This is a genomic window from Arthrospira sp. PCC 8006 (assembly GCF_046480465.1).
Taxonomy (GTDB): Bacteria; Cyanobacteriota; Cyanobacteriia; order Cyanobacteriales; family Microcoleaceae; genus Limnospira; species Limnospira platensis.
This window is the reverse complement of sequence record NZ_PKGG01000021.1, coordinates 1-41,998: the sequence shown is the minus strand read 5'-3', so window position 1 is coordinate 41,998 and position 41,998 is coordinate 1. Positions and strand designations below refer to the sequence as shown.

The 41,998-nt window shown below is 43.1% G+C and carries 32 protein-coding genes and 1 pseudogene; 21 read left to right on the top strand and 12 right to left on the bottom strand.

Going from position 1 to position 41,998, the window contains the following annotated elements; translation table 11 throughout:
* Window positions 1–350 (top strand): annotated as a pseudogene (locus B9T16_RS05730) (IS110 family transposase); the annotation flags it as partial.
* A gap of 206 nt (window positions 351–556) precedes the next feature.
* Here the strand turns inward: B9T16_RS05730 and B9T16_RS05725 are convergent.
* The 5 genes from B9T16_RS05725 to B9T16_RS05705 all read right to left on the bottom strand — a co-directional run bounded on the left by B9T16_RS05725 (window position 557) and on the right by B9T16_RS05705 (window position 6,987).
* Window positions 557–1,498, bottom strand: a complete 942-nt coding sequence (locus B9T16_RS05725; RefSeq protein ID WP_006620085.1) for an alpha/beta fold hydrolase — start codon at window positions 1,496–1,498, stop codon at window positions 557–559.
* Window positions 1,499–1,557: 59 nt separating this feature from the next.
* Entirely contained in the window at window positions 1,558–2,181 is a 624-nt protein-coding gene (locus B9T16_RS05720; protein WP_006620084.1) for a hypothetical protein, read from the bottom strand.
* A gap of 74 nt (window positions 2,182–2,255) precedes the next feature.
* Window positions 2,256–3,389: a type II secretion system F family protein gene (locus B9T16_RS05715; protein ID WP_014274812.1), complete on the bottom strand. Its 1,134-nt coding sequence runs from the start codon at window positions 3,387–3,389 to the stop codon at window positions 2,256–2,258.
* Between the two features lie 182 nt (window positions 3,390–3,571).
* Window positions 3,572–4,675, bottom strand: coding sequence for a type IV pilus twitching motility protein PilT (locus B9T16_RS05710; RefSeq protein ID WP_006620082.1), 1,104 nt, complete (start codon window positions 4,673–4,675; stop codon window positions 3,572–3,574).
* 302 nt (window positions 4,676–4,977) lie between these two features.
* Window positions 4,978–6,987, bottom strand: a complete 2,010-nt coding sequence (locus B9T16_RS05705) for a GspE/PulE family protein (protein WP_006620081.1) — start codon at window positions 6,985–6,987, stop codon at window positions 4,978–4,980.
* Window positions 6,988–7,575: 588 nt separating this feature from the next.
* On the opposite strand from B9T16_RS05705, the gene grpE reads away from it, so the two are divergent.
* The 6 genes from grpE (at window position 7,576) to B9T16_RS05675 (ending at window position 13,717) form a co-directional block, all read left to right on the top strand.
* Complete coding sequence (gene grpE, locus B9T16_RS05700; RefSeq protein WP_006620080.1) at window positions 7,576–8,337, top strand: nucleotide exchange factor GrpE; 762 nt, start codon at window positions 7,576–7,578, stop codon at window positions 8,335–8,337.
* A gap of 161 nt (window positions 8,338–8,498) precedes the next feature.
* A complete protein-coding gene (dnaK, locus tag B9T16_RS05695; protein ID WP_006620079.1) occupies window positions 8,499–10,475 on the top strand; it encodes a molecular chaperone DnaK in 1,977 nt (658 codons plus the stop codon).
* Window positions 10,476–10,659: 184 nt separating this feature from the next.
* A complete protein-coding gene (dnaJ, locus tag B9T16_RS05690) occupies window positions 10,660–11,790 on the top strand; it encodes a molecular chaperone DnaJ (protein ID WP_006620078.1) in 1,131 nt (376 codons plus the stop codon).
* A 50-nt stretch (window positions 11,791–11,840) separates the two neighbouring features.
* Window positions 11,841–12,101: a sulfurtransferase TusA family protein gene (locus B9T16_RS05685; protein WP_006620077.1), complete on the top strand. Its 261-nt coding sequence runs from the start codon at window positions 11,841–11,843 to the stop codon at window positions 12,099–12,101.
* Window positions 12,098–13,318, top strand: coding sequence for a ribosome small subunit-dependent GTPase A (rsgA, locus tag B9T16_RS05680; protein ID WP_006620076.1), 1,221 nt, complete (start codon window positions 12,098–12,100; stop codon window positions 13,316–13,318). Before B9T16_RS05685 ends, rsgA begins: the two co-directional genes overlap by 4 nt.
* A 33-nt stretch (window positions 13,319–13,351) precedes the next feature.
* The gene (locus B9T16_RS05675; RefSeq protein WP_006620075.1) at window positions 13,352–13,717 is read left to right on the top strand and encodes a hypothetical protein; all 366 of its coding nucleotides are present in this window, start codon (window positions 13,352–13,354) and stop codon (window positions 13,715–13,717) included.
* A gap of 87 nt (window positions 13,718–13,804) precedes the next feature.
* Here the strand turns inward: B9T16_RS05675 and B9T16_RS05670 are convergent, their stop codons facing one another.
* The 3 genes from B9T16_RS05670 to B9T16_RS05660 form a co-directional block, all read right to left on the bottom strand.
* Window positions 13,805–16,015 (bottom strand): molybdopterin oxidoreductase family protein, encoded by a 2,211-nt coding sequence (locus tag B9T16_RS05670; RefSeq protein WP_006620074.1) that lies wholly within the window; start codon window positions 16,013–16,015, stop codon window positions 13,805–13,807.
* Between the two features lie 255 nt (window positions 16,016–16,270).
* Window positions 16,271–17,773: an MFS transporter gene (locus tag B9T16_RS05665; RefSeq protein ID WP_006620073.1), complete on the bottom strand. Its 1,503-nt coding sequence runs from the start codon at window positions 17,771–17,773 to the stop codon at window positions 16,271–16,273.
* Between the two features lie 110 nt (window positions 17,774–17,883).
* Window positions 17,884–18,405 carry a hypothetical protein gene (locus B9T16_RS05660; protein ID WP_006620072.1) on the bottom strand — a complete coding sequence of 174 codons (522 nt, stop codon included), beginning with the start codon at window positions 18,403–18,405 and terminating at the stop codon, window positions 17,884–17,886.
* Between the two features lie 374 nt (window positions 18,406–18,779).
* Between B9T16_RS05660 and B9T16_RS05655 the strand changes: the two genes are divergently transcribed.
* The 10 genes from B9T16_RS05655 (at window position 18,780) to B9T16_RS05610 (ending at window position 32,173) form a co-directional block, all read left to right on the top strand.
* The gene (locus tag B9T16_RS05655; RefSeq protein WP_035735875.1) at window positions 18,780–20,126 is read left to right on the top strand and encodes a cytosine deaminase; all 1,347 of its coding nucleotides are present in this window, start codon (window positions 18,780–18,782) and stop codon (window positions 20,124–20,126) included.
* 90 nt (window positions 20,127–20,216) lie between these two features.
* Window positions 20,217–21,698 carry an SLBB domain-containing protein gene (locus tag B9T16_RS05650; RefSeq protein ID WP_035735867.1) on the top strand — a complete coding sequence of 494 codons (1,482 nt, stop codon included), beginning with the start codon at window positions 20,217–20,219 and terminating at the stop codon, window positions 21,696–21,698.
* Between the two features lie 44 nt (window positions 21,699–21,742).
* Window positions 21,743–23,965 (top strand): GumC family protein, encoded by a 2,223-nt coding sequence (locus tag B9T16_RS05645; protein WP_006620069.1) that lies wholly within the window; start codon window positions 21,743–21,745, stop codon window positions 23,963–23,965.
* A gap of 183 nt (window positions 23,966–24,148) precedes the next feature.
* Window positions 24,149–25,450, top strand: coding sequence for an O-antigen ligase family protein (locus B9T16_RS05640; protein WP_410244285.1), 1,302 nt, complete (start codon window positions 24,149–24,151; stop codon window positions 25,448–25,450).
* A 20-nt stretch (window positions 25,451–25,470) separates the two neighbouring features.
* Window positions 25,471–26,361: a DUF6492 family protein gene (locus B9T16_RS05635; protein ID WP_035735871.1), complete on the top strand. Its 891-nt coding sequence runs from the start codon at window positions 25,471–25,473 to the stop codon at window positions 26,359–26,361.
* A 44-nt stretch (window positions 26,362–26,405) separates the two neighbouring features.
* The gene (locus tag B9T16_RS05630; RefSeq protein WP_006620066.1) at window positions 26,406–27,476 is read left to right on the top strand and encodes a Gfo/Idh/MocA family protein; all 1,071 of its coding nucleotides are present in this window, start codon (window positions 26,406–26,408) and stop codon (window positions 27,474–27,476) included.
* Window positions 27,473–28,498 (top strand): NAD-dependent epimerase/dehydratase family protein, encoded by a 1,026-nt coding sequence (locus B9T16_RS05625; protein WP_006620065.1) that lies wholly within the window; start codon window positions 27,473–27,475, stop codon window positions 28,496–28,498. Before B9T16_RS05630 ends, B9T16_RS05625 begins: the two co-directional genes overlap by 4 nt.
* Before the next feature lie 13 nt (window positions 28,499–28,511).
* Window positions 28,512–29,834 (top strand): flippase, encoded by a 1,323-nt coding sequence (locus B9T16_RS05620; RefSeq protein ID WP_235181440.1) that lies wholly within the window; start codon window positions 28,512–28,514, stop codon window positions 29,832–29,834.
* A gap of 166 nt (window positions 29,835–30,000) precedes the next feature.
* On the top strand, window positions 30,001–30,855 hold the full coding sequence (locus B9T16_RS05615) for a glycosyltransferase family 25 protein (RefSeq protein ID WP_006620063.1): 855 nt from the start codon (window positions 30,001–30,003) through the stop codon (window positions 30,853–30,855).
* 112 nt (window positions 30,856–30,967) lie between these two features.
* A complete protein-coding gene (locus B9T16_RS05610; protein ID WP_315642771.1) occupies window positions 30,968–32,173 on the top strand; it encodes a glycosyltransferase family 4 protein in 1,206 nt (401 codons plus the stop codon).
* Between the two features lie 41 nt (window positions 32,174–32,214).
* Here B9T16_RS05610 and B9T16_RS05605 read toward each other — a convergent pair whose 3' ends face one another.
* The 3 genes from B9T16_RS05605 to crtH form a co-directional block, all read right to left on the bottom strand.
* On the bottom strand, window positions 32,215–33,435 hold the full coding sequence (locus tag B9T16_RS05605; protein WP_410244284.1) for a glycosyltransferase: 1,221 nt from the start codon (window positions 33,433–33,435) through the stop codon (window positions 32,215–32,217).
* A 109-nt stretch (window positions 33,436–33,544) separates the two neighbouring features.
* Window positions 33,545–35,122: an SDR family NAD(P)-dependent oxidoreductase gene (locus B9T16_RS05600; protein WP_006620060.1), complete on the bottom strand. Its 1,578-nt coding sequence runs from the start codon at window positions 35,120–35,122 to the stop codon at window positions 33,545–33,547.
* Window positions 35,123–35,211: 89 nt separating this feature from the next.
* The gene (gene crtH, locus B9T16_RS05595) at window positions 35,212–36,753 is read right to left on the bottom strand and encodes a carotenoid isomerase (protein ID WP_006620059.1); all 1,542 of its coding nucleotides are present in this window, start codon (window positions 36,751–36,753) and stop codon (window positions 35,212–35,214) included.
* Between the two features lie 337 nt (window positions 36,754–37,090).
* Here crtH and upp point away from each other — a divergent pair, with 337 nt between their 5' ends.
* From upp to B9T16_RS05580, 3 genes are all read left to right on the top strand, one after another.
* Window positions 37,091–37,741, top strand: a complete 651-nt coding sequence (upp, locus tag B9T16_RS05590; RefSeq protein ID WP_006620058.1) for a uracil phosphoribosyltransferase — start codon at window positions 37,091–37,093, stop codon at window positions 37,739–37,741.
* A gap of 29 nt (window positions 37,742–37,770) precedes the next feature.
* The gene (locus B9T16_RS05585) at window positions 37,771–38,094 is read left to right on the top strand and encodes a hypothetical protein (protein ID WP_006620057.1); all 324 of its coding nucleotides are present in this window, start codon (window positions 37,771–37,773) and stop codon (window positions 38,092–38,094) included.
* Between the two features lie 189 nt (window positions 38,095–38,283).
* Window positions 38,284–38,562, top strand: coding sequence for a YggT family protein (locus B9T16_RS05580; RefSeq protein ID WP_006620056.1), 279 nt, complete (start codon window positions 38,284–38,286; stop codon window positions 38,560–38,562).
* A gap of 138 nt (window positions 38,563–38,700) precedes the next feature.
* On the opposite strand, the gene B9T16_RS05575 is transcribed toward B9T16_RS05580, so the two are convergent.
* Window positions 38,701–39,105 carry a YidH family protein gene (locus B9T16_RS05575; RefSeq protein ID WP_410244283.1) on the bottom strand — a complete coding sequence of 135 codons (405 nt, stop codon included), beginning with the start codon at window positions 39,103–39,105 and terminating at the stop codon, window positions 38,701–38,703.
* A 463-nt stretch (window positions 39,106–39,568) separates the two neighbouring features.
* On the opposite strand from B9T16_RS05575, the gene B9T16_RS05570 reads away from it, so the two are divergent.
* The coding region (locus B9T16_RS05570) for a cation-translocating P-type ATPase (protein WP_410244282.1) at window positions 39,569–41,998 on the top strand (2,430 nt) is incomplete at its 3' end.

Below are 41,998 nucleotides of genomic sequence, written 5' to 3'. Positions count from 1 at the left end.
TTCGACAGCTTTGTGGTTTGGGGGCTACTCAAGTGCAATCTGGAAAGGCTGATACTCGTAGTAGTTTCACAGGAAGCAAAGAGGCGCGATCGGTGTTGCATCAGTTTGTTGTTCGGGCAGTCGAGAGGGGGACTCATCGCGAACAGAAACCGGGTGGGGGTGCGATCGCGACAACCCCCTACGATTGCCTACCAAAATCCCCAGAGGCTCATTCGCTTAGAGTTTATTGGGTAACTAGAGCATACCACAAAGGGAACAAAGTTTCTGGGGCGGCGTTGAAAGCAGCAAGGAACGCGACATCCAGAAAGCTGGCTGAGACTTTGTTTAAGGCTCTGTGGGATATGCGGTAATAATCCCCATATAATGCTCATATCAAACTTGTACCCCGATCCAATTCCCTAGGTCGGGGTTTTTATTGGTGAAAGTTTGGGAATAAGATAGAAAATGCAGCCCGAAATATAGAAATGGTCGGCATGGGGCATCGGCACGACCTTAAATGGACACAGAGGGAAGATAAGACTGGCTTGCAAGCACATCGAGCGCGAAGTGTCAAGAATCACCGTAGCTTCAGCCCGGTGAGTATGTCAACTAAAACCCAATTTTGAATTAGGTTGTTGACCTGTTCGGGTATTTCATCATGGGGACAGTGACCAGCATTTAAAAAATATTCCGTCAGTTGGGGGTAATATTCACGAAAGCGATCGCTTCTCGCGCGACAGTTCATCCAAGGATCTCCTTCTCCCCATAACATCAACAGTGGACAGCGAAGACGCGATAATAAAACATCTACCGGATCTCCCTGACGACTCTTAAACACCGATGCAAATACCTTAGCCGCGCCGGGAGTGCAGGAAGGACGATATATTTCCTCCACCAGGCGATCGGTAACAGCACTTTGATCCAAATAAACTTTTTGCAGAGTTTTCCGAATTACTGAACGTCGCCTAGTCCATTGGAAAACCAAAAAAGTCGTCCAGTCCTGAATTAGGAGCGATCGCATCATTCTCGAGGTCTTTTGTTTCCAGGTAGGCGGTTCTATCTTAGTCTGAGTATCCGAAAACGGACCCGCACTATTCAATAAAATCAACCCCGCCACCCCATCAGGATAATCCGCCGCCACGCACAGACTAGCATAACCCCCCAACGAATTACCCGCCAAAACCGTTGGCCGTCCGATCACCTCGGTCATAAAATCATGAAGCTGATCGCGCCACAACTGTCCAGTATATTCCCAATCAGGTTTAGCCGATCGCCCAAACCCTAACAAATCAATAGCCCACACATCAAACTCAGAACTTAATCCCTCAATATTCTTGCGCCAGTGGTCTGTCGATGCACCAAACCCATGCACCAACAATAAAGAGGGGCGTTGGTCAACCTTTGTCGTTGCCACATCCTCACCCGCTGAACCTCCTCTGACATAATAAATCAATTGATCGCGCCACTTCCAATAAGTCCCCTCATAGGAGTTCGAGTCAGTTACTAAAGTAGTTTGCATTTTACTTAAATTCGTTGATTTTATTGGATGTTATACAGCAAAGATTGATTAATAACCACTTATTGATTCTCTCCAGGTAATCCACGCCAAGGCTGGTATTCTTCCAAATCAATCTCATCAAGAGTTGGTCCCTCTGAAGGATCAACCGTCATATTTGGATGTTGCACCACACAAGCAAGATGAGCCCCTTGTAAACCCCGTTTAATCCGTTCTGGAGTTTCTGCAAACAGCACAAATAGGGGGTAAATATTTTCAGCCTCTTGGGAATACAAATAACTGTAATGATGAGGCATCACCCATTCATAGCCACTATCCAAGTAAACCTGAGTTAATCTCCACCGCCTCAGTAAATCCGAAAGATCTTCGTGGGGTTTATGAATAAAAATCAATATTTCCGAGCCGACTTTAACCTTCCATTCTGGATCGCACATCAACACCGCAATATCACAGGGAAGACAAACAGCTTGATTTGGGCTAATAGTAATATGATTATGCCCCGCATAGGAAACACCATTGCGTAACCTGACAATAGGTAGCGGCAGAGTGATCAAACTTTCTTCCGGGCGGCGCAGACTGGGAATCATTTCCCAATAAGGTCGATGCTGTTGCAAAAGATTAATCATTGTATTTGCATAGCTGTATTCAGACAGCAAAGTTTCATAATGGGATTGTTGAACTGGCATTTTTTAAAAACCTGGTAACATCTTTTCCGACCACAGGAGAAATTCATTTCCCCGGCGATTTGGTGTCGTAGCACTTATAAACTCTCAAACACCTTAAACATTGGCAGATACATCGACAGCAGTACAGAAGCCACAATACCCCCTACTACTACAATCATTAAAGGTTCTAGCGCACTGGTTAGAGATTTTACCGCCTCCTCAACTTCCGTTTCATAGAAAGCCCCTACTTTCATTAACATTTTATCAAGTTCCCCAGATTCTTCTCCGATCGCAATCATTTGAATTGCCAAACCTGGGAACACATTTTCTTCCTGTAAAGCCAGACTGATTAATCCCCCCTGTTGAATCTCATTTCTGGCATACTCAATGGCATTAGCGATCGCCTGATTACCAGCTACATCGCGGACAATTTCCATAGAGTTCATAATCGGCACACCCGAACGAGTCAGACTACCAAAAATAATACAGAAACGCGCCACCGCTGACTTTTCCAGAATCGCACCAAACAGAGGCAGTTTCAAGTAAATCTTATCAAAAAATAACCGCCCAGAGTCAGTTTTATAAGCCACCGTATAGGCAAAATAAATACCAATCAATCCTCCAATTACTATAGCTTGGGGAATAGGTGGCCAAGTCGTACAAAAAGCACTAATTTTGAGCATCATCACCGTAAACAGAGGTAACTCCACCCCAATTTGCTCAAAAATACCCGAAAAGGTAGGCAGCAAAAATGTAGCCATACCAAAAAACACAGCTATCGCAATAAACAATACTGTTTTCGGATAAGAAGTTGCCGACTTAATCTCACTCTGAGTTTTATGGTTTTTTTCCATCATCACCGCCAGACGTTCTAGGGTTTCATCCAAAACCCCCCCAGTTTCTCCCGCCCACACCATACTCACAAAAAGCTGGTCAAACACATCAGGAAACTTCCTCATTGACAATGATAATTCCTCCCCCTCCTCCACATCAGCACGCAGAGTATTAATAGCCCTTTTTAGCTTGGCATTTTCACACTGTTCTCCCAACACACTTAAACAGCGAGCCATCGAGATACCCGCATTAAACATAGCAGCAAACTGACGGGCAAAGATCGCCAGATCCTTAACCGTAATCGATGCCATCGCTACATTAAGGTCTTCCTCTAATTTCTTGAAGTCAAAGCCTTGTTTTCGAGAGTGGCTTTTGACCATCTTATTAGTTGTCATATCTCACCTCTACTGATATAGATATAATTGTCTACTTGGACCTCTCCCATAGCACACCACATTCGCAACTATAGCAATCCGAAAAAAGGTAGTGACCAACCCCACTTGTATGAGAGAGTACAAGCAGGGGGAGCTGAAAAACTTTCCCTTGTGAGGATGCTTACCTACCTAATTTTGTGGGATTATGCTTTCACCTTCTGACTCTTACCAGCCTTAGGCTGAGGACCAATGAGCCGTTCAAGTTCATCAGGTTTAGAACTCTTACTCATAGCAGCTTCCCAAGTAACCTTACCCTCTTGATAAAGTTGTGCTAAAGACATTTCCATAGTCCGCATTCCCAATTTAGCCCCCATTTGGATCTGGGAGTAAATTTGAGAAGTTTTTCCTTCCCGAATCAAGTTACCCATAGCCGGAGTATTAAGCATAATCTCCATAGCCGCACAACGACCGCCGCCAATTCGCGGTACCAGGTTTTGACTACAAACCCCCACCAGAGAACCCGACATTTGCGCCCGCACCTGGGGTTGTTGAATAGGGGGGAATACATCCAGCATCCGGTCTACTGTTGCCGAAGCCGAGTTAGTGTGCAAGGTTCCAAATACTAAGTGACCCGTTTCTGCCGCCGATATTGCCAGACCAATAGTTTCCAAATCCCGCATTTCCCCCACCAGAATAATATCTGGGTCTTCACGCAAAGCCGCTTTTAGAGCATTAGCAAAACTCTTGGTATCCTCACCCTTTTGGCGTTGGTGAAACAAACTCTTAACATTAGGGAAAACATACTCAATGGGATCTTCCACAGTCAGGATATGTTCTGAGCGTGTACGGTTGATCAAGTCAAGTAAAGCCGCCATTGTGGTAGTTTTACCCGAACCGGTCTGTCCCGTCACCAGAACCATACCACGAGGTCTTTCCGTCAAATCTCGCAGGATTTGGGGAACCCCCAACTTATCAGCATTGGGAATTTGGGAAGCCAAAGCTCGCATACAAGCGGCCCAGCAACCCCGTTCCCGATAGACATTGACCCGGAACCGAGCCAGTCCCTTAACCCCATAGGCGCAGTCTAGTTCCCAGTTTTGCTCCAACTGCTTACGCTGCATATTATTGAGCATCTGGAAAATCAAAACCTGCACCTCTTCAGCAGATAGAGTTTCTCCAAATTGGGGTTGTGGAGTCAGTTTACCGCTGACGCGGTAAAAGATAGGCGCTCCTGCTTGAATGTGAATATCTGAGCCTCCTTGTTCAACCAAAGACTCCAGAACATCCTCAATCATCAAACCACGCATAGATAAACCTCCAATGGAATTTTGGTTGTTAGTTGAAATCGATCGCTTAGGATGATCCCAATATACCCAAGGGGTAACATAGCCAGAATTTTTCTCTAATCCTTAGCCACCTCCTTATATTGTGAATGATTTTTTGTGGGATTCATCAAATCCTCTCCGAGAAACCCCCATATCGGTACAGGTGGGGGAGGGATAGGAGCCCTGGTTGAGTAGGGTTTGATGCCCCCAAAACCAGCAAGCCAGTATTTCTCGCGCTTCACGAGACTTTCGTGGTGAACTACGAAAAGACCATCAAAGGCTCCCTACATCGCAAACCGAGGAGTCAAACAATAGGGACAGTCCAACCATTCCGGCTTTAATTCCGCCCCACATCCTTTACAGGTCAAACCCTGCTTTCGTTTAGCCTTCAACTCTGATTCCAGAGCCGAATCTGTAAAGGTCACCCGTTCGACCTCCTCAAAAGTTGTATGGCCTTCACGCACCAACTGCAAACTGTAGGCTAAGAGAGTTTTCATCCCTTCCTCAACAGCAGCCTCCTTAATTTGTTCAGTGGGCGCTCCCTTAGTAATCAGAATTTGCATCCGCTCCGTTACTTTAAGGAATTCATAAACCCCAACCCGGCCCTTATAGCCTAGACCACCACATTTTTTACATAACTCGCCGCGATCGCCGAGTTCCCGGCGTTGATCTGCTGGAACAGTATTTGCCTTATAGAAAGTAATACCCACCTCCCCAGAAGCAGAAAGACCATAACGACCCAATTCTTGGGGAGTAGGGGTATAGGGTATACGACATTCAGTGCATACCCGCCGCATCAAACGTTGAGCCAGGATACCCAACAGAGCCGCAGAGACCATGAATGGTTCAACTCCCATCTCATCCAAACGAGCGATCGCCCCCGCCGCGTCATTAGTGTGAAGAGTAGTTAATACCAAGTGTCCAGTCAGAGCCGCTTCAATAGAAGTTTTTGCAGTTTCCAAATCCCGCGTTTCCCCCACCAGCAAAACATCAGGGTCTTGTCGCAAGAATGCCCGCAGGATATTAGCAAAAGTCAAATTTTTCTCTCGAATCACCTGACATTGGGTAATACCAGGTAAAGCATACTCAATGGGGTCTTCCGCCGTACTAATATTAATACCCGGATCATTGCGCTCTGCCAAAACCGAATACAAAGACGTAGATTTACCAGAACCCGTAGGTCCTGTTACCAAAATCAACCCAAAAGGACGACTAGCAGTTTCCCGGACCATTTCCAAAGTTTCCTGGTCCGAGATCAACTTATCCAAACCCAATTGAGTCGAAGAACTATCAAGAATCCGCAGAACAATCTTTTCCCCATAGCGACTCGGCAGGCTATTGACCCGAAAATCCACCGTCCGGCCCTGATAAATCCGACGAATCCGACCATCCTGAGCTTGGCGACGTTCAGCAATATCAAGATCCGCAATAATTTTAAAGCGGGAGGTAATAGCAGAAACCACCTTTTTCGGGAAAGTAAAATACTCCTGCAAAACCCCATCTTTACGCATCCGAATCCGCATATCATGCTCTTGAGGTTCCACATGGATATCGGAAACCCCCTCCGACAGAGCTCTAGCCAGAATCACATTCACAGCCTTAATAACTGGTGCAGTTTCCGCCTCTTGTAGTTGTGCATCGAGGTTCATGTCCCCCATGTCCTCGGAGGCTTCTACCAGTTCTACATCCTCAAACTCACCCTCACCAAACTGGAGTTTTCTTTCCTCTTCCCGAGCCGCTTCTACTTGCTTGCGCTTAACTTCCTCCTCACCGTAGGCTGTGATCAGTTTGTCATAATCTTCTTGAGTAATCACCCGTCGCTCTAGCTTAAACCCTTTGGGACGCAGGATTTGGTTTCTCAACTCATCCAAAGCACTCAGGTTATCTGGATCAACCATTGCCATTAAGACAGAGGCAGGTGTAGCCTCTGAGATAATTTTCAAAGGCACAAAACGATGCCGTTTGCAGGTTTCAATAGAAGTTTCCAGATTTTTGATGATTTCTTCTAGTTCAGCCACCGAAATCTGATCTATTTCTAGGTCAAAGGCTTCAACCCCATAGACAATTTTTAACTCAAATAGCTGTTGCTTTTTATAGTGACGGGCTAATTCCGGGGGCAGAGGTTGACCAGTAATCGATTCGAGAACCTCGGTGAGAGGTTTGCCTCCACGAGAGTCCTGAATAGCTTGCTGTAGTCGCTCAGGGTCAATATACCCTGACTGAATAAGTTTATTACCAAAGGGAGTTGCACTTTGAGCAACAATAGAGCGTCGGGGGGATGATGTATTGGTCATAGCTGCAGTCAAGTCCTTATGTCTAGGCTTCCCCAAAAAGTTGGGAAAGTTTCTTGGGTGAGTATGGAAGTATCACTGTTGATTTACAGTTTAACCGCTGCTGCTATATCCACAACTAGGGACTGAGGACATTCGCCCTATTTACCTGGTGCATTAGCTCAACTTGCCAACGGGTGAATATGTTTTCCTACCTCCATCGGTGATAGCTTGATTTTCACACTTCTCGCCCTAAAGGGTCGAGGATTCTTCGTTCATAGACTTAACTTGCTCTAGCAGGATTACTCAAACCAGAGTAGAGGTCAAATCTCCCCAAGGGTTTGGATTTATTATCCAAGTTCCCACCTGCCCCGTGGTACTCAAGACAATTTCTTTGGTAAGGTAACTGATCGCCGGGTAATTGTGATTATATGCAGCCGAGGGCATGAAAGTTTGACCAGGGGGTGATTTGAGGTATTTTAACCCGATTTTATAGCTGAACGAATCGCACCTGTAGTATTAAAATGGATCAAGAACACGAAAGCACGTTAACGGAGAGCGGAGTTTTCCCTAGGCTGTAGGCTTAGGGATGCCGTCGCTCGATTTTCTATTATGGACGATAACAAGCAGGAAGACATGGTTCCTAATTCGACAAGTGACAAAACGGATGAGACTACAGAACCTGTAGCATCAGATCCGGGTTCTGTTGAGTCTGAACAGATTGATCAACAGACGGATACTGAATCTGATTTAACATTGGAGCAAGCAACGATCGCTGATGATGGCGAGGAAGCTACGGACGCGGAACTGAGTTCCGATCCGATTTATATTGCCAATGAACAGCTTAATGAGCAGTTGCAGACCATAGCCCAAGCGCGAGAGTCCCTTCAGACTCAACTGATGGATATGACGGGTCAATATCAGCGACTAGCTGCTGATTTTGAGAACTTCCGTAAGCGCACACAGAAGGAAAAAGAAGACCTCGAACTCAATATCAAGTGTTCCACGATCGGGCAGCTTTTGCCAGTGATCGATAACTTTGAGCGAGCCAGAGCCCACATTAAACCCCAAAATGATGGTGAAATGAACATTCACAAAAGCTATCAGGGGGTTTATAAACAGATGGTGGAGTGTCTCAAACAAATTGGAGTCTCCCCCATGCGCCCGGAAGGTGAACCGTTTGATCCTAATCTCCATGAGGCGGTGATGCGCGAACCGACGAGCGAGTATCCAGAGGGAACAGTCATTGAAGAACTGATGCGGGGGTATATACTAGGCGATCGCGTCTTACGTCATGCCATGGTGAAAGTAGCTACAGAACCAGAACTCTCAGATACCACAGAGGAGCCACCAGCAGAAGGTTCTGAGGATTAATCGCCTAAATCAACTCAATGGGCGCAACTACTGCGCCCTAAGTGTTATACAGCCAGGGAAAGGGGGTAGACTTATGTAGTAAGTGGGTCTAGCTTCTAGGCTCTTATGTTAGAACGGGGATGGCTCTACCATTCATTGCACAAATTTATCGATGAGGAGCTATGGGAAAGGTCATTGGCATCGACTTAGGTACGACTAATAGTTGTGTGGCGGTTCTGGAGGGGGGTAAACCTGTAGTTATTTCCAGTTCAGAAGGGGGACGGACTACACCCAGTATTGTGGGTTTTGGTAAATATGGTGATCGCTTAATTGGTCAGCTTGGTAAACGACAGGCTGTGACTAATGCCGAGAATACCATCTTTAGCATTAAGCGATTTATTGGCAGGCGCTGGGAAGATACGGAAGTGGAGCGATCGCGAGTTCCCTATAAGTGCGTCCCTGGTAAAGATAACACAGTAGACGTAAAAATTCGTGATCAGGTCTACACGCCGCAAGAAATATCGGCGATGGTGTTGCAAAAACTCAAAGAAGATGCCGAAGCCTATTTAGGGGAAACTATTGATCAAGCGGTGATTACAGTTCCGGCTTACTTCACAGATGCTCAACGCCACGCCACCAAGGACGCTGGAACCATTGCGGGTTTAAATGTGTTGCGTATCATCAACGAACCCACGGCGGCAGCCCTATCTTATGGTTTAGATAAACAAGACCAAGATCAAACCATCCTGGTGTTTGACTTAGGGGGAGGCACTTTTGATGTATCTATCCTCCAGTTGGGAGATGGAATTTATGAGGTAAGATCGACATCTGGGAATAACCACCTAGGAGGGGATGACTTTGATAATTGCCTGGTGATGTGGATGGTAGAAACCTTTAAAAAACAAGAAGGGATTGATCTAATATCGGACAAAATGGCTCTGCAACGGATGCGTGAAGCAGCGGAAAAAGCGAAGATCGAACTTTCTAATCGCAGCAAAACCTCGATTAATTTGCCATTCATCAGTGCTGATGATTCAGGACCCAAACACCTAGAACTAGAACTGAGTCGCTCGGAATTTGAAACTTTAGTGGCAGACTTGGTAAAAAGTACCCTCGGACCAGTAACCCAAGCGCTCAAAGATGCGGATTTAGAACCCCAGGAGATTGATAAAATCATTTTGGTGGGAGGTTCAACCAGAATTCCCGCAGTACAGCAAGCAATTAGTAAACATTTTGGCGATCGCAGTCCCGATCGCTCTGTTAACCCTGATGAAGCGGTAGCCCTAGGAGCGGCGATCCAAGCAGGGGTTTTGGGAGGAGAAGTCAAAGACCTACTGCTTTTAGATGTCACGCCTTTGTCTCTGGGTTTAGAAACCCTAGGGGAAGTGTTCACCAAAATCATCGAACGCAATACTACCATTCCCACCAGTCGTTCCCAGATGTTCTCCACCGCCACCGACGGACAAACCTCTGTGGAAATTCATGTGCTGCAAGGGGAACGAGCCATGGTTAAAGATAACAAAAGCCTGGGTAAGTTCCTACTGACTGGCATTCCTCCGGCTAAACGGGGTGTGCCGCAAATTGAGGTGTCTTTTGATATTGATGCTAATGGGATATTGAAAGTATCTGCTATAGATCGTGGCACAAGCCGAGAGCAAAGTATTCAAATCACCAATACCGGAGGACTGAGCGAGACGGAAATTGAGCGAATGCGACAGGAGGCAGAGCTTTACGCCGAGGAAGACGAAGCCCACAGACTGATTGCCGAGTTGAAAAATCAATCCCAGACCCTGTTCTATAATTGTAAGGTGACATTAAAGAACAATGCCAAAGCAATTAGCAATGAACTTAAAGAGCGAACCCGAACGGAAGCAGCGGCTTTAAAGAAAGCAGTTAACGACCCCAAAATCTCTTTAGGGGATATGCAACGACAAGTTGAGAGTTTCCAAAATTTGCTCTATGAGCTAGGTTCTGCGGTTTATGCAGCACATGAGCACGGAGATTTGGAGAATGGGTCAGCGACTGAAGAACCCCAGATGCTAGACTCAGAAGAAGATGAAAGCACAGACTCTGACATGGACTCTGAAATCGGCAATAGTGACGAGACAGAATCTAAAGAATTAGAGGGCTCTGAGAGCCAAAGTCTGGGTGGTTCATAGAGATAAGTTGACCGCTAACGGTTAAATGGTCCCATTAAAGGTTGGGATGTGGGATGATGTAAAATAGGGGTTTCCCTAAACGGTGGGGTTGGTAGTTTATGCTTAATCCAACCCCTAGTTAAGGAAAGACCTAACTCTAGGTTTGTTCTGTAGTTTTAGTAATTAATTTTTAGAAAAAAGCTTTATGGCAGGCGATTACTATGATGTCCTCGGTGTCTCCCGCGACGCAGACAAGGAAGAAATTAAACGAGCTTACCGTCGTTTAGCTCGTAAATATCACCCGGATGTAAATAAAGAGCCGGGGGCTGAGGAAAGGTTTAAGGAAATTAACCGCGCCTATGAGGTGCTTTCGGAACCGGAAATCCGCGCCCGTTATGATCGTTTTGGGGAAGCTGGGGTATCTGGTGCAGGTGCTGGAGGCTATGGTCAGGACTTTGGCGATAGTTTTGCTGATATCTTTGAAAGTTTTTTCAGTGGTTTTGGTGGGGGTATGGGCGGCCCTACGGCAGCCAGACGACGCACGGGACCCACGCGAGGGGATGACCTGCGCTTAGATTTGCGCTTGGAGTTTAAAGAGGCTATTTTTGGCGGGGAAAAGGAAATCCGTATCCGTCACTTAGAAACCTGTGAGACTTGTAATGGGACGGGGGCGAAGCCGGGAACTTTTCCTAAAACTTGTTCTACCTGTGGGGGTAGTGGTCAAGTGCGACGGGCGACTCGTACTCCCTTTGGTAGCTTTACTCAGGTTTCGGTTTGTCCTACCTGTAATGGTACTGGACAGATGATTGAGGAAAAATGCGTCAGTTGTGGTGGAGAAGGCCTGAAAGAGGTAACTAAAAAGCTGAAAATTACAATTCCGGCTGGGGTAGATAATGGCACGCGGTTGCGGGTATCTAATGAGGGGGATTCGGGAAAACGAGGTGGCCCGGCGGGGGATTTGTATGTATTTCTGTCGGTGGACTCAACACCGAATTTCAAACGTGATGGTATTAATGTCCTGTCAGATGTGAAAATCTCTTACCTGCAAGCGATTTTAGGCTGCACTTTGGAGGTGGAAACGGTTCAGGGTACGACTTCTTTAACTATTCCGGCGGGGACACAACCGAATACGGTGCTGACTCTGGAAAATCAGGGTGTCCCTCGTTTGGGAAATCCGGTGAGTCGGGGAGATCACTTGATTACAATTTTGATTGATATTCCTACCCGGATTACTAATGAGGAGCGAGAACTTTTGGAACAGTTGGCCCAAATTAAGGGAGAACGTACCGGAAAAGGAGGCCTGGAAGGGTTCCTTGGTAATTTGTTCCAAAAGTAAAACATTCGATTGATGGCTTGGATTGATTGTTCCTTTTGTGTGAAGAGTCTATGACTGGTTCAGATACTTATTCGGCTGATGCTAAACTTGATTTGCGCGGCACCCCCTGTCCGATTAATTTTGTGCGGACTAAGTTGCGTCTGCAACAAATGACACCGGGGACTTTGCTGGAGGTGTGGTTAGATGGCGGCGAACCTATTGAACAGGTTCCTGATAGCTTGGTGATGGAAGGATATGCTATTGAGGAGGTTTGCGATCGCGGAGAGTTTTTTGCGATTATGGTTCGTTGTCCGCCTGTGAAGAGTTTATGACGGCTGATCGCATAATGGGAACGGTAGTTGCTGGTCAGGCTAATTTTTATCAGGTTTGCCTGAGTCCTGACCAGTCTCCGTCTGGGAATGGGGCCGGGGGGGAAGCTAAACCTATAACTTTGCTTTGTACCTGTCGCGCTCGTTTAAAGAAAATTGGTCAGAAGGTGATGGTGGGCGATCGCGTGGTGGTCTCCTGTCCAGACTGGCAGGGGGGTACAGGGGTGATTTCTGAGATTTTACCCCGTAAAACTGAGCTGGCGCGCCCTAGTATTGCTAATGCAGACCATTTATTATTGGTGTTTGCAGTGGCTGAACCAGACCCAGATCCGGTGACTCTCAGCCGCTTTCTACTCAAGGCGGAGTCTACTGGGTTGGAGGTGAGTTTGTGCTTTAATAAGTGCGATTTACTGCCCCCTGATAGCCTCCGAGAATGGTACGATCGCATGAGAGGGTGGGGATATGACCCTTTGATGATTAGTGTCTATCATGGGGTTGAATATCGCTTTGAGGGCGATCGCATGGAAATTTCGCCGACTCTGAATTTATCATCAAATTCGGCTGGGTTGGACAAACCCGGTTTCGGGGAAAGTTCGCCTTCCCTCACTAGAGATGGTGATAGAAACCTGGTTTCTGGCACTGCTAATTCTCTGCTGGATCGCTTGCGCCTGAAAACTACGGCTATTTCTGGTCCGTCTGGTGTGGGGAAGTCTAGTTTGATTAATAAACTGATTCCTAATAGTCATTTGCGGGTGGGGGAAGTGTCGGGAAAATTGGGGCGAGGACGGCATACTACCCGCCATGTGGAATTGTTTGAATTACATAACGGGGGTTTCCTGGCTGATACTCCGGGGTTTAATCAACCGGAATTGCAATGTGACCCTCACCAGTTGGGTAATTATTTCCCGGAAATTCGCGATCGCTTAACTAAGGGTAAGTGTCAATTTGATGATTGTTTGCACCGCGAAGAACCATCATGTGTGGTGCGTGGAGACTGGGAAAGATACCCCCAATATCTCCATTTTCTTGAGGAGGCGATCGAGGCTTGGGAAACGTCTCAACATCAACCACTAGAGGAGGATCGCCTCAAATCTAAAAGTAAATCTGGAGGGGGAAAACAATATGAACCTAAATTGCAGTCTAAAAAATATCGCCGATCTTCCCGTCGCTTAGAACACCAAAATTTACAACAACTTTGTGAAGATTTGGATGAGGTCTAAAACAACTTATCTATTAAATGGAGTAGCCGAGCCATGTCAGATTCTCCAACTACTACAGGCGCAATAACCACCGGATTAGTGATTGGTTTATTGTTTATGGGGGGCTTTTTTTTGGTAGGCTATTCGCTGCCATTTAGTCTGCTGTGTAGCTTTTTGGGTGGTGTATCTACTTATCAATTAATAACTTGGTGGCATATAGACTCTCTGCCAAAGATTGAGGAGTCTAATTCCTCGAACCCAGAAGTTGGCAAGGTGTACAAGTCGATTCATAAATTTTTGTTTAAATCTCAGTATAATAAACAATCAAAAAAACTTGCCAATGAGCCAGTTTCTAAAGGTCCTGTGTCTCTGATGGGATGGGTTTTAAAAGAACATTCCAAACGCAATACAGATAATTAATCATCAGGAGAAACCGGGTTTTTGGGTTGCTATGGCAGGAAAAACCCGGTTTTAATGATTAATCATGTACCCTCCCAGCGGAGGTATTTAGACGGGAATAGTTGGGTTGAGTTGTTGTTGGTTAGGTTGGGTTTGTGAAGTTGGTAATAATTCGGGGTTAACTATTGATAATTGTACGGCACAGGCTTTTAATTCGGGTTGTTTAGACTCCGGACAACATTGAGGGTGAGTCATGGCGTTGGCTTCGGTATTATCTCCCCATAAAGCGCCCCAGTGCATGGGTACAAATACAGTTCCCGGGGCGATCGCTTTAGTAATTTGGGCAGGAAAATAAGCCTTTCCTCGGCGCGATCGCACTTGCACTAAATTACCGGATTCAATGCCTAATTTATGGGCATCTTTGGGGTGAATTTCAATAAAAGGAGTGGGGTGCATTTTGCGGATTTTCTCAATTCTCCCGGTGCGGGTTTGAGTGTGCCAATGACCGTATAATCTCCCGGTTGTCAACACTAAAGGATAGTCAGGATCTGGGGGTTCAGCTAATCCTTTGGAGTAATAAGCGCCAAATTGTGCGCGACCGTCTGGGGTATTAAATCGTAAATCAGTATATAAACGTTTCGGGGTGCGATTAATTTCGGTTTCGGTCTCAGGACAAGGCCATTGAATAGGACCAGAAACCATTAAACGATCATGACTCAACCCGGATAAATCGCAGGGACGGTTACGAGTTAAGCGGACAAATTCCTGGTAAACTTGAGCGGAATTAGCGAAATTAAATTGTTTGTGAAAGCCTAACCTGCGCCCTACTTCGGCGAAAATTTCCCAGTCGGGTTTAGCTTGTCCTATGGGGTCACGAAAAGCTGGACATAGAGTAACAACTCGTTCGGAATTAGTCATAGTCCCGGTTTTTTCTCCCCACTGGGCGGCGGGTAGTAAAATATGAGCATATTGGGAGGTTTCCGTAGGATAATAAGCGTCCTGATAAATGGTAAAAGGCGATCGCATTAAAGCAGCTTTAGTCCTTTCTAAATCGGGCATACTGACTGCTGGATTAGTCGCCGCCACCCATAATAACCCGACGTTACCAGTTTCTAAGCCAGTAATCATTTCCCAAGCATTCAAACCCACTTGGTCAGAAATCTGACCAGGTTCTAGTTCCCAAAATTCCTCAATTTCTCTTCGGTGTTCGGGATTTTTTACAACTCGATAACCGGGCAAAATATGGGCAAGTCCTCCGGCTTCTCTACCTCCCATAGCATTGGGTTGACCTGTTAAAGAAAAGGGACCCGCCCCAGGTTTACCAATATTTCCAGTCATCAAATGAAGATTAATCAGAGTCCGCACTTTGGCAGTTCCTTCGGAGGACTGATTGATGCCCATTGACCACATAGATAAAACCCGTTTAGACTCACCCCACCACCTAGTGGCTAGTTCAAGATCATCAAGACGAATACCACAGGTTCTGGCTACCAATTCGGGGGGATAAGATTGGATTACCTGCATATAATCAGGGAATCCTTTGGTACATTCATCAATAAATAAAGAATCTATAAAACCCCAACGCATTAAGAGGTTGGCTATACCATTAAGTAGGTCAATATCGGTGCCGGGACGGATGGCTAAATGTAGGTCTGCGGCTTCAGCGGTTTGGGTGCAGCGGGGGTCAACCACAATCATTTTGACTTGGCGATTTTTCTTATGGTGAACCCGCAAACGATTAAAAACGATGGGGTGACATTCAGCGGTATTAGTACCGATTAAAAAGGCACAGTCGGTTTTTTCTAGGTCGTCATAACAACAGGGGGGACCGTCTGAACCGAAACTTTTGATATAACCGGACACGGCTGAAGACATACACAGGCGGGAATTGGCATCAAAATTATTGGTTCCCAAACAGCCTTTAATTAGCTTTTGGGCGATGTAATAGTCTTCGGTTTGGAATTGACCTGAACCATACATACAGATGGCATCAGTGCCCATAGTATCGCGGACGGTTTGAATGCGGTTGACAATAAGGTTATAGGCTTCATCCCAGGTGGCGCGGCGAAAGGGTTGATCAAGGGTGTCTCGGATCATGGGATATTTGAGGCGATTTTTGTCTATGGCTTCGGCAATTGTTGCGCCTTTGACGCAAACTTTACCGAGGCTTGAGGGGTGAGTGCGATCGCCTCTCACTTGCCAAATTGGATTTCCGAGTGAGTCTCTATTTGTGGCTTTTCCTGGTTGGGCGGGGGGTAAAACTTCTAAGCCGCAACCAACACCGCAGTAAGGACAAAGAGTTTTTGTTAATTCAGTCATTTTAGATTAATGGGTGGTAATTGTGGCAGTTTTTATTATAGGACATCAGCCACCTATTGACTGGCAATTGGGGGGGGAGTTGACCGTGATTAATTATCTGCTAAAATCAGCCAATTAATTAATCAATCCCACCAAACCGGAAGTTAATCACCGTAACCACGGAGGATAGTCATCTAGGAAGGATAGGGAATTATTGTCGGTTCAGGGGCGAGTAGCTAATTTAATGCTAGTTAATAACCCGCCCCTATTTGGGAGTTATTTAGCGACAGGGATCAGGTCTTCGTTGGTTTGTAATTCTCCTTCATGATGGTCAGAAAAAGATCCTTGAGGTTCTTTGAGGAAAAACCAACAGATGAAAGCGACAATCATGCTAGTTACTCCTAACATCTCGAAGAAAATTCGGTTGCCAATATCACCTTGTGGAAATAGGCTAAATAGTGTTAGATAAACGACTGCGCCGACATTTCCATAAGCGCCGACATTTCCGGCAATTTGTCCAGTGACACGACGTTTAATGAGGGGAACGATCGCAAAACTTGAACCTTCCCCGGCTTGTACAAAGAATGAACAAGTCATGGTTAAAAGTACGGCGACAGGTAGCAACCAACCACCATGAACTCGACCCATAATTAAATAAGCAAATGCCATTCCCGCTGTCAGAGCTGCCATGGTATTTTTACGGCTACCTAATTTATCAGAAATTAGACCTCCACCAGGGCGAGACATTAGGTTCATGAAAGCATAACTAGCAGCTATCATTCCAGCGGCTGGTTTACTGAGTCCGAAAGTCCCCTCAAAGAAAGCGGGAAGCATTGACACCACAGCTAATTCTGAGCCGAAGTTGACAAAATAGGTCAATTCCAAAATAGCAACTTGGGAAAAATTGTAACGGTCTGCGGGGGGATAGTGTTTTTGACCAAGGATTAATTCTTTATTAGCTTCCCAGCAGTTATAACCTTGGAAAAGGTATAAACCGAATAAGGCTACCCAGACGATATAAAGTTGAGGTTGGGTCAAGAAACCCACTTTACTTAAACGCCAAGCTAGGATACCCAAAACACCAACTAGGGGAATATTCATAATCATCAAAAACCAGAAGTCTTTGGGGGTGGTAACTTCTAAGCCTCTGGCGCGTTGGGGTTTGTGATAGACTTTTCCGGGGGGGGTATCTTGGACATTAAAGAAGTAGAAAGCACCATACACAGCGGCGATAATTCCTGTTAATGCTACGGCTACTCGCCAGTTAATTACGCCGCCAGAACCGAAGGTTAAAATGGCTGCTAGAGTGGGTAAGCTAAAGGCGGCAGCGGCGGAACCAAAATTACCCCAACCGCCATAAATTCCCTCGGCTAAACCGATTTCTTTGGGGGGGAACCATTCGGCTACCATGCGGATACCAATTACAAATCCTGCACCAACTATGCTGAGGGCTAAACGGGAAATTACTAATTGATTAAAGTTTTGGGCTAAGGCAAATGCTGTACAGGGAATTGCTGCATAAATTAGCAGTAATGAGTAGGTGATTCTGGGGCCGTATTTGTCTAGCAGCATCCCAATAATAATCCGGGCGGGAACTGTGAGGGCGACATTACAAATGGCGAGGGTACGAATTTGACTTATTTCTAAGCCCATATCCTCTTGAATTGCTGTGGCTAAAGGCGCGAAATTGAACCAGACTACAAAGGAGAGAAAGAAGGCGAACCAGGTTAGGTGTAGGATTTTGTATCGGCCTTTTAAAGACCATAATTCGGTTAGCATTTTGATTAAATGGTGGTGGGTTAAACAACAGGGGGAATTAGCTTGAGTGATGACTGAATAAGTTGGGCCTAATTACTCAATCCTAAATCCAGGTAATTGATGAGGGAATATTATTCGGCAACCCAAGGGTTAACTTGTAGACTGCCACTGGGGGCCATGACTACGAGAAATTCAGCCTGGGGTTGGTCGGAGGTGGTGGCTTGACTTAATTGGGGAATGGGGCTCTGATTAAGATATTTGGCGGCGGCGGGGTTGATGGTTTTGTATTGGGCGATCGCACCTGTTTGATTGACTGAGACCTGATAAACTAGGTTCTCGGTAAAGGTGGGGTACTGTTGCCAGTTTTGGTCAATTTGGGTGTATAATTGGCTGGTTAGCTGGGCGATCGCATTCGGATCGGTTATGGGGGTTACGGTGGCGGCTACTGTTGGGGTTTCTACGGTTTCTGGGACAACTTCGACAGCAGTTACAATGGTTTCGGCTTGGGGTTGCTGTTGTGCGTAATGGTTGGATAGTAGTTGCTGCCAACTGTTGATGTAAAATCCTGAAAAGGCAATTAAACCAATTACTGATCCGATTTTGAGACCGACAGAAGAGGTTAATGAGTTGGGGGTGGTTTGAATGGATGTCATGGGGATTTTCTGATAGTAAAGTTGACTAGCACGGGGCTACATTTCCCTAGGTTTATGAGCGATCACCTCTTGATTTGATAATAACTTTTATGGCTTGGGCTATATCAAAAACTAGGATAAGCACATCAAAACTAGCCATAAATTTAGGATAACTGTATAAACAGCAACCTATATATAGGTGATTAGGGGAATGAGATACGCAAATTTAACTACTCCTAAAGCAGCCGAAAATTTGAGCGATGACTTTAAGAATTAATCAGTAGGTTAAAGCTGAAAAATCAGTTAAAGTGTAGCTAATATTACAAAATCCTAAGTTTGATGAACTTTTTGCATATTAACAATGTTATTTTTGCATGATGGGGTAAATGTTGGTCATGATTAGTATTCCCAAAAGCGATCGCTACTGGCTAAAAAATGCCCATATTCCCTGCTGTTTATTGGAAGTAAGCCAACCGGACTGGTTAAGCCAGCAGACGCGGGAGGGGCTAATATTAATGGATGTGGAAATTGCATCGGGGAAAATCAGCCAACTGCGACCGGCTGGAAATAGGGAGGTGGCTGATATCCCCTGGGTAGACCTGCGGGGGGGACAGCTTTGGCCCTGTTTTGTGGACTTACACACCCATTTAGATAAGGGCCATATTTGGCAGCGATCGCCTAATCCCGACGGGACTTTTACCGGGGCGCTAAATACCGCGATTTCTGACAGTGAAAAATACTGGAGTGCTGAAGACATCTATCAGCGGATGGAATTTGGTTTAAAATGTAGTTATGCCCATGGAACCCAGGCTATCCGCACCCATTTAGACTCAGCCGGAAAACTCACAGAAATTAGCTGGGAAGTATTTAACAGTCTGCGGAAAAAATGGTGCGATCGCATATTTTTGCAAGCTGTATCCCTCGTATCTCTGGATTATTACTTAACCCCCCAGGGAGAAAAACTAGCCGATAGAGTAGCAGAAATGGGTGGTATTTTAGGGGGTGTCGCTTATATTAACCGTGACCTTGATCAACAAATTAAGCGAGTATTTGACCTAGCCAAAGACCGGAATTTATCCTTGGATTTCCATGTAGATGAAAATGGCGACCCTGATTCTAACACCTTATATAAAATCGCCGAATATGCAGTCAAATCTCAATTTGAGAATCCGATAATTTGCGGTCATTGTTGCAGTTTGGCAGTGCAGACTCCTCAAGTAATTAACCAGACCATTAATCTCCTCAAATCATCTAATATAGGCATTGTCAGCTTGCCGATGTGCAATTTATATCTGCAAGATAGACAATATGATAACCATTCACATACACCCCAAACTCCGAAATGGCGAGGTGTGACACTTCTGCATGAATTAAAACAGGCAGGAATCCCCGTAACAGTGGCCAGTGATAACTGTCGTGATCCATTTTATGCCTTTGGAGATCATGATGTTTTAGAAGTCTTCAAAATGTCAGTCAGAATCGGTCATTTAGATCATCCCTATGGTGACTGGCCCCAAATCGTCACCCAAACCGCCGCCGACTTAATGGGATTATCAAATCGAGTTCGGCTTGGGGTCGGCATTTCCGCCAATCTCATCGCTTTTAAAGGCAGAAATTTCAGTGAATTACTATCGCGATCGCAGCATGATCGGGTTATCATCAGAAATGGTGCATCAGTATCAGCCTCTATTCCCGACTATTCTGAGTTAGACAACTTAATAACTAGCCACTTCAGAGAATAGCCGTTACCATGAGGAAGAAAGCCTCAGCCTTTAACTCATTGTCAACTGTATATTTTATGTTTGATACTGCCAATGTATTGACTCTCACCTATGACTGAGCCATCATTTCAAGCTAATACAACTAATCCTGTCAAATCTTCCCAGGCTACAACAGTGATGAGTTGGGGGTTAATGTCCCTATTGATATGGCATACCAGCACACCTATCAGCCTAGCCCAAACTCAACCTTCTATCCCCACCATTACCCCCGCCTCAATTCGTGTTCCTGATGCCTATACCCTCGGTCCAGGAGATTTGCTAAGGGTAGATATTCTCGATGTTCCTGAATACAGTGGCGAATACCTAATTTTGACTGATGGCACACTCAATCTGCCCCTAATCGGTCAAATTAGTGTAGCTGGGCTATCAGTTTCTCAACTGACTGAGAAAATTTCCGCCGCCTATACTCCCTTTGTACAGCAACCATTCCCCAGCGTGAGAATTATTACACCCCGTCCCATTAGCATTGCCGTTGGGGGCGAGGTGCAACGACCAGGAACATACATTCTGCCCCTTTCTACCTCTAACACCGTTGAGCGACAATTTCAGTTCTATACAGTAACTCAGCTTCTCCAGCAGGCGGGTGGGATTACTCAATCAGCAGATATTACTCAGGTTAAGGTGCAGCGACAAGACCCCATTAGGTTAAATATTGTCGTCAACCTCAAGGAATTGCTGGAAAATGGAGATTTAAGCCAAGATCTGGTTTTGCGCGATCGCGATACAATTGTAGTACCTACCGCCGAAAATCTTGATCCTGTCGCTATTCGACAGATTAATTCTGCTAATTTTGCGCCGGAAGAGGTCGCCCCTTTTCAGGTAGTTATCGTCGGGGAAGTATTTAATCCGGGAACCTATATGATGGGGGAAGGAATGGCCAATTTACCCGAATTACCGACCATTACTCAAGCTATACAAAGGGCGGGAGGTATTAAGCCTCAAGCTAACCTGCGTCGCATTCAATTACAAAGACTTACTCAGGCGGGTGAATTAAAGACTATAACTGTCGATTTGTGGCAATTACTGACCACAGGTGATGCTACTCAGGATATTAGTTTACAGCCGGGAGATTCTATTATAATTCCTACCGCTAGTGCAGTGCCTCCCGATGAGATTATTTCCCTAGCAAGTGCTAGTTTCTCCCCGAGAACTATGATGGTTAATGTGGTGGGAGAAGTGACACAACCGGGGGCGCTTCAAGTACCAATTAATACAACCCTTAATCAAGCTATCTTGGTGGCGGGGGGGTTTAATCGGCGGCGGGCGAATACTGGCTCCGTGGAACTTCTGCGTTTGCGTCCTGATGGTACGGTTTCCCGTCGTCAAATTTCTATTGATTTTCAAGCCGGACTAAATACACCCAATAATCCCGTTTTACAACGAGATGATGTGGTGGTGGTGAATCGTTCAGCTTTAACTGAGGCGGCTGATACTTTTGAAGAAGTGTTAAGACCTGTGGGTGGTCTAATTGGGGTCTCAGCTTTACTGAATATCATTCATATTTTAACAGAGGATAGAGATAATAATGATTAAATTTATTTATAAGATTTTGGTCTTGTCTATAAGAGGTAATGGTTATGGATTTTAGTAATATTGAACACCGAGAATCTATTGATTTAGATTTGGGCAGATATTTACAAACATTGAAACGCCGATGGTTTTGGCTGCTGGGGGTTTTTGTGCTAACTGTATCTGGGGCTGTATATGCTACCCAATTCTTGAGCCCAACTTATCAAAACTCAGGCAAAATTTTATTTAAGGTAGACCGCACTTCTTCTTTAGCTGGTATTGGTGAAGGGTTGGGGGAATTGAAAGCACTATTGGCGGATCAGACTCCTTTGAGTACCCAGATAGAATTAATGCATTCTAATCCTTTGCTAGAAACTGTGATTGAGCGCTTGAATTTAACTAATGAAGATGGTGATCCAATTTATCCAGAGGATATTAGACGCAATTTAGATATTAGAATTATCGGCGGGACGGATATTGTTCTGTTAACCTATCAAAGCAAAAATCCTCAAGAAGTTGCTGATGTGATTAATACCATTATGGAGGTTTATATTGATGCGAATGTGTCTGGTATTCGACAAGAAGCCTCGGGGGCAAAAGAGTTTATTCAGGAACAACTACCTAGGGTACAACAGGAGTTGTTTCTGGCGGAAAAATCTATTCAAGATTTTAAGGAAAGAAATGAGATAGTAGACCTGGGAACGGAGTTTGCTATATCAGTACAGGAAATGGCGCAGTTAAATCGCAATATTACTACCTTAGAAGCTGAATTGAATGCGGTACAATCTTTGGTTAATTCCTTGGGAAATCAAGTGGGTTTGAACCTGGAAGAGGCTATAGCGGTAAATACTTTAAGTCAGTCTCCGGTGGTGCGATCGGCTTTACAAGAATTGGAGAACGTTGAGGGTGAGTTGGCTCAGGAACAAAGACGTTTTCGAGATGAAAATCCCCGGATTATTTCTTTAAAGGGAAAGCGAGATAATCTGGAGAGTTTGTTACAGAGAGAAATTCAAGTTTATTTGGGTAGTGGCAGAGCCTTTTCTCGCGGGTTGCTCAGGGTTATGGATGTCAAAAATAACAAGATTGAAGAGTTTGTTAATGCGGAAATTAGGCGAATGGATTTGACTAAGCAGCTTGACTCTCTCTATGAGGCGCGTGATGGTTTGGAAAGAAGAGCTAGTATCTTGCCACAATTAGAACAACAACAGCAGGAACTTGAGCGCAAGGCTGAGGTGGCTCGTCTGACTTATCGGACTTTACTACAAAATCTTGAGGAAGCRCAAGTGGCAGCCAATAAGATTACCAATAATGCCAGAATTATCGAAACAGCTAACGTTCCAGACGAGGGAAGAACGGCAAAATTACCGTTGTTTGCTTTGGGGGTAATGGGGGGATTAGTCGCCTCAACTACTTTATTACTGTTAATGGAAATGGGAGATAAATCTCTGAGGACGGTGGCGGAAACTAGGGATTTATTGGGATATACTTTGTTGGGTATTATTCCTTCTTTTGCAGCTCCGCCTTTTTACCGCTATTTTACCGGAGGCGATCGCTCTTCTGTACAGGTTCCAGTAGTGGATACACCCGGTTCCTTAATTAGCGAAATTTATCGGATGATTCAGGCTAATTTGAAGTTTTTGGGCTCCGATCGCAAGGTGCGGGTAATTGTGGTCACCAGTTCCGTACCACAGGAGGGAAAATCAACGGTTTCCGCTAATTTGGCGGCGGCGATCGCCCAGCTTGGACATCGGGTGATACTCATTGATGGGGATATGCGACAACCGATTCAACATCATATCTGGGGTTTAACTAATGCGGTGGGATTAAGTGATGTACTCGTGGAAGAGGCGACTCTTTCCGAAGCCGTGAAGCCGGGAATTGACCAACTCGATATTTTGACCGCTGGGGTGACACCACCCAATCCGTTAGCACTTTTGGATTCTCGACGCATGACTTCCTTAATTCGGAATTTTTCGGAGGAGTATGATTTTGTAATTATTGATACACCACCATTGGTATTAGCCGCCGATGCTTTAACTTTAGCTAATATGGCTAGTGGGGTGTTAATGGTTGCTAGACCCCGAATTCTTGACCGCGATAGTGCTAAATCGGCTAAGGAAATATTAGGGCGATCGGGTCAGCGGATCTTGGGGACAGTGATCAATGGGATTAGCAAGAATGAGTCCACTAAGTATTTCTATCATGCTCAACGCTATTTCCCTCTCCAAAAATCCCATCGGCGCGATCGCTCTGGGTCCCCACAGAAAATATCTTCTAAGAATTCTTCTTAGATATCAGACCACCCCGATACCCGGTTAATTAAGTCTGGGGACTCCCTCAAATCAACAACTTTACCAAAACTTTACATAATCTACATTAATTTTTACATTTCTATCTGACTTTCACTAATCAAAATGCTATGATGCACAGCAGGTAACAGGGTGTTGATTTAGACAAAAAACATCAATATTTTAATGGAAAAATACTTAAAATATGTGGAATCGAGTTTTACGGTTTTTGCCATTATTCACTATAGCGCCAACTGGTTGCCTCTGATTTTATCTGGAGGCGCAAGCGAGGGTGATGGTACAGATATCAATTCCTTTGATTTTAGATTAAATGTTCTGCTGTTTCTGCTGACTTATTTAGTTTCTGTCGCTTTACTCTTGCTGCGGTGGAAAAAGTTTTTAATTGCTGCTAAAAGAGGGCCGGTTATCTGGGTGATGATTTTGATTGCGATCGCCTCCTATTTCTGGTCAGATTTTCCGGCTCGTACCCTCAAAAGTTGTATTGGCTTAATTGGAACTACACTATTTGGTATTTACTTAGGTAGTCGTTATACCCTCAGAGAGCAACTTAAACTTTTGTCTTTGTCCTATGGAATTATTGCCGTCCTTAGTTTTCTTTTTGCGATCGCATTACCGCGTTATGGCATTGAACAAGCCGTTCACTATGGGGCTTGGCGAGGCATATATAACCATAAAAATCTTTTAGGAAGAGGCATGACATTAGGTGGTATAGTATTAATTTTATCACCCGGTCTTTTTGAGAAAGGAAAACGCTGGATGGCTCATGGGGCGATCGTCATTGCTTGTTTGCTATTGGTCATGGCAAAATCATCAAGTTCCCTGATTAATTTTACAGTTTTATTTACCAGTATCATAGCCTATCGGGTGCTGCGATTTCGCTATATTTTACTGATTCCTTCATTTTTAGCCATTGTCACTTTAGGGGGTACTATTTTTTATATCTATACTGAAAATATTGATGAAATACTGGGATTAATTGGTAAAGACCCAACCCTTACCGGTCGTACTGAACTGTGGGTTTGGGCTAGAGAAATGATTGAAAAACGTCCCTATTTGGGATACGGTTATACCGCTTTTTGGCAGGGATTAGATAGTGCATCAGCCTATATTATTAGATCTGCAAGATGGCCGGTTCCTTATTCCCATAATGGAATACTCGATATGTGGTTAGACATCGGCTTATTAGGTGTTATAACTTACTTTTTAGGGTTTACAATTAACTTGTTAAGGGCAGTTTTTATGGCCCGATTTAGTGTCGGAATAGAATCCTTTTGGCCCTTAATATTTCTAACTTATTTACTATTAACTAATGCAACTGAAGGAGGTATAATTTCTCAAAACAGTATATTCTGGGTATTATATACAGCTTTATCAATTTCAATTATGGCACCCATTGAAAAACCAAAACCATCTCATCCTCAATTTGATGCATCAAGATCATCAAAACTACTCCCTGACTTGAATTGATTTAAATCTCAATTAAAATTATGAAGATCACGTCTCAACCTCCTGGCTCAGAATACAGCTTTTGTTTGATTACACCGAGTTATGCACCGGACTTTGAGAGATGCCAATTTTTGTGTTCTACAGTTGATAAATTCATACCTTCATCAACAAAGCATTATATTATTGTTGATCGAAAAGATTTATCAATGTTTCAATCACTCCAAAATAATCGCACAGAAATTCTAGTTGTTGAAGAAGTGATTCCTAGGTGGATAAAAAGGATACCTTTTGTCAAAAATGGTTGGTTTAGCTTCAAAAGTCCTCCCATTAGTAACTGGCTGCTTCAGCAAATTATTAAGCTGTCAGCGGCTAAATTTGTGTCTGAAGATGTTTTGATGTTTGTAGACTCAGATGTTGCCTTTGTGCGTCCTTTAAATCCACAGGAACGATTTGTTAAGGATGGAAAAATTCGCTTTTATCGAGAGCCTAACTCAATTCCTCGCCTTTGGGAGTCTCATTATAGTTGGTATAAAACTGCTAGTCAATTACTGATTACTCCCATGATGGATTTTCCGGATCCTAACTATATTGGTGACTTGATTACCTGGAAAAGAGATAATATTTTCAAATTATATGAACACCTAGAGAAAGTGTCTGGACGTTATTGGGTGGAAACCATCTCTAATACTTGGAATTTATCTGAGTATATCCTCTATGGAATGTTTTGTGATTATATTCTAGCCCATGAAGCAAATCATTATATTGATGAAACCTACCCCGGCTTACGCTATTTTGGGACAGAAAATTTATCAGAACAACAAATCAAGGATTTTTTGTCTGAAATTGAGCCAGATTATGTCACAGTTATGATTTCAGCCAAAGCTGGTATTCCGATTAAACGCTATCAAAAATTACTGGAAAACATTAATTAGTGTGAAATCAAGTAAACTATTTTTCTAGGATTAAATTAATTGTAATGGATACAGACACTCAAAAACCTAAGTTAAAAGCAGCCGTTATTGGTACCGGGTTGATTTCTAAGGAACATCTCAGTTTTTTGTCTACCTCGGAAAGGGCTGATTTAGTAGGAGTTTGTGATATTTCCCAAGCTGCTGCTAACTATGCGGTTAAAAGATTCGGTGCTGAAACTGCTTATACAGATTATCATCAAATGCTAGAGCAAGCCCAGCCGGATGTTGTGCATATTTTAACACCGCCTCAAATCCATAAAAAAATGTCTATGGATTGTCTGAGTGCTGGGGCTCATGTGATTTGTGAAAAGCCGATAACTCCCACTTATGATGAGTTTAAAGAACTATGGGATTTTGCTAAAAAATGCGATCGCCATTTAATCGAAAACCAAAATTATCGCTTCAATCAGCCCATTCTAGCATTGCAAAAGCTAGTTGAAGATGGAACCCTAGGAACAATCGGCGAAGTAGAAGTCCGCATGGCATTAGACATCCGCAGTGGTGGACGATACGCAGACCAAAATCTACCCAGTCCAGTCCATAAACTGCCAGGGGGTGTAATTCATGACTTTATTACCCACTTGTGTTATCTTGCCTTATTATTTATACCAACTTTTGATTACGTCAAAGCCGGATGGAATAATCATGGTGGCGGCAATTTATTTAAGTATGACGATTTAGATGCACTGATTTTTTCCGGTCATCAACATACTCGCATACGGTTTAGTGCTTACACTCAACCCGATTGTTTTTCCGTGACAGTTCGCGGTTCCTTGGGTTATGCAGAAGTTGATTTATTTCAACCCTATATTCGCTGTGTAGTCCCTCGTGCCGTTGGTAAACAGCTTTCCCCTTTGGCTAATCAGTTTGCTAACGGTTGGACTTTCATGAATGCCAGCTTTACTAACTTTCGTCGGAAACTTTTACAAAAGACTCCCTATGAAGGTTTACATAGTTTATTAGAGCAGACTTATCAAGCCTTACAAGAAGATAAGCCGCTACCAATTAGCTTTGAAGATATGGATAAAACCAGCCGTTTAGTTAACGCATTAATTGCCGAGGAGAATCATCTATGAAATTGTTTATCACTGGCGCATCTGGATTTTTAGGACAGTATATTGTCACGGAAGCCTTGCGACGGGGACACCAAGTAAAAGCCGTACTTCGTCCCCAAACTGATGAGACCAAATTCTCTTGGTTTAATCATCCTAATGTAGAAATTGTCCGCATAGATTTAAGGCAATCATCAGGCTTGGTAGAAAGTCTGCAATCTGTGGATGCTGTCATTCATTTAGCCGCCTCCAAGTCCGGGGATTTTTACACCCAGTTTGCTGGTACAGTCATATCTACAGAAAATGTCTTAATTGCTATGCAAAAAGCCGGGATTTCTAAGCTCATAGCCATTAGTACCTTTTCAGTTTATGATTATGTAAAAATGCGATCGCATCAAATTTTAGACGAAGATTCTCCCATTGAAGCTGACCCCTTAAATCGTGACGAATACGCTCAAACCAAGCTAATTCAAGAACAACTTTATCGAGATTTTGAGCGAGATGGTGGACAAGTTGCCATTATTCGTCCGGGGATGATTTACGGTCGAGATTATCTTTGGAATGCTTGCTTAGGTGCCGAAATAGGGGATAGTGCCTGGTTAAGAATCGGAGGTAATGCAATTATGCCTTTAACCTATGTCGAAAACTGTGCCGAAGCCATTGTCATCGCCGCCGATAAAGAGGCAGCCTTTGGACAAACCTTAAATATTATCGATGATAATTTACCTGCTCAAAATGTCTATGCCCAAAAACTCATAGAAACCATGGATAAAGTCCCCAAAATATATTTTATAAACTGGTTTTTTATGGGATTAATTGCCAATATGGCTTGGCTATTTAACCGCGTATTTCTTGAGGGTAAAGCTCGTTTACCAGGTATTTTAGTCCCCGCCAAACTACAAGCTCGTTTTAAACCACTGCGATATAGCAATCAAAAGGCTAAAAAGATTCTAAACTGGCAGCCCACCTATTCCCTAGATCAAGCCTTTGAACGTTCCTCTAGCACCGAATATTTATTAGCAGTTTCTGTACCAAAATCAAGTTAGTCTAAAGTTAAATTTGGTAGCCATTCAAGACGTAAATCACGAAAAATATATGTCATATTTTACTAATTTGCAAGAACAAATTAAGAAAATCACGCAAAAGTCATTAGTCCGAAATACTTTATGGATGTTTTTGGGTAAAGTCATCAGTATTTTCATGCAAGCTACATACTTTATATTGATTGCTAGACATCTGGGTTCTGAAAATTTTGGTATGTTTATGGGAGTAACAGCACTAGCCTCGATCGCTGTTCCATTTGGAACATTAGGTAGTACAGATATTTTAATTAGAAATGTTTCAAGAAATAAAATTTTATTTAAAAAATATTTGGGTGATGCTCTTGTAACAACTTTTTTTTGTAGTTTTTTTGTAATTTGTTTATCATTTTTAATAGGCAAATTTATTTTGCCAAAATTTATTCCTAACGTCTTGATTTTATCCATACTTATTTCTGATATTTTAGGATTGTCTATTTGGAATATATGTTGTGGCGCTTTTTTAGGACTTAATCAGCATAAAAACACGGCTAAATTACAGATTTTTTATAATTTTGTGAAAGTCTTATCTGCTATAGCTTTAGTTATATTTTTTGATGATCCTAATGCTATCAATTGGTCTATTTTATATGTTTTTGGTACAACAATAACGGCAATTTTTTCATTCTTTTTTGTTTGTTTTTCTCTGGGTTTTCCTGAATTAGAATTATCCCATATCAATCACAACATTTTTCAAGGTATATACTTCTCTCTAGACCGATCAGCTGCCAATATCAATTCCAGTATTGATAGAACCATGTTAAGCAGTCTTTCAACTCTAAGTATAACTGGTATATATTCTGCTGCTTATAGATTGATAGAAGTTGGCTATATACCAATTTTAGTAGTATTTAGTTCCACATACACAAAATTTTTTGAAGAAGGTGCTTTGGGTATTAGTAATGCTTTTAAATTTGCCAAACGTTTGATTCCGCTTATCTCTATATATGGTATTTTTGTTTTTATAGGTTGTATATTTTTTGCGCCTTTTATACCTTATATTTTGGGAGAAAGCTATATAGATTCAGTGCCAGTATTATACTGGTTAGCTCCCATGCCACTAATTATTGGTATGCAATTAGTGGCAGCAGATACCCTTACCGGATCTGGATATCAAAAGTTACGAGGGTTGGTTCAAATTAGTGCAGCTTTAATTAATATTAGTTTAAATTATTTTTTAATCCCCATCTTTTCATGGAGGGGTGCAGCTTGGGCGACCTTAACTACAGATTCTTTGATTCTCCTGTACTACTGGGGTTCACTCTGGCGACTGAATTATAAAAAATTAAAAAATTCTAGTTAACTTATTGTTTGATAATAAGCTGGTGCGTATTGATAAGTATCATAATGTGGCAACAATGGTAGCGCTTGCAACTTAATTGATTAACTACCTTAGTTACTTGTTATTGAGCAAAATTTGATGGACATTAACATGAAAATGATTATGTTGATGGAATTCAAAATATCACATGGGAGAAATTTTTAAGATGAACAACATATCAGATTTTTTTGACAAAATTTATGTGATCAACTTACCTGAAAGGGTTGATAGAAGACGTGAAATGGAGAAAGAAATCAAGAGTATAGGATTAAATTTTAATTCTGAAAAAGTAAAAATTTTTCCCGCCCTCAAGCCCACCGAAAAATTAGCTTTTCCGAGCATTGGTGTGTTAGGATGTTACCTGAGTCATTTAGAAATTATTAAAATTGCTAAAAGAGACAAACTCAGTCATATATTAGTCATGGAAGATGATCTAGCAATTTCTAGTAGATTTTGTTCTGTACAAACACAATTACTTGATGAACTTAGTCAAGTAAATTGGGATCTATTATTTCTAGGATATTTTGCTTATCATAAATTAAAGCTATCAGACTATTATAATTTTTACGACCCCGAGATATCAACAACTTGGACTCACTTAAAAAAAACTAATTATCCAACATTAGGTACACATTTTTATGCTGTTAATCATACAGCTTATGATCCTTTGATATTCTTTTTAGAAGAACTGTTGAAAAAACGTTCTCAAACTTGTTTTTTTGAAAAAGATCCTAATTTTGATGACCTGGATGGAGCCTATATTGATACTGCATATTATCTATTCCGAAAGCAAAATCCTGAAATTGTATCTTTAATTGTATGTCCGTCTCTTGGGTGGCAACGGAGTAGCCCCAGTGATATTAGTCCTAGGATGATCAGCAGTTATTTAGATCAAGTTGTATTTCTCAAGCCATTGGTAAGTTTTCTAAAGTTAATCAAATTAAAATTAAAGAAGACTTTAGATTATCTAAAGCCCGAGTTATTTGATTGGTGGGATATTTAATTGGTGCGAAATAATGGTGACTCAGACTAAAAGTAAATTAATCGTTTATATTCATTCAATTTTTTCCAATAAACTGTATTAGTTAACTACCACATATTTTGTATATCAAAAAATGACTTTAAAATCATCATCTATGCACTTAATTGCTTTAGAAAATGAACCCTCATCAACTCTTGGCGGTCAAGAGTTAAATCTACTGGAAATTTGTCAAAGCCTGGCTAATCGTGGACATCAGGTTAGTTTGGTTTACACCAAAGAAGGAGACCTCCTACAAACCTATGGCCAATTCTGCCAAGATTTAATTCCGGTCAAACGCTACCAAGCTAACCGCAAAAATCCCCTTGATATGGTCAAATTTGCTGTGGATTTTTTTAATGATATTTCTCCAATCAAAACAACTTTAGATTCCATTATTTTGTCTAATGAGTTTAGTTCTGTATTTTGGGGCTATGGCTTATCAACTATCAAAAAAATTCCTTTACTCTCTTATTTGCAACTACCAGGAAACTCTTTGAGATTCAAGTGGCGACCCGGATTGTCAGGGGTGGATAAATTTATAGCTGTTTCTCAAGCAACTAAAGACAGATGGGTTGATTTTTGTGGTATTGATCATCAAAAAATTGATGTGGTTTATAATGGTATTGACCCGCAAAAATTTAGTCCCCACTCCGTTGATGAGTATCAGCAATTATCCCTCCGTCGTGATTTTAATATCTTAGGAAACAGGCGAGTTTTTTCGTTTCTGGGGAGAGTCAACCCTAATAAAGGAATAGAAGTCCTAATTAAAGCCTTTGCGTTACTGGCAAATCACCAACCAGATATTTGTTTATTAATTGCTGGAAATGTGATTTTGGAACCTACAGAAGATTCACCAGCAGCGCGTATTCACTACCTTAAATTTTTAAAAGATATGGTGGATGACCTAGGGATTAAAGAATTAGTCCAGTTTATAGGTCATGTTCCCAATACACCGGATCTTTATCGGGTTAGTGATGTTACCATTGTTCCTAGTATTTGGCCTGATCCTTGTCCGAGGGTGGTTTTAGAATCTTTATCAACTGGTACGCCTGTGGTCGGTAGTAGAGTCGGGGGAATACCTGAAATGATGACAGGTGAATTAACCCGTTATTTGGTTGAACCTGGTTCTCCTGAACAATTAGCAGAAGTTCTTAACCAGGTTACTAATTGGCGAGATGATGACCCGGAACTGGGCCGGCGTTGTCGTGATCATGTACTGGATAATTTTAGCCCTAAAGTTATGATTGATCAGATGGAGATGGTCTTATTGAGAACGATTAATCAATACGATCAACATTAATGATTGTGGGTCTTTTTTAATGGTCAAGTTTCAATGGGTTACTATTTGGGGGTTTGATTGGAGGTAAGCAGAGAGTCAATTTGAGAGAGGAAATTCTCAATGACGGGAGATCCAAACATTGACTCTAGTAAAAGGCGATCTGGGATGTTGGGTTGCTGTTCAGCCAGACAATTGAGAATTTCATTAGTGTATGATGACGCATCAGATGCTACTCGGAAATATGGTTTCGCGGCTTCTGGTAAACCTGACAATCCTTTGGGTCGAGAAACAATGGGTTTACCGATCGCCAACATATCAATAGATTTGATACTAACACCACTTCCAGTAGCTACAGGGTCGATTAATACTCGACCAGAACGGTAAATTTTGGCAGCAGATGGCGGGTTAATTATTAATTCTAATCCGGGTTTATTTTGACAAATATCTTTGATTTTTTGCACGGGGTTGGAACCGGAAATCAGAACTTTAATACTAGGCGATCGCTGTTTTAACATTGGCCAGACTTCCTCCACAAACCAAGTCACACCCGCCACATTATTTTCCGAGTTCAAATTCCCCAGAAAAACCACATCATAGGCAGGTTTTTCCGACTCAGAATCAGTTAAGTTATCCTCTTGATTATGGTAGTCACTAAATTCGATTAAGGGAGGCAAAAAGTAGCCATTATCAAATCCTTGTTGTTGCCAAAATTGTAAATCATCTCGGGAAATATCATAAAATGCCACACTTTTTTTTAGCAAGGATTTCTCGAATTTTTCTAAGTGATTAATAGATAATAATCTCACCAGTTTTTTAGTGCCTTTTGCACATTGAAAATAATAGCGATAATGTAAATGTTCAATATCATGTGATCGCACAATCATGGGAATATCCAGAGAGTCACTCAATTTAGATGCTACCCAACCACTATGAATCTGATCGCAGAGAATCACATCAGGCTTAAAAGACCCAACAGATGTCAAAATCTCCCTCCATTTCTCACCTCTAACTATTCTCGATGTCACTTCTAAAGGGTATGATAATAAAGCGATCGCCCGCCGGAGATAAGAACCCATACCACGCTCATAAATAATCAGATGAAAGTCTTTCACATATTGATTAATAACCTGCAAGCTATCGCCATCTACAGGCGTACCAGACCAACAGATTAACTGTATTTCCGTTCCCAATTCCGCCAACATTTTCAGCCGTCGCCAGACATCAACTCGGCCGCCATGAATAGGAGGATAGGGAATTTCCATCGCTACAATAGTAATTTTCATTTTGTCTCCTCAACCCATAATTAACCCATCAAATTATTGTAGCATATTCTAACCGAAACCTCTAGTTTGTAAGACCCACCCAGCATCAAGTAGAATCAGATAGCCTTAATTAATTAGACAAAGATAATGGCTGATGATAAATCGGGCTATATCCCGGCAAAATTTTGACCGTATCTTGAGCCACTCTTAAAGTCAAAGACAGACGCACCTTCCCACTGCTATTGTAAACCGAACGATGGATAACTTGGTCAGTAAATAAAACAAATTCCCCCGCCTTCAAAACCACCGGGATAACTTGGTTTTTCACAGAATTAGGAACCTTGTAGAAATGATTACCACTGAAAGGGTCCGTAATTTGCTTGGGACAATTTTCCGCTTCAGTTTTGGGGATATATTCAAAGCCATTCCTGTCAGTAACTTCAGTTAAAGCAATATAGATATTAATAGTTTTGCCTTCCCCAGCCAATAATTTAGGGTAAATATCTCGATGCCAAAATGGGATTAATTGACGGGAGGGATAATTAACCCATAATTCCGAACGCCATAGGCGCAAATTATCCCCCAGATGTTTTCTGATAATCGCCAATAAGTTCTCGTCCTTACATAACTTTAATAATTCAGGCGAATCTAAATGTCTTTCCATGTAAAACTGTCGCTTATAACATTGCACGAACAACAACATAATCGAGCCAAATTGTAGTTTTAATAACGCAGTTAATGCCGAAACCAATAAAACTTTAATCGGTGGCTTAGGTAAGACTTCCTTAAAAATATGTTGGCGAATTGTAGCGATTTCTTCCGGGGTTAATTTTAAGCTATAGGGCCCCCAAACTTCATCACTACCATCATAATTAATGGTCTGGGTTCCCACAGGTTTATTGCCACCAGTCCAATCTAAACTTTGTTCCCACAATTGTTGACATAACTGATTATTTAAAGCTAAGGGAGGCAAAGGAATTTCCTTGCCTTTGGGGTCAAAAAACTTACCTGTGATTAATTCACATTCGGGAAAAGTAGCACAGAATAAGCTACTATAACAGCCTTTTTGGGGGCTAATTCCGATACCCAAAAACTTACTCAAACGATGACCGATGGTAATATTAGATTGGACAAAGCCGGGATGCACGGCGTTAACAGTGACATGGCTTGATTGTTGAGAAAGTTGTCGGGTTAACAGTAATAAACAGAGTTTAGATTGATTATATAATTCGATAAAGTTGAAGGGGGTAGATTTCACAAATAAATCCCATTTAATTGTCGTGGGTTTTAAGGCGAGGTCTGAAGACACCATAACCACTCGACTAGGGGCAGATGTTTGTAATTTCTCCCAGAGCAAATAAGTCAGCAAAAAATGCCCCAAATAGTTAGTACCCCAAATCACCTCAAATCCTTCTGGGGTGACACCGCTACCATTGAATATTCCGGCATTATTGATTAAAATATTTAGGGGTAAGTTTTTGGCTAAAAACAGTTCAACGCATTGACGAACAGACTCCAGGGAAGCCAGATTTAAGGGCAAATATTCGATGTTAGGGTTGCCAGTTTTTTTAGAGATATAAGCAATTGCTTTTGTAGCTTTGGTGTGGGAACGACAAGCAATAAAGACATGATAGCCTAATTTAGCTAAACCCACCGATGTCATTAACCCGACACCGGAGTTGCCACCTGTGACAATACAGACTTGCATAAATTTATAATTTTTAGTTAAGATGAGCAGATAAAAATAGGGGAGGGGAGCGATTTCCTCCCACTAAATTATCGAATTAAATTGGGGTGTTAGCCTAACTTTAAATCTACGGCAATGCGGTGGGCACAGGCGAACCCAGAAAAGGCGACAGCATTTAATCCTTGACCAGGAAAGGTGCTATCTCCAACGCAATACAGACCGGGAATAGCGGTGCGATTAAAAGGCATTCCTAGGAGTCCCCGCAGTTGGCGGCTAGGAATAGGGCCATAGGTTCCGTCATCCCGGTTAAGAAAGCGACGGTGCGATCGCGCTGTTCCCACTTCCATATAATCCAAACCCGCATCTAAACCGGGAAAAATCTTCTCCAGACGGTCTACAATTCCCCAGGCTGCCTCCTCTTTTTTTTGTTCATATTCTGTCGGTGGTAAATCTTCCCAATTATCAATCCAACTAGGGGTAAAAGCATGGATGATATGATAGCCGGGCGGGGCTAAATCGGGGTCAAGGAGGGTAGGAATAGAGACAAAAATTGTCCCCTCTGGCTCCTCCATTTTTTGCCAATCTTCAACTATGATGTGGTGACAATCTGTTTCTGGTGTTAAAACGGAGGCTTCTACCCCTAAATGTAAGCTCAGAAAACTGGGCGATTTCTGATAGCGTTTGCGCCATTTTTTCTCAGAAGATGGCATCATTTTTTCAGGGATTAGTTTACCAAAGGTATCCCAGCGGGTAGCATTAGAAACAATGCGCCGAGCGCGGTAAACCCTACCGTTAGTGAGTTCAACCCCCACAGCTTGCCCATTTTCTATTAAAATCTGTTTAGCCCTGGCTTTGTATTGAATGGTTCCTCCGGCTTTCTGTAAGCCTTCAGCCAGTTTTTCGGCGATTTGACCTACTCCCCCCTTGGGGTAGTTTATCCCACCGTAGTGGCGGTCAGAAAACACCATCCCAGCGTTAATCATGGGAGTCAAGTCAGCGGGAACCACAGACCAGCAGTAACACTCAATATCAATAAATTTGAGTAATTCTGGGTTGCTGATGTGTCGTTTGGCGACTTCGCCCACATTTTTGGGTAGGTATTGAACCAGTCCCAGACAAGCGCCTGGGTTCTGGAAGAAAACCCGCATCAGATAACGGGGTTCCTCCAGGGACAGGAGTTCCATGGCGTTCAAGCAGTTAAAGACCTGCCAACATTCGTCATAAAACTTACGAATTCCTTCTCGTTCATCGGGGAACTTTTCCCCTAGTTCTTGCAAAAATTTCTCATAATCTCGGTGAACTCTAACTTGGAGTTCCCCAGGTAGGTGGTAGTTAATTTGAACTGGGTCGGGGATAGTTTCTAATTTGACGTTAACAGCTTCTAGGGCGCGGGTGAGCAGGTTAGTTGTGCCTTGGTCACCAAATCCAAAAATCATTGATGCTCCGACATCAAATCGATATCCCTCTCGCTCAAAGTAACCAGAACTACCACCGGGGATGATGTAACTTTCTAGGACAAGTACATTCGCGCCTTTGGCTGCCAGTTGAGTGGCTGTGACTAAGCCTCCAATACCGGAACCGATGACAATTACATCAAAGTCTTGAGTCGGTAGGGGTTCATCAGCAAAGGACTGGTGGGTAATAACAGGCATCGGATCAACTCTCTTCCAGAATTTCCTGACTCTACAGTGTAACGCTTCACCATACTTGTATAACGTTCACAAGCGACAGTTCTGTGATCACAATGATGAGATCAGCCCTGCCCCAGCCATTTTAACAAGAAATGCGGGAACGGTTTTTTTATCAACCGCCCCCGTCTGCCGATCCTTTAGATTTGAGAGGAGAACACTGAGAATCTACTTTAGACTTGTTAAAAATAATTGTCAATAAGTCTGTAACATTTCTTAAAACTATGCGGGGGTAGTCTGACTGGGTAGGCGGGGGAGTATGATGGAAAGGAAAAGCCGAATTTGGTTAACTATCCCGCTAATGACTCTGCAACTGCGCGTTTACGTCCCTCCCCACCCCCTAATTAAGCATTGGTTGGCGATCGCCCGTGATGTCTCAACTCCGCCCGCCCTATTCCGCAGCGCCATGACGGAACTGGGACGGTGGCTAACCTACGAAGCGACTCGCGATTGGTTCAGCACCGTGGAAGCTACGGTACAAACTCCCCTCTGTGAATGTCCAGCTACCTATATCAACCCAGAAGCGCCTATGGTGGTTATACCCATTCTGCGGGCGGGATTAGCTCTGATGGAAGGTATCCAAAGCGTCGTGCCGTTAACGTCGGTGTATCACCTGGGAATGGTCCGCGACGAGGAAACCCTACAAGTGAGTTGCTATCTCAATAAACTTCCTGATGGTTTTGACCCTCAAACCCGGTTAATCGTTAGCGAACCGATGCTGGCTACGGGGGGAACGATTATGGCGACTATGGCTGAACTGACCAAGCGGGGTATTGATCCGGGGTTGATGCGAATTATCTCGGTGGTAGCAGCTCCCCAAGCCTTGCAGTCCCTTAGCCAAGAATATCCTAGCCTGCAAGTTTATACGGCTATTATTGATCAAGGTCTCGATGAACGAGGTTTTATTGTTCCTGGATTGGGAGATGCGGGCGATCGCACTTTTGGAACTTAAATTTTTGATGATGAGGTGAATCTAAAACTATGGCTAATCGAGAAGGCTTTACCAGCGGACTGGTATTAGGGGCTGCTTTAGGAGGTCTCGTTGGTGGTGTATTGGGGGTTGTCCTCTCTTCGCGACTATCTGGGGATAACTCCGACAGCACTAATTCCCTAGGAGAAAATCAGCGCAACCGCAATAAAGGCGATCGCTTGACCCCCGAAAATGTGGAAACAGCCCGTTTGAACTTAGAAGACAAAATTTCTCAACTCAATCAGGCGATCGATGATGTACGCCATCAACTTGGGGGAGTTAATGGGACTATCTCTGCTGAGATTCACGAATCACCATCAGCCGAAGATATCTAGCATCAACTACCGCCCAAAGTATGATATAATTAGCTGCTACAGTTTACATTTTCATAAACCCCAGTTAAAAGTCAATCATACTAATCACTCAGGGAGACGGTCGAACCAGCCCAGATTTTAGCTAGTTGACTATTCCCAGACCCTTGAGGTCACACCATAAGCCATTTCCCAGTTATTCGGAGATATCCCATGAGTTCACCATTGTTTCTACTTGCCAATACAGTTGCACAATTCCTGAACATTTACATGGTTCTAATTTTTATTAGAATCCTGCTTAGTTGGTTCCCCAATGTGAATTTATACGATGGTCCTTTATCCATTATTACCCAACTAACTGACCCTTATCTTAATATTTTCCGTTCCTTTATTCCCCCCTTGGGTGGCATTGACTTTTCCCCCATCATTGCCATTTTCCTGCTTCAGTTTGTGGCTCAAATTGTGCCGAGTTTACTTTACAGCCTAGCCTAAAGTTTCACACATCTGTAATCTGGGTGCATTTGTAGTGTTGTGGTTAACCAATTAACTACAAATGCCCAGGGTTGTCTGTCATCAATATCAATCATTGAACCCAGGGTCATATCTGCTCAAATTATGGGTTTATTGTGGTTACGAACTCAGCATAATTCCCAAGAATGCCACCACCCCTAAAATCGCCAGAATCACAGCCACGGTCAGGGCTTGAGATATTCTAGGAGTGTATAAATAGTCATCTCTACAGATGCGTTTAAGTTCTTGGCGGTGGTCAATAGAAGCTGTAATTAGTGCTAAAGTTCCCAAGGCGATAAACGAAAGACCGAGGAAGCGAGAGAGACGCAGAGGATTAAGGTAAGTGTCTCCTGTTTCTTCGTAAATAACCGTCACAATTTGGTCAATACCAAAGCCAAAGCCTATCAGTGATAAACAGGTACGAATCCACGCCATTAAAGTCCTTTCAGAAGCAGCGCGGTTGCGTTCTTTCGCCAACTCATTATTCAGATTTTTGGGCTGTGGGTTAGGGTCAATTGAGGTCATACTTCTGAGAAAATCAAGGTAGATAATATCCGGTTAATTATGTTAACCGCTAGTGTTTAACCAGGGTAATGGCTCAGGAGAGATTTAGCCAGTCATCAGCCCTATTTTTAAAACATTTAATCATGGGGGTCTACCAGTTGCGAAGTCTGACTAATTTATGTTAAAATGAATGGATTTTTTCGCCGTGGGTCAGGCTGGTTACGACTAAAAAACCTTGAGATGGTTCCCTGATCTCAGGGGAAAGTGCTATAGTTAAATCTAAGCCTGAGTCAATATATGTAATCAGTTGAGTATTTTAGCTGATTAAGTTTATAGACGATCGCAATTTAACCGAGTTTCCCTGTGTGAAAATCGGAATACAGAAGCCGATATTTGACGAGGTTAATGCCAATATAACACGGTGATTTTAACATAACACAATCTGATTGTTCTCAATATAGATGCTAATATAGGAGCCTCGCCGATGACCATGACCCATGACCCCCGCCAAGACATCCATCACTTACAAGGATTAACTCCCCCAGAGGTAGAAACAAGTCGCCAAACTCACGGTAGTAATGTCATGACTCCCCCCCCAAGGGAACCAGCTTGGCGGCAATTTTTGGGAAAGTTTGATGATCCGGTGATTCGGATTTTGATTATTGCGGCGGCGATCGCCATTAGTTTAGGAATAGTTAATGGCAATTATGTAGAGGGAATTGGTATTATTGTGGCGATCGCTTTAGCTACTACCCTAGCCTTCCTCAACGAGTATAAAGCCAATCAAGAATTTGATATTCTCAACCGGATGAATGATGAAGTCCCCATCAAAGTCATCCGAGATCATAGTTTTACCACCATTCCCAAAAAAGATATAGTAGTCGGTGATCTGGTCATCATCGAATTAGGGGACGAAATCCCCGCCGATGGTCAATTAATTGAAGCCGTTTCGCTGCGGGTAAATGAAGCCAGCTTAACCGGAGAATCGGAAGCCGTCAAAAAGTTAGCATCATCAGAATTAGTAGCCAGTGCGGAACTTCCCGATAGCGCCTATCCTCGTGATCGCCTATTACGAGGAACAGTAGTTACAGACGGTCATGGAACCTTTCAAGTAACCGCTGTTGGCGATCGCACAGAAATCGGTCAAACCGCGAAATTAGTGTGCGAAATCACCAATATAGACACCCCCCTAAAACAGCAATTAGATCGCCTCAGTCGCTTAATTGGAGTCCTAGGGTTAGCCATTGCCGTTTTAATTGATATAGCCTTAGTAGTGCGGGGTATCGTCACCGGAAACCTTAACCTGAGCCTAGGACAGTGGTATATAGTCGCCCTAGCTGTTAGCAGTTTAATCATTATCCTAGTTAGGGTATGGTTACCCATTGTTTATGATGGCTTAGAAATCTCAGGTTCTCAGGCGACCGTGCCAGAATGGTTAGAAGATGATCACGCCATAGGCTGGGTGAAATCAAGTTTAATAGGTTTGTTAATTTTTGGAGTGGGAATTGCGATCGGTTATGGAGGCAATTTTATTCCCCGAAATCTTAGTGATTGGATTCCCGCATCAGCCGCCACTGAGTTTGTCACCTACTTTATGATTGCGGTGGCGGTGATTGTCGTCGCTGTCCCCGAAGGTCTGGCGCTAAGTGTCACCCTCAGCCTCGCCTATAGCATGAGGAAAATGACCAAACAAAATAACCTGGTGCGAAGGATGCACGCCTGCGAAACCATTGGGGCGGCTACGGTTATTTGTTCTGATAAAACCGGAACTTTAACCATGAATAAAATGCAGGTACAAGAGATAAATTTTCCCAGTTTCAGCAACAATATTCCCAGTGATTTATTAACCGAAGCCATAGCCGCCAACAGTACCGCGAACTTAGAACAACATGAGAACCAAAAATCTAAGGCGATCGGGAATCCCACGGAGGCGGCGCTGTTGTTATGGTTAGAACAAAATCAGATTGATTATCTCTCCGAACGCAATAGGTTTGAGATTAAACAACAACTAGCTTTTACCCCCGATCGCAAATATATGGCGACCCTAGGAAGATCCCCTATCGATAACCAGGAGATCATGCACATTAAAGGAGCCCCCGATATTGTCCTAGGTCATTGCTATTCGTATTTGTCAGAAAATGGGGTAATTTCCCTCACCAAAGAAACCAGAAGATTGATTTCTCAGGAGTTAAAAAACTGTGATGCGGGGGGAATGCGAACCTTGGGATTTGCTTATATCCCTCAACCCCAACTCGAAGGGGATGATTTGAATGTAGAAGATCGCCAAGATGTGGTATGGTTAGGATTCGTGGCGATCGCCGATCCGGTACGTCCAGAAGTTCCCGAAGCCGTCCGCCAATGTCGCCAAGCCGGAATTGATATTAAAATGATTACCGGGGATAGTCTGCTAACCGCCGCCCAAATTGGTAGTCAAATTGGGATTATCGATGAAAACGACACCAGCGAGGCTTATATTACCGGAAGCCAACTCAGAGACATGGATGATGAACTCGCCAGCAAAACCCTGAAAAAAGTGCGGGTAATAGGTCGCGCTCGTCCTCAAGATAAACAGCGCATCGTCCAGCTATTACAGGCTCAAGGAGAGGTAGTAGCCGTTACCGGAGACGGAACCAATGATGCGGCGGCTCTGAATCAAGCCCAAGTCGGTTTAGCCATGGGTAGCGGCACTTTTGTCGCCAAAGAAGCCAGCGATATTATCCTGTTAGATGACTCTTTTCGCAGTGTCAAACAGGCAGTTTTATGGGGGCGATCGCTCTATCAAAACATCCAGAAATTCATCTTGTTTCAACTCACAATTAATGTCGTCGCCTGCATTATTGCCTTGTTAGGACCTTTTATCGGCATTAACCTACCCTTTACCGTAATTCAGCTTTTGTGGGTTAATCTGATTATG

What these genes read in the sequence shown, in the direction of transcription:
- B9T16_RS05725 (WP_006620085.1), bottom strand. Translation starts at nt 1,498, where the DNA reads ATGCAAACTACTTTAGTAACTGACTCGAACTCCTATGAGGGGACTTAT.
- B9T16_RS05720 (WP_006620084.1), bottom strand. Translation starts at nt 2,181, where the DNA reads ATGCCAGTTCAACAATCCCATTATGAAACTTTGCTGTCTGAATACAGC.
- B9T16_RS05715 (WP_014274812.1), bottom strand. Translation starts at nt 3,389, where the DNA reads ATGACAACTAATAAGATGGTCAAAAGCCACTCTCGAAAACAAGGCTTT.
- B9T16_RS05710 (WP_006620082.1), bottom strand. Translation starts at nt 4,675, where the DNA reads ATGCGTGGTTTGATGATTGAGGATGTTCTGGAGTCTTTGGTTGAACAA.
- B9T16_RS05705 (WP_006620081.1), bottom strand. Translation starts at nt 6,987, where the DNA reads ATGACCAATACATCATCCCCCCGACGCTCTATTGTTGCTCAAAGTGCA.
- grpE (WP_006620080.1), top strand. Translation starts at nt 7,576, where the DNA reads ATGGACGATAACAAGCAGGAAGACATGGTTCCTAATTCGACAAGTGAC.
- dnaK (WP_006620079.1), top strand. Translation starts at nt 8,499, where the DNA reads ATGGGAAAGGTCATTGGCATCGACTTAGGTACGACTAATAGTTGTGTG.
- dnaJ (WP_006620078.1), top strand. Translation starts at nt 10,660, where the DNA reads ATGGCAGGCGATTACTATGATGTCCTCGGTGTCTCCCGCGACGCAGAC.
- B9T16_RS05685 (WP_006620077.1), top strand. Translation starts at nt 11,841, where the DNA reads ATGACTGGTTCAGATACTTATTCGGCTGATGCTAAACTTGATTTGCGC.
- rsgA (WP_006620076.1), top strand. Translation starts at nt 12,098, where the DNA reads ATGACGGCTGATCGCATAATGGGAACGGTAGTTGCTGGTCAGGCTAAT.
- B9T16_RS05675 (WP_006620075.1), top strand. Translation starts at nt 13,352, where the DNA reads ATGTCAGATTCTCCAACTACTACAGGCGCAATAACCACCGGATTAGTG.
- B9T16_RS05670 (WP_006620074.1), bottom strand. Translation starts at nt 16,015, where the DNA reads ATGACTGAATTAACAAAAACTCTTTGTCCTTACTGCGGTGTTGGTTGC.
- B9T16_RS05665 (WP_006620073.1), bottom strand. Translation starts at nt 17,773, where the DNA reads ATGCTAACCGAATTATGGTCTTTAAAAGGCCGATACAAAATCCTACAC.
- B9T16_RS05660 (WP_006620072.1), bottom strand. Translation starts at nt 18,405, where the DNA reads ATGACATCCATTCAAACCACCCCCAACTCATTAACCTCTTCTGTCGGT.
- B9T16_RS05655 (WP_035735875.1), top strand. Translation starts at nt 18,780, where the DNA reads ATGATTAGTATTCCCAAAAGCGATCGCTACTGGCTAAAAAATGCCCAT.
- B9T16_RS05650 (WP_035735867.1), top strand. Translation starts at nt 20,217, where the DNA reads ATGACTGAGCCATCATTTCAAGCTAATACAACTAATCCTGTCAAATCT.
- B9T16_RS05640 (WP_410244285.1), top strand. Translation starts at nt 24,149, where the DNA reads ATGGAAAAATACTTAAAATATGTGGAATCGAGTTTTACGGTTTTTGCC.
- B9T16_RS05635 (WP_035735871.1), top strand. Translation starts at nt 25,471, where the DNA reads ATGAAGATCACGTCTCAACCTCCTGGCTCAGAATACAGCTTTTGTTTG.
- B9T16_RS05630 (WP_006620066.1), top strand. Translation starts at nt 26,406, where the DNA reads ATGGATACAGACACTCAAAAACCTAAGTTAAAAGCAGCCGTTATTGGT.
- B9T16_RS05625 (WP_006620065.1), top strand. Translation starts at nt 27,473, where the DNA reads ATGAAATTGTTTATCACTGGCGCATCTGGATTTTTAGGACAGTATATT.
- B9T16_RS05615 (WP_006620063.1), top strand. Translation starts at nt 30,001, where the DNA reads ATGGGAGAAATTTTTAAGATGAACAACATATCAGATTTTTTTGACAAA.
- B9T16_RS05610 (WP_315642771.1), top strand. Translation starts at nt 30,968, where the DNA reads ATGACTTTAAAATCATCATCTATGCACTTAATTGCTTTAGAAAATGAA.
- B9T16_RS05605 (WP_410244284.1), bottom strand. Translation starts at nt 33,435, where the DNA reads ATGAAAATTACTATTGTAGCGATGGAAATTCCCTATCCTCCTATTCAT.
- B9T16_RS05600 (WP_006620060.1), bottom strand. Translation starts at nt 35,122, where the DNA reads ATGCAAGTCTGTATTGTCACAGGTGGCAACTCCGGTGTCGGGTTAATG.
- crtH (WP_006620059.1), bottom strand. Translation starts at nt 36,753, where the DNA reads ATGCCTGTTATTACCCACCAGTCCTTTGCTGATGAACCCCTACCGACT.
- upp (WP_006620058.1), top strand. Translation starts at nt 37,091, where the DNA reads ATGACTCTGCAACTGCGCGTTTACGTCCCTCCCCACCCCCTAATTAAG.
- B9T16_RS05585 (WP_006620057.1), top strand. Translation starts at nt 37,771, where the DNA reads ATGGCTAATCGAGAAGGCTTTACCAGCGGACTGGTATTAGGGGCTGCT.
- B9T16_RS05580 (WP_006620056.1), top strand. Translation starts at nt 38,284, where the DNA reads ATGAGTTCACCATTGTTTCTACTTGCCAATACAGTTGCACAATTCCTG.
- B9T16_RS05575 (WP_410244283.1), bottom strand. Translation starts at nt 39,105, where the DNA reads ATGACCTCAATTGACCCTAACCCACAGCCCAAAAATCTGAATAATGAG.